Annotated in this window: 51 protein-coding genes, 1 tRNA gene, 1 pseudogene and 1 riboswitch (1 of these 54 only partly in view); of the genes and pseudogenes, 27 read left to right on the top strand and 26 right to left on the bottom strand. The window is 58.1% G+C overall.

Annotated features, from left to right (window positions below; translation table 11 throughout):
- The 3 genes from ftsY to Q1A63_RS23580 all read left to right on the top strand — a co-directional run.
- Positions 1-1,098, top strand: a 1,098-nt coding sequence (gene ftsY / locus Q1A63_RS23590) for a signal recognition particle-docking protein FtsY (RefSeq protein WP_298976931.1), incomplete at its 5' end; no start/stop codon positions are given.
- A gap of 46 nt (positions 1,099-1,144) precedes the next feature.
- Positions 1,145-2,047 carry an EamA family transporter gene (locus Q1A63_RS23585; protein ID WP_299632618.1) on the top strand — a complete coding sequence of 301 codons (903 nt, stop codon included), beginning with the start codon at positions 1,145-1,147 and terminating at the stop codon, positions 2,045-2,047.
- 8 nt (positions 2,048-2,055) lie between these two features.
- A complete protein-coding gene (locus tag Q1A63_RS23580) occupies positions 2,056-2,670 on the top strand; it encodes an inner membrane-spanning protein YciB (protein WP_298976638.1) in 615 nt (204 codons plus the stop codon).
- Between the two features lie 50 nt (positions 2,671-2,720).
- On the opposite strand, the gene Q1A63_RS23575 is transcribed toward Q1A63_RS23580, so the two are convergent.
- The 3 genes from Q1A63_RS23575 to Q1A63_RS23565 all read right to left on the bottom strand — a co-directional run bounded on the left by Q1A63_RS23575 (position 2,721) and on the right by Q1A63_RS23565 (position 5,244).
- Complete coding sequence (locus tag Q1A63_RS23575; RefSeq protein ID WP_298976636.1) at positions 2,721-3,446, bottom strand: cyclic nucleotide-binding domain-containing protein; 726 nt, start codon at positions 3,444-3,446, stop codon at positions 2,721-2,723.
- A gap of 111 nt (positions 3,447-3,557) precedes the next feature.
- Complete coding sequence (locus Q1A63_RS23570; RefSeq protein WP_298976635.1) at positions 3,558-4,262, bottom strand: glutathione S-transferase N-terminal domain-containing protein; 705 nt, start codon at positions 4,260-4,262, stop codon at positions 3,558-3,560.
- Positions 4,246-5,244 (bottom strand): alpha/beta hydrolase, encoded by a 999-nt coding sequence (locus tag Q1A63_RS23565; protein WP_298976634.1) that lies wholly within the window; start codon positions 5,242-5,244, stop codon positions 4,246-4,248. The genes Q1A63_RS23570 and Q1A63_RS23565 overlap by 17 nt, the downstream gene beginning before the upstream one ends.
- Before the next feature lie 116 nt (positions 5,245-5,360).
- Positions 5,361-5,437, top strand: a riboswitch (SAM riboswitch).
- 61 nt (positions 5,438-5,498) lie between these two features.
- Between Q1A63_RS23565 and metZ the strand changes: the two genes are divergently transcribed.
- From metZ to Q1A63_RS23540, 5 genes are all read left to right on the top strand, one after another.
- Positions 5,499-6,680: an O-succinylhomoserine sulfhydrylase gene (gene metZ / locus Q1A63_RS23560; protein WP_298976632.1), complete on the top strand. Its 1,182-nt coding sequence runs from the start codon at positions 5,499-5,501 to the stop codon at positions 6,678-6,680.
- Positions 6,681-6,834: 154 nt separating this feature from the next.
- Complete coding sequence (gene folE2, locus Q1A63_RS23555; protein WP_298976631.1) at positions 6,835-7,938, top strand: GTP cyclohydrolase FolE2; 1,104 nt, start codon at positions 6,835-6,837, stop codon at positions 7,936-7,938.
- 167 nt (positions 7,939-8,105) lie between these two features.
- Positions 8,106-8,345 (top strand): hypothetical protein, encoded by a 240-nt coding sequence (locus Q1A63_RS23550; RefSeq protein ID WP_298976629.1) that lies wholly within the window; start codon positions 8,106-8,108, stop codon positions 8,343-8,345.
- Positions 8,346-8,405: 60 nt separating this feature from the next.
- On the top strand, positions 8,406-9,854 hold the full coding sequence (locus Q1A63_RS23545) for a TrkH family potassium uptake protein (RefSeq protein WP_298976627.1): 1,449 nt from the start codon (positions 8,406-8,408) through the stop codon (positions 9,852-9,854).
- Between the two features lies 1 nt (position 9,855).
- On the top strand, positions 9,856-11,439 hold the full coding sequence (locus Q1A63_RS23540; RefSeq protein ID WP_298976625.1) for a thiamine pyrophosphate-binding protein: 1,584 nt from the start codon (positions 9,856-9,858) through the stop codon (positions 11,437-11,439).
- A 7-nt stretch (positions 11,440-11,446) separates the two neighbouring features.
- Here Q1A63_RS23540 and Q1A63_RS23535 read toward each other — a convergent pair whose 3' ends face one another.
- A complete protein-coding gene (locus Q1A63_RS23535; RefSeq protein ID WP_298976623.1) occupies positions 11,447-11,728 on the bottom strand; it encodes a hypothetical protein in 282 nt (93 codons plus the stop codon).
- Positions 11,729-11,864: 136 nt separating this feature from the next.
- Complete coding sequence (locus Q1A63_RS23530; RefSeq protein WP_298976621.1) at positions 11,865-13,655, bottom strand: serine protease; 1,791 nt, start codon at positions 13,653-13,655, stop codon at positions 11,865-11,867.
- Positions 13,656-13,815: 160 nt separating this feature from the next.
- Between Q1A63_RS23530 and Q1A63_RS23525 the strand changes: the two genes are divergently transcribed.
- From Q1A63_RS23525 to glmM, 8 genes are all read left to right on the top strand, one after another.
- The gene (locus Q1A63_RS23525; RefSeq protein ID WP_298976620.1) at positions 13,816-14,757 is read left to right on the top strand and encodes a glycine--tRNA ligase subunit alpha; all 942 of its coding nucleotides are present in this window, start codon (positions 13,816-13,818) and stop codon (positions 14,755-14,757) included.
- Positions 14,754-15,275 carry a DUF6446 family protein gene (locus Q1A63_RS23520; protein ID WP_298976618.1) on the top strand — a complete coding sequence of 174 codons (522 nt, stop codon included), beginning with the start codon at positions 14,754-14,756 and terminating at the stop codon, positions 15,273-15,275. Before Q1A63_RS23525 ends, Q1A63_RS23520 begins: the two co-directional genes overlap by 4 nt.
- The gene (gene glyS / locus Q1A63_RS23515) at positions 15,275-17,515 is read left to right on the top strand and encodes a glycine--tRNA ligase subunit beta (RefSeq protein ID WP_298976617.1); all 2,241 of its coding nucleotides are present in this window, start codon (positions 15,275-15,277) and stop codon (positions 17,513-17,515) included. Before Q1A63_RS23520 ends, glyS begins: the two co-directional genes overlap by 1 nt.
- A 54-nt stretch (positions 17,516-17,569) precedes the next feature.
- Positions 17,570-20,137: a putative PEP-binding protein gene (locus Q1A63_RS23510; RefSeq protein WP_298976615.1), complete on the top strand. Its 2,568-nt coding sequence runs from the start codon at positions 17,570-17,572 to the stop codon at positions 20,135-20,137.
- Positions 20,138-20,350: 213 nt separating this feature from the next.
- Entirely contained in the window at positions 20,351-20,929 is a 579-nt protein-coding gene (locus Q1A63_RS23505; RefSeq protein WP_298976613.1) for a cell wall hydrolase, read from the top strand.
- A gap of 94 nt (positions 20,930-21,023) precedes the next feature.
- Positions 21,024-21,947 carry a dihydroneopterin aldolase gene (locus tag Q1A63_RS23500; RefSeq protein ID WP_299632617.1) on the top strand — a complete coding sequence of 308 codons (924 nt, stop codon included), beginning with the start codon at positions 21,024-21,026 and terminating at the stop codon, positions 21,945-21,947.
- A gap of 3 nt (positions 21,948-21,950) precedes the next feature.
- Positions 21,951-22,964, top strand: coding sequence for a dihydropteroate synthase (gene folP, locus Q1A63_RS23495; protein ID WP_298976609.1), 1,014 nt, complete (start codon positions 21,951-21,953; stop codon positions 22,962-22,964).
- Positions 22,957-24,303: a phosphoglucosamine mutase gene (gene glmM, locus Q1A63_RS23490; RefSeq protein WP_299632616.1), complete on the top strand. Its 1,347-nt coding sequence runs from the start codon at positions 22,957-22,959 to the stop codon at positions 24,301-24,303. Before folP ends, glmM begins: the two co-directional genes overlap by 8 nt.
- Here the strand turns inward: glmM and Q1A63_RS23485 are convergent.
- Positions 24,300-25,220: a DMT family transporter gene (locus Q1A63_RS23485; RefSeq protein WP_298976606.1), complete on the bottom strand. Its 921-nt coding sequence runs from the start codon at positions 25,218-25,220 to the stop codon at positions 24,300-24,302. The two genes, glmM and Q1A63_RS23485, sit on opposite strands and share 4 nt — an antisense overlap.
- Before the next feature lie 91 nt (positions 25,221-25,311).
- Positions 25,312-26,334, bottom strand: a complete 1,023-nt coding sequence (gene ilvC / locus Q1A63_RS23480; RefSeq protein ID WP_298921224.1) for a ketol-acid reductoisomerase — start codon at positions 26,332-26,334, stop codon at positions 25,312-25,314.
- Between the two features lie 136 nt (positions 26,335-26,470).
- Between ilvC and Q1A63_RS23475 the strand changes: the two genes are divergently transcribed.
- The 3 genes from Q1A63_RS23475 to Q1A63_RS23465 all read left to right on the top strand — a co-directional run bounded on the left by Q1A63_RS23475 (position 26,471) and on the right by Q1A63_RS23465 (position 28,635).
- The gene (locus tag Q1A63_RS23475; protein ID WP_298976605.1) at positions 26,471-26,926 is read left to right on the top strand and encodes an Lrp/AsnC family transcriptional regulator; all 456 of its coding nucleotides are present in this window, start codon (positions 26,471-26,473) and stop codon (positions 26,924-26,926) included.
- Positions 26,923-27,381: an Lrp/AsnC family transcriptional regulator gene (locus Q1A63_RS23470; protein ID WP_298976604.1), complete on the top strand. Its 459-nt coding sequence runs from the start codon at positions 26,923-26,925 to the stop codon at positions 27,379-27,381. Before Q1A63_RS23475 ends, Q1A63_RS23470 begins: the two co-directional genes overlap by 4 nt.
- 126 nt (positions 27,382-27,507) lie before the next feature.
- Positions 27,508-28,635 carry an aminotransferase class V-fold PLP-dependent enzyme gene (locus Q1A63_RS23465; RefSeq protein ID WP_298976603.1) on the top strand — a complete coding sequence of 376 codons (1,128 nt, stop codon included), beginning with the start codon at positions 27,508-27,510 and terminating at the stop codon, positions 28,633-28,635.
- Between the two features lie 6 nt (positions 28,636-28,641).
- Here the strand turns inward: Q1A63_RS23465 and Q1A63_RS23460 are convergent, their stop codons facing one another.
- The 3 genes from Q1A63_RS23460 to Q1A63_RS23450 all read right to left on the bottom strand — a co-directional run bounded on the left by Q1A63_RS23460 (position 28,642) and on the right by Q1A63_RS23450 (position 30,874).
- On the bottom strand, positions 28,642-29,841 hold the full coding sequence (locus Q1A63_RS23460) for a UbiH/UbiF family hydroxylase (RefSeq protein WP_298976601.1): 1,200 nt from the start codon (positions 29,839-29,841) through the stop codon (positions 28,642-28,644).
- Between the two features lie 58 nt (positions 29,842-29,899).
- The gene (locus tag Q1A63_RS23455) at positions 29,900-30,148 is read right to left on the bottom strand and encodes a hypothetical protein (protein WP_298976599.1); all 249 of its coding nucleotides are present in this window, start codon (positions 30,146-30,148) and stop codon (positions 29,900-29,902) included.
- 81 nt (positions 30,149-30,229) lie between these two features.
- Positions 30,230-30,874 carry a pyrimidine 5'-nucleotidase gene (locus Q1A63_RS23450; RefSeq protein ID WP_298976598.1) on the bottom strand — a complete coding sequence of 215 codons (645 nt, stop codon included), beginning with the start codon at positions 30,872-30,874 and terminating at the stop codon, positions 30,230-30,232.
- A 105-nt stretch (positions 30,875-30,979) separates the two neighbouring features.
- On the opposite strand from Q1A63_RS23450, the gene Q1A63_RS23445 reads away from it, so the two are divergent.
- Positions 30,980-31,633 (top strand): GntR family transcriptional regulator, encoded by a 654-nt coding sequence (locus Q1A63_RS23445; RefSeq protein WP_298976596.1) that lies wholly within the window; start codon positions 30,980-30,982, stop codon positions 31,631-31,633.
- On the opposite strand, the gene Q1A63_RS23440 is transcribed toward Q1A63_RS23445, so the two are convergent.
- Complete coding sequence (locus tag Q1A63_RS23440) at positions 31,630-33,525, bottom strand: glycosyltransferase family 2 protein (protein WP_298976594.1); 1,896 nt, start codon at positions 33,523-33,525, stop codon at positions 31,630-31,632. The two genes, Q1A63_RS23445 and Q1A63_RS23440, sit on opposite strands and share 4 nt — an antisense overlap.
- Positions 33,526-33,625: 100 nt before the next feature.
- On the bottom strand, positions 33,626-34,786 hold the full coding sequence (gene carA / locus Q1A63_RS23435) for a glutamine-hydrolyzing carbamoyl-phosphate synthase small subunit (RefSeq protein WP_298976593.1): 1,161 nt from the start codon (positions 34,784-34,786) through the stop codon (positions 33,626-33,628).
- A gap of 217 nt (positions 34,787-35,003) precedes the next feature.
- Between carA and Q1A63_RS23430 the strand changes: the two genes are divergently transcribed.
- The gene (locus tag Q1A63_RS23430) at positions 35,004-35,462 is read left to right on the top strand and encodes a GatB/YqeY domain-containing protein (protein ID WP_298976592.1); all 459 of its coding nucleotides are present in this window, start codon (positions 35,004-35,006) and stop codon (positions 35,460-35,462) included.
- A gap of 36 nt (positions 35,463-35,498) precedes the next feature.
- A complete protein-coding gene (locus tag Q1A63_RS23425) occupies positions 35,499-36,233 on the top strand; it encodes a phosphotransferase (protein WP_299632615.1) in 735 nt (244 codons plus the stop codon).
- On the opposite strand, the gene Q1A63_RS23420 is transcribed toward Q1A63_RS23425, so the two are convergent.
- From Q1A63_RS23420 to ctaD, 3 genes are all read right to left on the bottom strand, one after another.
- Positions 36,230-36,712 (bottom strand): DUF2244 domain-containing protein, encoded by a 483-nt coding sequence (locus Q1A63_RS23420; protein ID WP_299632614.1) that lies wholly within the window; start codon positions 36,710-36,712, stop codon positions 36,230-36,232. The genes Q1A63_RS23425 and Q1A63_RS23420 overlap by 4 nt on opposite strands.
- Positions 36,713-36,973: 261 nt before the next feature.
- The gene (locus Q1A63_RS23415; protein ID WP_299632613.1) at positions 36,974-37,558 is read right to left on the bottom strand and encodes a peptidoglycan-binding protein; all 585 of its coding nucleotides are present in this window, start codon (positions 37,556-37,558) and stop codon (positions 36,974-36,976) included.
- A 185-nt stretch (positions 37,559-37,743) separates the two neighbouring features.
- Positions 37,744-39,414 carry a cytochrome c oxidase subunit I gene (gene ctaD, locus Q1A63_RS23410; RefSeq protein WP_299632612.1) on the bottom strand — a complete coding sequence of 557 codons (1,671 nt, stop codon included), beginning with the start codon at positions 39,412-39,414 and terminating at the stop codon, positions 37,744-37,746.
- A 298-nt stretch (positions 39,415-39,712) separates the two neighbouring features.
- Here ctaD and Q1A63_RS23405 point away from each other — a divergent pair, with 298 nt between their 5' ends.
- Together Q1A63_RS23405 and Q1A63_RS23400 are read left to right on the top strand one after the other, a co-directional pair.
- Complete coding sequence (locus Q1A63_RS23405; RefSeq protein ID WP_299632611.1) at positions 39,713-40,963, top strand: ATP-binding protein; 1,251 nt, start codon at positions 39,713-39,715, stop codon at positions 40,961-40,963.
- Entirely contained in the window at positions 40,960-41,391 is a 432-nt protein-coding gene (locus tag Q1A63_RS23400; RefSeq protein ID WP_298976581.1) for a response regulator, read from the top strand. Before Q1A63_RS23405 ends, Q1A63_RS23400 begins: the two co-directional genes overlap by 4 nt.
- Here the strand turns inward: Q1A63_RS23400 and lipB are convergent.
- Entirely contained in the window at positions 41,388-42,086 is a 699-nt protein-coding gene (lipB, locus tag Q1A63_RS23395) for a lipoyl(octanoyl) transferase LipB (RefSeq protein WP_298976580.1), read from the bottom strand. The two genes, Q1A63_RS23400 and lipB, sit on opposite strands and share 4 nt — an antisense overlap.
- 42 nt (positions 42,087-42,128) lie before the next feature.
- Positions 42,129-42,797 (bottom strand): DsbA family oxidoreductase, encoded by a 669-nt coding sequence (locus Q1A63_RS23390; RefSeq protein ID WP_298976578.1) that lies wholly within the window; start codon positions 42,795-42,797, stop codon positions 42,129-42,131.
- 222 nt (positions 42,798-43,019) lie between these two features.
- On the opposite strand from Q1A63_RS23390, the gene Q1A63_RS23385 reads away from it, so the two are divergent.
- Positions 43,020-43,105: transfer RNA gene (locus Q1A63_RS23385), tRNA-Leu, on the top strand.
- A gap of 505 nt (positions 43,106-43,610) precedes the next feature.
- Here the strand turns inward: Q1A63_RS23385 and Q1A63_RS23380 are convergent.
- The 6 genes and pseudogenes from Q1A63_RS23380 to Q1A63_RS23355 form a co-directional block, all read right to left on the bottom strand.
- Positions 43,611-44,639: pseudogene (locus Q1A63_RS23380) on the bottom strand (recombinase family protein); the annotation flags it as partial.
- On the bottom strand, positions 44,617-44,964 hold the full coding sequence (locus Q1A63_RS23375) for a hypothetical protein (RefSeq protein WP_299632610.1): 348 nt from the start codon (positions 44,962-44,964) through the stop codon (positions 44,617-44,619). The pseudogene Q1A63_RS23380 and the gene Q1A63_RS23375, both read right to left, overlap by 23 nt.
- 115 nt (positions 44,965-45,079) lie before the next feature.
- Entirely contained in the window at positions 45,080-46,801 is a 1,722-nt protein-coding gene (locus Q1A63_RS23370) for a type IV secretory system conjugative DNA transfer family protein (RefSeq protein WP_299632609.1), read from the bottom strand.
- Positions 46,798-47,061 carry a hypothetical protein gene (locus Q1A63_RS23365; RefSeq protein WP_299632608.1) on the bottom strand — a complete coding sequence of 88 codons (264 nt, stop codon included), beginning with the start codon at positions 47,059-47,061 and terminating at the stop codon, positions 46,798-46,800. Before Q1A63_RS23365 ends, Q1A63_RS23370 begins: the two co-directional genes overlap by 4 nt.
- A gap of 5 nt (positions 47,062-47,066) precedes the next feature.
- Complete coding sequence (locus tag Q1A63_RS23360; protein ID WP_299632607.1) at positions 47,067-47,525, bottom strand: hypothetical protein; 459 nt, start codon at positions 47,523-47,525, stop codon at positions 47,067-47,069.
- Positions 47,518-48,594: a hypothetical protein gene (locus tag Q1A63_RS23355; protein WP_299632606.1), complete on the bottom strand. Its 1,077-nt coding sequence runs from the start codon at positions 48,592-48,594 to the stop codon at positions 47,518-47,520. The genes Q1A63_RS23360 and Q1A63_RS23355 overlap by 8 nt, the downstream gene beginning before the upstream one ends.
- Positions 48,595-48,713: 119 nt before the next feature.
- Here Q1A63_RS23355 and Q1A63_RS23350 point away from each other — a divergent pair, with 119 nt between their 5' ends.
- The gene (locus tag Q1A63_RS23350) at positions 48,714-49,874 is read left to right on the top strand and encodes a hypothetical protein (protein WP_299632604.1); all 1,161 of its coding nucleotides are present in this window, start codon (positions 48,714-48,716) and stop codon (positions 49,872-49,874) included.
- 1 nt (position 49,875) lies between these two features.
- The gene (locus Q1A63_RS23345; protein WP_299632603.1) at positions 49,876-50,235 is read left to right on the top strand and encodes a hypothetical protein; all 360 of its coding nucleotides are present in this window, start codon (positions 49,876-49,878) and stop codon (positions 50,233-50,235) included.
- Between the two features lie 65 nt (positions 50,236-50,300).
- Here the strand turns inward: Q1A63_RS23345 and Q1A63_RS23340 are convergent, their stop codons facing one another.
- From Q1A63_RS23340 to Q1A63_RS23330, 3 genes are all read right to left on the bottom strand, one after another.
- Entirely contained in the window at positions 50,301-50,474 is a 174-nt protein-coding gene (locus tag Q1A63_RS23340) for a hypothetical protein (RefSeq protein WP_299632602.1), read from the bottom strand.
- Positions 50,475-50,705: 231 nt separating this feature from the next.
- Positions 50,706-51,230, bottom strand: coding sequence for a hypothetical protein (locus tag Q1A63_RS23335; RefSeq protein WP_299632601.1), 525 nt, complete (start codon positions 51,228-51,230; stop codon positions 50,706-50,708).
- Positions 51,231-51,588: the end of a polymorphic toxin-type HINT domain-containing protein gene (locus tag Q1A63_RS23330; protein WP_299632600.1), read on the bottom strand. 1,070 nt of this gene lie beyond the right edge of the window; only the last 358 of its 1,428 coding nucleotides appear in the window; its start codon lies beyond the right edge, outside the window; its stop codon occupies positions 51,231-51,233. It lies immediately after the preceding gene.

The following is a 51,588-nucleotide window of genomic DNA, read 5'->3' as shown; positions in this document are numbered from 1 at the left end:
CCAGAGCCAGAGCCAGAGCCAGAGCCAGAGCCAGAGCCAGAGCCAGAGCCAGAGCCAGAGCCAGAGCCAGAGCCAGAAGTGCTGGACGCGGCTGATGCGCCGCCCGCGCCGACAGAAACAACCGATGAGGAGCGCGTGTCATTGCCGCGCAGCCCGGTGCCGGTCGCTCAGGCGCTTGTCGACGACGAGGCCGAGGCGACACCTGAAAAACCCGGTATCCTTGGCCGCTTGCTGGGGCGGTCGAGTGCAAAATCCGTTGTCCGCAGGACCCTGGACGATGAAATGCTGGAGCAACTGGAGGAACTGTTGATCACCGCCGATATGGGCGTCGATACCGCGCTCAGGGTGGTCGCGAACATGGCGGAGGGTCGGCTGGGACGCAAACTGTCGGTTCAGGAGATCAAGGAACTGATGTCCGCAGAAATCGCCCGCATCATGGATCCGGTTGCCAAACCCCTGCCGCTTTATCCGCGCACGCCGCAGGTGGTGCTGGTCGTCGGCGTGAACGGCTCCGGTAAAACCACAACCATCGGTAAACTGGCCAGCCAGTTCCGCGCAGCGGGCAAGAAGGTCGTGATCGCTGCAGGCGATACCTTCCGCGCCGCCGCCGTTGAACAATTGCAGGTCTGGGGGGAGCGTGCTGGCGTGCCGGTCCTGACAGCGCCTGAAGGCTCCGACCCTGCGAGCCTCGCCTTTGATGCGATGACCCAGGCGCAGGCAGATGAGGCGGACCTGCTGTTGATCGATACCGCGGGGCGTCTGCAAAACCGCTCCGATCTGATGGAAGAGCTTGCCAAGATCGTGCGCGTGATCCGCAAGAAGGACGAAAGTGCGCCGCATAACACCCTGCTGGTGCTCGACGCGACAACAGGTCAGAACGCGCTCAATCAGGTCAAGGTGTTTCGCGATATCTCGGACGTGTCGGGGCTGGTCATGACCAAGCTGGATGGCACCGCAAAGGGGGGCGTGCTGGTCGCTCTTGCGGATAAATTCGGCCTGCCGATCCACGCCATTGGCGTCGGTGAGCAAATCGACGATCTGGATGCCTTTGACCCCGAAGAATTTGCCGATGCCTTGATGGGGCTTGAGCGCGGATGATTTCCAGCGCGGCCCGGATGGCAGATGAAACACGCTGCGCACGCCAGTGACCGAATGGCTTGTTTCCATCGAAGGCACGCCAACCGGGCACCAACTGGCCCTGTTTCTCGCCGTGATGGCAGCATTTTTGCATGCAGTCTTTGGGGCACTGCAAAAAGGGCGTCATGATCCGTGGCTGACGCGCGGTGCCATTGACTTTTGCTACATGGCGATGGCCATGCCCTTCGTATTCTTTGTGGTGCCCTTTCCGGAACCACATATGTGGCCGATCTTTGCCTCGGTCTGGCTGATCCACGTGGTCTACAAGCTGCTGCAGGCCTGGGCCTATACCAAAGGTGCTTATACGGTGGTCTACCCGGTCGTGCGCGGGACGGGGCCGCTGTTTACGGTCATCGGTGCCTATCTGATCTTTGATGAAACCTTTACCGGCACGCAATGGATTGGCATCGCCGTCCTGCTTGCGGGCATCTTTGGTCTGGCGATCTACAACATGATCTTTCTGGTGTCAGAACGCGACACGCTGAATGCGGCCCTGGGCCTGGCCGTGCTCACGGGGCTCTTTGTGGCACTTTACACCACCTATGACGCCTACGGCATCCGGGCCACGGCCAATCCTTTCACCTTTCTGGCGTGGTTTTTCATGATCGATGGGTTTTTCATGCCGCTCGTGGCGGGCGCGCGCTGGTTGCGGATGCCGAACCGTCCGACCTTGGGGCCGCTGATGATGCGCGGGTTTGTGGGTGGGCTGGTGGCACCGTTTAGTTTTGGCGCGGTGATGATGGCCACCCGACTCGATAAAGTGGGGGAGGCCGCAGTGCTGCGCGAAACCTCCACCGTTTTCGCCGCCATTATCGGCTGGCTGTTTCTGAAAGAAACCGTAGGACCGCGACGCATTGCATTGATGGCATTGATTGCGCTGGGCGCTGTGATAGTTGAAATGGGCGGATAGGAAAGAGAATGTCAGACGTGAAACCGATCAACCCGATTGTAAAACAGGTGCTCGAACTGGGCCCGACGATCCTGTTTTTCCTGATCTATTTGCGGATCAAGGAAGATACTTTTGTCATCGGTGGCACCGAATACACCGGCTTCATCGTGGCCGCCCTTGTTTTTGTCCCGATCCTGCTGGTGGCCATGGGTATCCTGTGGCGCCTGACCGGGCAGCTCAGCCGGATGCAGGTGTTCACTGCCTTTATGGTGATTTTCTTCGGGGGCCTGACGGCCTGGTTCAACGACGAGCGGTTTTTCAAGATGAAGACCAGCATCGTCTATGGCCTTTTTGCTGTGCTGCTCGGCATTGGGCTGATGCGCGGGCAATCCTACCTCGCCTATGTGATGAACGAGATGATGCCGATGCGCGAAGAGGGATGGATGATCTTGACCCGCAGGCTCTGCGCCGCCTTCGCCGGGCTTGCCGTCGCCAATGAGATCGTCTGGCGCACCATGTCGACCGATGCCTGGGTCAAGATCGAAACCTTTGGGTTCCCTGTGGCCCTGATGGCGTTCCTGATGTGGCAGTTTACGGCGCTGCAGCCCTATCTAATCACCGATGAGACCGACAGCGACACCTAGCAGGTTTTGCCTTTAACTTGAGATCTGCGTCAGGTTTGGAGCGAAACGCTTTAATTCTTTGGCACGGTTTCCAACGCATCGATCATCGGCTTTGGGATATTATCGACCCGCACCGCGTCGCGCCCCATCGAATGCGCAACCTTATGCGCCAGATCCGCAGAGATCGCCGCCTCCAGGGCCAGTTTGAAACGCGTGTTCCGGGCACATTTCCGGCGCAAATCGTCAAAGCGCCATTCCAGTACCTCGGCACCTTCCTCAAGCCAGGCCGAGGCGGAGCTGGGCGCGCCGATCAGAAAGGCGATCTCTCCTAAAAAGAGGTTTGGTGCCAGGATGAAGGCCTGATCGCCCTTGCGCACCAGGGTCGAGCCGCTGATCACATAATAGAGCTTCTCTCCTGCTTCTCCTTCGACGGTAACCTGTCGGTCATCGGTGACGGTGGAGCGCTTTGCAAGTTTCATCAGCGCGCGAAAATCCCCCGGCGGCAGGTTTGGGAAATCAAAATATATGTCCGCATGGGCGGCTGGAATGGCCAGCCTGGAATTCCGCGCGATCAGGCTGGTCAGACCGCCGACATTGGCCAAACCGATCAGCAGGCTGACGTAAATCGCTTCCCAAAGCGGGTGCTCGGCGATGGTGGAATAGTAGATCAGGTAGACGCCGGTGCCGCCCAGAATGAACAGGCGCAGAATGATCTGGTTGGTGATCGCAAGACCGGCGACGTAGAATGCACCCGCAAGATAAACCAGATTTGCCGGAGTAAAAACGCCTTCGAACATTCGGACTTACTACCCAAAAGAAATTATTCGCAAATTTTTGACGAAAAAAACGTGTTATGCAAAGAAAATCGAGACGTAGAGTATTAAAACTGCTGAGAGTGTCGTGACACCTCAGGCCTTTTTGAAGAGTTGGTCCTGCGCATCCTTGTCTTTTCGAAAGTCTGCGCGCTTTTCCGCATGTAACGCGCGCCCTGCCTGAACACCCGGGCGCGCAGCCATCGTTTCCAACCAACGCGCCATATTGGGCTTGTCGTCCAGCGTCTGTTGCTGCCCTTCCCAAAGGGAGGCCCAGCCCCAGATCGACATATCCGCAATCGAATAGAAATCACCCGCGACGTATTCGTTCTCGGCCAATCGCCGGTCCAACACCCCGTAAAGCCGCGCGGTCTCCGCCCGGTAGCGATCCTTGGCGTAGGGGATATCGTTGGGTGGCTCCATGAAGGGGGCGTATTTCAGGAAGTGGTGCGCTTGCCCCGCCATCGGGCCAAGCCCGCCCATTTGCCACATCAACCATTCGCTGACTGCGATCTGTTCCCGCTCGGTTGTGCCGCCAAACCTTCCGGTTTTCCGCGCGAGGTATTGCAGGATTGCGCCGGATTCGAAGATTGAGACCGGCGCGTTGTCCGGTCCGTCATGATCCACAATGGCTGGCATGCGATTGTTGGGCGCAATTTTGAGAAACTCAGGCGCGAATTGGTCCCCGGCGCCGATATTGATCAGATGGGTCTGGTAGGGCAGCGCCATTTCTTCCAGCGCAATGGAGATTTTCCAGCCATTGGGCGTGGGCCAGAAATAGAGATCAATAGGCGTGCTCATTGTCTTTCCTTTGCGCTGAGGTTGCCGTCATGATGCGGTTTTTCAACTTCAGGGCAAGGGGGGTGATGGGCAGGGTGATCGCTGGCCCAAGGCTATAGGCTGGTCTTGGCAAAGGTACTTTGAACCGTGACCAGCGTGGGGCCGCGTGCCCCGGTAAAATATCCGCCAGATAGGCCTGCGGCAGGCTTTCAGGGTCGCGCAGCAGCCGGGCATAGAGCGCCATCACGCCGGGGCGGGTGTAGGTCGACCAATGGCAAACGCGGCGCTCCGGAGGGGCAACAGGCAATCCCAATTGCGCCAGAGCCCTCAGGGTCGCATCGCAATCCAATTGCAGGTTGATGGCATTCGGGGCGTCGATCCCCTGGCCAATCGCGCGGTCGCGCAGTTCCGGGGCGGCCACCATGTGTTCAAAGGCGAGATCAAAGAGATCATTTTCCCGGCTGGTCACATTGAAAACTTCGGTGGTTGTGCCCGCCGGTGTTCGCAACATGTCCTGCGCCTTGCTGGCAAAGCTCGCACCGGTCAGAAGCACGATCCGGCCAAGATCATGCGGACCCAGATGCCCCAGCGCCGACAGCGCGATTTCCGATCCCAGAGAATGTGCGATCACGTGAACCGGGCGGTGTGGCGCATTTTTGCGCAGGCGCGTGACCAGCGACGCCAGTTCCCTGCCCAGTTGTGCAGCCCGGCGATGCGCCTGCCACAGAGCGCCCCGCGCATACCAGCCAAAAGCGATGCCCAACCCTGCCTGCGAAGGCGTGTCGGAGAAGCCTAGCCGCTCAGGCCAGCTCGTGGTGTCGCGATTAAATATTTTCTTGTGGGGGCAATGGGTTGGATCGTTCGGATCATATTTATACCCGTGGATCATAATGATGATCGGGCCGGCGCCGCCCTGTTGATCGCTGAGCGCGCGATCCGTCGTCGTCGAGGTGCCATGCATCTGCAACCCATCAGAGGTCGCATTGATCCTGAGCAATGGCATTCTGCGCCCCTTCTACAAGATATTGTGGTTGCGATATCTCAAAGACATACGACAGCGGCATGAAATTAGTGTTACAGCACCGTGACGGTGTTGACCTGCAACAGCCTTTGTCTTAACCGGATGCCCGTGGCGATTTGTTACCGGATTGCGGGCCACGTTAAACATTCCGCTAAAAGGTCACCGATGAGGAAACCCCGTCGCGTTGACCGCGTCTGGGGTTTTTTTGTGCCCATTCGGGCTGGAGAGTGAGAAGAATGACACGTGATCTGAAACCGCGCACCAAGGCCATCCATGCCGGGACGCGTCGCAGCCAATACGGTGAAGTTTCCGAGGCTATTTTCCTGACACAGGGCTTCGTCTATGAAACGGCGGAGGACGCCGAGGCCCGGTTTATCGAGGCGGGACCAGACGAATTCATCTACGCACGCTACGGCAACCCGACGGTGGCGATGTTCGAGGAGCGGATTGCGGCTCTTGAGGGGGCAGAGGACGCATTCGCCACGGCCTCCGGCATGGCGGCGGTCTCCGGGGCGCTGACCTCCATGCTCAAGGCGGGCGATCACGTGGTCTCTGCCCGGGCGCTGTTTGGCTCCTGCCTCTATGTGCTTGAGGAGGTGCTGACGCGCTACGGTGTTGAAGTGACATTCGTCGATGGCACCGATCTGGCCGCCTGGGAGGCTGCCATTCGCGATGACACCGCGGCGGTTTTTTTCGAATCCATTTCCAACCCGACGCTGCAGGTGATCGACATCGTGGCGGTGTCGCAACTTGCCCACGCCAAGGGTGCTAAGGTATTGGTAGATAATGTTTTTGCGACACCCGTCTGGTCGAATGCTCTGGCGCAAGGCGCCGATGTGGTGATCTATTCCGCCACCAAGCATATCGATGGTCAGGGCCGCGCGCTGGGCGGTGTCATTCTCGGGACGCGCGATTTTATCCGCAAGACCGTGGAGCCTTACATGAAGCACACGGGTGGCTCGATGAGCCCCTTCACGGCCTGGGTGATGCTGAAAGGGTTGGAGACGCTGGATCTGCGCGTGCGCGCACAAACCGCCAATGCCACAGCCATCGCCGAGGCGCTGCAGAACCACCCCAAGCTGGCACAAGTGATTTACCCCGGGCATGTCAATCACCCACAGAACGCGCTGGTGCAACGCCAGATGGGTGAGGGCGGGACCGTGTTGTCCGTGGACCTCAAAGGCGGGAAGGCGGCCGCCTTCCGGTTCCTCAACGCCATTGAGGTTGGCGTGATCTCCAACAATCTGGGGGACGCAAAAACCATCATGACGCATCCGGCCACGACCACGCATCAACGTTTGCCGCAGGATCAAAAGGATGCGCTCGGCATCACCGATGGCCTGGTGCGGATCAGTGTCGGCATTGAGGATGCCGTTGATCTGGTGGAGGATATTTTGCAGGCGCTGGATCACGCTTGACAAAAATGACGCCGCGCGCTGTTTTTTCCCCTTGTCAGCTTTTTGCACCCAATACTGATCCTGATGGAGCAGCTTGACGTATCTGTGAGGAGAGTTGGTCAGAGGGCGACCACGCCCTATCTGTTAAACGTACGACGTCATGAGGGACATAGCGATGAACATCCACACACCCATCCTTGATGCAACACCAGATCGGGAAGAGGCTGAAGCGGCCCTGGCGCTTTTGCGAAACTGGGCGAAAGGCGCCACTACGACGGAAATCCTGGAATTGGACCCGTCCGTTGCCCGTTTGGTTCCTGGCAGCGATGCGGTGAGCTATCCGGCGTTTTCGCGCGAATACCCGGACGGATTTGAGACGGATGAAGGTTATAAAAGTACCCTCCCGGATTTGCAGAATGGTCCATCCAGCCTGATCCGCGGCGCGAAACAACAGATACAGCACGTGGGCATTTCAAACTTTCGCCTGCCGATCCGGTTCCGGACCCGCGACAATGGCGATTTGACGTTGGAGACATCGGTAACCGGTTCTGTCAGCCTGGAGGCGGACAAGAAGGGCATCAACATGTCCCGCATCATGCGGTCGTTCTACAAACATGCCGAGGCGACATTCAGCTTTGGTGTTATCGAAGCGGCGCTGGATGACTACATCACTGACCTTGAAAGTTTTGACGCGCGCATTCAGATGCGATTCAGCTTTCCAATGAAAGTGGACAGCCTGCGGTCGGGACTGTCGGGATATCAGTATTACGATATCGCGCTGGAATTGGTTGAACAGGGCGGTGTGCGCAAGAAAATCATGCACCTTGACTATGTCTACTCCTCAACATGCCCCTGCTCGCTGGAGCTGTCGGAACACGCGCGCGCAACACGCAGTCAGCTGGCCACACCCCATTCGCAGCGATCAGTCGCGCGGGTGTCTGTGGAGATTGACAATGATGCCGGATGTCTGTGGTTCGAGGACCTGATCGAGGCCTGCCGCCGGGCAGTGCCGACCGAAACGCAGGTGATGGTGAAGCGCGAAGACGAGCAGGCCTTTGCAGAACTGAACGCCGCAAACCCGATTTTTGTTGAGGATGCAGCACGTCTTTTCTGCGAGCAGCTGCAGGCGGATGTGCGGATCGGTGATTTTCGGATCATCGCCAGCCATCAGGAAAGCCTGCACAGCCACGATGCGGTCAGCGTGTTGCTGGAAGGGGAGACCTTCGCGTCGGAAAGTCTGGACCCGAAACTGTTCAACACGCTGTTCCACGTCGGTTAACCTCCCACAGCTTCGCAGCTTCGAACGCGCCCCGTTGCAGGGCGCGTTTTTTCTGCGCTGCCGCAGAAGGCGATAGCGGCTATGCAGATGTTGCAATTCTCATACGTGGCACAATCGCCTATATAGAAAAGCACGGGAGGAGATTTAAAAATACGTAAGGATCTCCAATGGCTTATCACTCCACTCATATCGACAGCGGCCTGGGTCGTTCCCTGCATACCGTGTTCGGCGCGCTGCGCAGCTTCTTTGCATCGATCGGCACTGCATTGATGGTATCGAGCAGCTATAATGCGCGGGCTCAGATGGTTCAGGCGCTTCAAGCCAAATCTGACGCAGAGCTTGCAGCACTGAACATCAAGCGCGAAGAAATCGTTCACCACGTTTTCCGCGACCTCTATTACGTTTGATCGCCTCCGGGTGAGCGCACCCGCTTGACACCGGCGCGGCGCGCGGCCAACCCTGCGCGCATGTTGGACCTGCGCCCTGTTGGATACGTGATTGGCCTGCTGGTGGCCGTGCTGGGGGTGGCGATGCTGCTGCCCATGCTGGTCGATATTGCAGAAGGGCGCGGCCATTGGCCGGTGTTCATTCAATCCGCTCTGATTACCATCCTGTCCGGCGGCCTGATTGCCTTGGCCTGCGCCAACGGCGTCAAGGAAGGCCTGACCATTCAGCAGACCTTCCTGCTGACCACCGGGGTCTGGGTCGCCCTGCCGTTGTTCGGTGCCTTGCCGTTCATGTTCGGCGATACGGAAGCCCGTTTTGTCGATGCGTTTTTTGAGGCCATGTCCGGGCTGACCACAACCGGGTCAACGGTATTCTCGGGGCTTCAGGATCTGCCCAAGGGGCTGCTGCTCTGGCGCGGCATTCTGCAATGGCTGGGCGGCATCGGTATCATTGTTGTCGCAATGGTATTTTTGCCAGAACTCCGGGTGGGGGGAATGCAGATCTTCCGCTCCGAAGGCTTCGACACAATGGGAAAAATCCTGCCCCGCGCGGGGCAGATTGCCAGTCAGATCTCCAGCATCTATCTGGGGCTGACGATGGTCTGTGCACTGAGCTATCTGGCACTCGGCATGAACGCATTTGACGCCACCGTACATGCCTTGACGACCATATCCACGGGCGGTTTTGCGAATTACGACGAGTCTTTTGGCGCTTTCAAAGGCAACATCGAGATCGCCGCCACCCTCTTCATGATCCTCGCCGCCTTGCCCTTTGTGCGTTATGTGCAATTGATCAACGGGCAGCATCAGCCGCTTTGGCGCGACAGTCAGGTACGGGTTTTCGTCCTCACCCTTCTGGCCATCGTCGTGATCATGTCGGTCGCTTTGGTCCAGATTTTTCCGCTGGAATGGGGCCGGTCGATCCGCGAAGCCCTGTTCAACGTCACCTCGATCATGACCGGCACCGGCTACGCCTCGGCAGACTACATGCAATGGGGCCCGATGCTGATCTCCATGTTCTTTTTCATCGGCCTGATCGGCGGCTGTGCGGGCTCGACCACCTGTTCCATCAAGATCTTCCGTTACCAATTGCTCTTTGCCTCGATCAAGATGCAGCTGCGCCGGATCAGGTCCCCGAATGGGGTCTTTGTGGTGCGTTACGACCGGCGTCCCGTCAGTGAAGACGTGCTAAGTTCGGTGATTTCATTCTTCATGTTTTTCATTGTGACCCTCGGCCTGATGGCGGTTGCGCTCAGCCTGACCGGATTGGATTTCATCACCTCGCTTTCCGGCGCTGCGACCGCACTTTCCAACGTGGGGCCGGGGCTTGGTGCGGAAATTGGACCCGCGGGCAACTTTTCCGGTCTCAACGACACGGCAAAATGGCTCCTCTCTGCCGGCATGCTGTTGGGCCGGCTCGAACTCTTGGCGGTCTACGCCATCCTCACCGTGAAATTTTGGAGAGATTAAGATGCGAAGACCCCTAGGCGCGCAGATATCGCATATGTTGAAAGACAAGGGCGTCGACGTGATCTTTGGCATTCCCGGCGTGCACAATCAGGAAATGTACCGCGGGATCGAGGAAGCAGGGATCCGGCACGTGCTGGCCCGCCACGAGCAGGGCGCGGGTTTCATGGCAGATGGATACGCGCGCGCGACCGGCAAACCGGGGGTGGCCTATGTGATCACCGGTCCGGGGCTGTGCAACATCATGACGCCGATGGGACAGGCCTATTCGGATTCGGTGCCGATGCTGGTGATGTCCTCTTGTCTGGATGAAATTGCCGCGGTCAAAGGCCAGCTCCATCAGATGAAAGATCAGCGCGCCGCAGCCGATACTGTTTGTGATTGGTCAGAAGAGGCCCGCTCGGCAACGGCGGCCTACGGGTTGGTCAATCGCGCCTTTACCGAGTTTCAGACGCAAAGCCCCTTGCCCAAGTACATTCAGGTGCCCATTGCGCAGCTGGAAGCACTGGCTGATCCCGCCCCTCAGGTCGAAAATACCGTCCGCCGGATGGGTGCGGACGCGGTTGATGTCGCTTCGGCTGTGGACAAATTGAAACAGGCGAGGCGGCCGCTCTTTGTGTTGGGAGGTGGGGCTATGGGCGCCACGCCACACGCGCGGGTGGTCTTGGCGAAGCTGGCAGCGGCCTCTTACGTTACCTATGCGGGCAGCGGCATCCCCGGTCTACAGGATCCGCTTAGTTTCGGGTCGATGTTGGGCACGACATCCTGCGTGGAGGAGTTGCGAAAGGCGGATCTGGTGATCTGCGTCGGCACTGATCTTGCGGAAGTGGACCACTACCGCAGCGAGTTGGGGCATCAGGCGCCAGCCATTCACGTCAATCTGGATCCGGCTGTTTTGAGCCGGGCACGTGCGGGCGATGACAAACATTTGGCCGATGCCACCGCATGGTTTGCCGCCGTGGAGGTGGCATTGGACGGGCATCAGGCCGCAACGGATTGGCAGGTTCGGGAGGTGTCGGATGCCCGTGCGCGTGGCCGTGCAGAGGTGGACGCGATGTACCCGGGCATTGGCGAGGTCTGCGATGCGCTGCGCAATGCCGTGCCCGCCGATACGATGATCTATTCGGATATGACGCAAATCGCTTATACCGCTAAAATCATCTGGGACATGGATCGGCCTGGCCACTGGCATCACCCAACGGGCTTTGGCACGCTTGGGTATGCGACGCCTGCGGCCATTGGCGGTGCCGTGGCACGCCCCGGTCAGCCCACGATGGCGATCATCGGAGATTACGGATTTCATTATACCATGCAGGAATTGGGCGTCGCCGTCGAATTGGACCTTAGCCTGCCGATCATCCTGTGGGACAACGGCAAGCTAAAGGAAATCGAAGACAGTATGGTTCGCGCACAAATCGCGCCCAATGCGGTGATCGCGCGTAACCCGGATTTCTGCAAACTGGCGGAAGCCTTTGGCGCAAAAGCTGTCGCGCCCAAAAGTCTTGCGGCATTGCAGAACGCCGTGACAACTGCCTTTGTATCAAAAGGCCCGACGTTGATTTACATCACGCCGGACCTCACTCGTTAACCGCAGGTCACTGGTAATCCGAATAGGCACGCTGAATAAGGCGCGCCGCGCATTTCGAATGTGCGGTGTTCACGATGAGGTACCAGACGGTCTCGCCCGGGCGACCCGCGCGAGAGTATTGGCAGTTGTCAGGTGACGTCCACCATTGGCCACGATAGTTATTTGGCGGCAGCATTGGCGACGTATATTCGACCAACGATAGTTTTGCCTTGCCAGAATTGAAACCTTCGGCGGCAGCCGGCAGCGCGAGCGCTGTCCCAAGGGCCAGCGCCATAAAGTGTTTAAGCATCCCACTCACTCCATGTTCGTACCGAAGTACGATGCGCCCCCACGCAAGCAGAAGATGGCAGTTGGGGATTAACGCATCGCAAACGGCTGGGGTGAGTAGGCCGATTCTTTAGGGCGAATTTGAGACGGTTTTGTGCTTATTCCCAGCAACTGACCAATACGGTCATCGCCAGAGCCCGTTGGGTAATGTCCTCTGGGGCAAGCTGATCGGTGCCAATGCCGCTGTCCGGAACCAGGCCCGCGTTCTCCATCACCTGGGTGATGGCGGAGCCCGCCAGCGCAAAGGTGACCTCCTTTGGCAGGCGCCGTTCGCCGCCACCGCGCGGCAGCAACATGCCAAGCACATGGCCGTTGTCGTCAAAGACCGGCCCACCGGCGTCCCCCGGCAGGCTGCTGAGTGCCAGGCGGCTCAGATCCGGTTCACCCTGGAGCCCGCGAACATCCGACAGGGTGCCAAATGTCATGGTGGGTGCATCCAGAATGCCCTCATAGGAATAGCCTGCCACGGCGATGTCAGATTGCAGCCGTGGCGGCACCGGGCTGAAACGCGCGCTTTGTTGCGGGGCCAGGCTTTGCGAGGGTTTCAGGATCGCGATCCCAAGCTCGGGATCCAGCGTATCCAGTTCCGCTTCGAATTCCTCGTCCAATGTAATGCGCGTACAACTTTGCACCGCATCGGATGTGGTGACCACCGACCCTGCGCCATCCACGAAAAACCCGGACCGTGAGACGCGCGGCGTGCGGATCTGCAACCCGGCGACCAAATCGACTTGCTGCTGCGCGATGCCTTCTGAGGGGTCCAGCACGCCGGGCAATCGCAGGAAGCTGTCCTGCATTTCCGCCAGAACCCGTGTGCGGCGCTCTTCGTCACCCGCAGGCCAAATCAATGTGAAGCCCTTGATCTGACCTGCTTCAAGGCTGGCACGTGTCTCGCTGACAATCTCGGCATTGCGGCCCGTCAAGGTAAAGCTGGTGCGTGACAGGCTGCGCTCCCCTTCCAGCGGCACGATCTCCAGGGTCTGCATGATCTGATAGAGGCTGGCCAGCGTATTGGTATCGCCTTCCTGGCTGATCAGCAGAACGCGGGCTGCGCTGCCATCCGTCGCGTTGAACCGCGCAAAGGGCGCCTCATAGCCGTCCAGCGCCACCTTGGCCGTGGGCATTTTCACTTCGATGCCGGTTTTGGTGTCAGCGACAGGTCGTAAATCCAGCCCCTCAAGCACGGCGTTGTAGCTTTGGAAAAGTGCCGCGCGTTGTTGTGTCGTCAAAACCCCGGTGGCTTCAAATCCATTGGCCGCTTGCCAGGCCGACATCGAATTGCGTGTCCCGCGTCCGAACGCACCATCAATTGTCGAGGTGTAGAAACCGGCCCATTGCAGAGCCGTCTGAATGTCGCGCCGCTCTTCTGCTGAAAGGTTGCGCTCGTTGCGGCGTGCCTCCGCGGGCGTCTCATCGGGCGCGGCGATGGGCTCTGATGGCAGCGTAGGCTGCTCCGGCACAACGAGCGCCGCGGTACTATCTGGCGTATCATCCGGCAGGGTGATCGTTTCCTGCGGCGTTGGCTGCACGGTCAGCGCACCCCGCCGCAGAAGATCGGCACCGGTTGGAAAGAACTGGCGCCCCAGGTTCGCACTGAAGGCAATATAGCTGTCGCGCGGGATCAGCCCGTCGTTTCGGTAGACCCGCAACAGCTGTTCCGCATCGGCAGCCGTATAAGGGCCCAGAACGATCCCGTACCACCCGCTGCCCAGCGAAAACCCGTTCACATCCGAAAGGGTGCGGGCGTAATCCTGCGCCCGTCTCAGACCGTCTTGAAGGTTCGGCTGTGCCTCGATCTGGACCCAGACAACCTGATCGGAAGACTGAGCCCGCGCAAGCTGCGCAACACTGGCAAAAAGAGCCACAAAAACCACAAATAACCGCACCATTTCTATGCCAACCCCGGACCGTTTCAAATCCGGCTCAATTAATCAGGAATTGCGCGTGTTGGCCATATGGCATTGGCCTGATTTATCGCGTTACCTGCAATTGACGCTTCCAGCACACACACGTAGGTAAGGCGCGCAAGACCAGCCGAGGCCGCCTTCCATGTCCGATACCGACCAAACGCCGAAATCGTTTCAGGAGATTATCCTGAGGCTCCAGACCTATTGGGCGCGCAAGGGGTGCGCGATTTTGCAGCCCTATGACATGGAAGTTGGCGCAGGGACTTTTCACCCGGCAACGACGCTGCGCTCGCTGGGCACGCAACCCTGGGCCGCCGCCTATGTCCAGCCCTCGCGTCGTCCGACCGATGGGCGCTACGGCGAAAACCCCAACCGCTTGCAGCATTACTACCAGTTTCAGGTGCTGATCAAACCCAGCCCGCCGGATTTGCAGGAGCTTTATCTGGGCTCGCTCGCCGCCATCGGCGTGGATATGGCACTGCATGATATCCGATTTGTCGAGGACGACTGGGAAAGCCCCACGCTCGGGGCCTGGGGGCTGGGCTGGGAGGTCTGGTGCGACGGGATGGAAGTCAGCCAGTTCACCTATTTCCAACAGGTGGGCGGGCACGACTGTCACCCGGTGTCGGGCGAGCTGACCTATGGGCTGGAACGGCTGGCGATGTACATCCTGGGGGTTGATCACGTGATGGACATGCCTTTTAACGACCCGCAAACGCCTATTGCACTGACCTATGGCGACATCTTCAAACAGACCGAAGAAGAATATGCGCGCTGGAATTTCGACACCGCCGATACCGCCGTGCTGCTGCGCCATTTTGACGAGGCTGAAACGCACTGTCGTGAGATCCTCGATGCCCCGCACGACGACCCGAAAACCGGCAAACGCATCATCATGGTGCATCCCGCTTATGATCAGTGCATCAAAGCGAGCCATATCTTTAATTTGCTCGACGCGCGGGGCGTGATTTCCGTCACCGAACGGCAGGCCTATATCGGCCGGGTGCGGGCGCTGGCGAAAACCTGCGCGGATGCTTTCGTGCAGACCGCGGCGGGCGGCTGGCAATCGGATGACGCTGCATGAATGGCAAGATCGTTGGGAGCGTCATTTTGATCTCCGCCCTGATTGCGGGTGCGGCGCTCTATTACCTGCAAATCTACGGCTATTATGAGGATGCAACGGCAGAGCTGCCTGAAGTGCGCCTGGTGTCCCTGACCTCAGACCAGCCCGAACCCATTCTCGCGGAGCGTATTCAGGCGATTGACGCCGACAGTTCGCCCATCAGGTTCCGCGCCTGTTTCGAGACGCCGTCAAGCCTTGCCATGCTCACAGAAACCTACGTCGGTCTCGAATTCGCCACGCCGCGCAATGCGCCGGGGTGGTTCGACTGTTTCGATGCGGCCGCCATCGCGGATGATCTTGCCACAGGTCGCGCCCTGCCATTCCTGGGACAGAAAAACGTGGCCTTCGGCGTCGACCGCATTGTCGTGATCACCGAAGACGGGCGCGGCTACATCTGGCACGAGCTCAACGATTGTGGCGAAAAAGCCTATGACGGAACGATTGTGGGCGAAGAATGCCCGGGACGGGATGAAAACTAATGCCGGATCTGTTGATTGAACTCTTTTCCGAGGAAATCCCCGCGCGCATGCAGCGTCGTGCGGCGGAAGATCTCAAGAAACTGGTCACGGGTGGCATGGTGGAGGCGGGTCTGACCTATGCGTCGGCTGCCGAGTTTTCCACGCCGCGCCGCCTGACCTTGACGGTTGAGGGCGTGTTGGCTGCAAGCCCGACCACCGTCGAAGAGCGCAAAGGACCGCGTGCGGACGCGCCCGAAAAGGCCATCGAAGGGTTTTTGCGCGGCGCCGGATTGACCCGTGCGCAGCTCGAAGAACGTGATACCCCCAAAGGGCCGGTGCTCTTTGCCAAGATCGAAAAACCGGGCCGCCCGGCGGCGGACATCGTCGCGGAAGTGCTTGAGGCTGCGATCCGGAATTTCCCCTGGCCCAAATCGATGCGCTGGGGGGCGGGCACCCTGCGATGGGTGCGTCCCGTGCACGCCATTCTGTGCATTTTGAGCGATGAAGCCGGTGCCGAGATCGTGCCCATGGAGATCGATGGCATCGCCTCCGGTGATACCACGGCGGGGCACCGTTTCCTTGCCGCGGAGCGTTTCACGGTGTCCTCCTTCGATGACTATACAGCCAAGCTCAAACGCGCGCATGTGGTGCTCGACCCCAAAGAACGGGCTGAGGCGATCTGGCACGATGCGACCAATATGGCCTTTGCCAATGGTCTGGAGGTGGTCGAGGATGCGGGCCTGCTGGCCGAGGTTGCCGGTCTTGTGGAATGGCCCGTCGTCTTGATGGGGCGGATCGGGGAGGATTTCCTCGGACTGCCTCCCGAAGTGCTGCAAACCTCGATGAAAGAGCATCAGAAGTTTTTCTCCGTGCGCAACCCCAAGACGGGCCGTATTGAGCGGTTCATCACCGTGGCGAATACCGAAACCGCGGACAATGGTGCCACCATCCTCGCGGGCAATGAAAAGGTGCTCTCTGCCCGCCTGGCCGATGCCAAATTCTTCTGGGACAATGATCTGCGCGTCGCGCAAAATGACATGGGCGTCTGGCTGAAAGCGCTTGAGAATGTGACGTTTCACAACAAATTGGGCACTCAGGCGGAGCTGATTGAGCGTATCGCCGCGCTATCGCGCGAGCTGGCACCCTTGGTTGGGGCCGATCCCGATGAAGCGGAAGAGGCTGCGCGTCTGGCCAAGGCCGATCTCAGTTCGGAAATGGTCTATGAGTTTCCCGAGTTGCAGGGGCTCATGGGGCGCTACTACATCAAGGCCGCGGGTCATTCGGAGGCGATTGCGGCCGCCGCGCAGGAACACTACGCCCCGCTCGGTCCGTCCGATGATGTGCCGACCGCGCCAGTCTCGGTGGCCGTCGCTTTGGCGGAGAAGATCGACAAGCTGACCGGTTTCTGGCTGTGGCGCGAGTTCCCAACCGGTTCCAAAGATCCATTTGCCTTACGTCGAGCAGCGCTGGGAACTTTGCGTCTGATTTTAGACAATGCTCTTTCATTGTCGCTTGAAAACATCTTATTCGACGCACTGCCTACTCATATTGGCCGGATGTTTCGGATGAAAGACTTTTCCGAACTCGATGAATTAGTCCGCCAGTCCGTAGACCCGGACGTTTACGAGGCATTGGCTCATCTTAGAGAGGAACGAGAAGAGAGTTTTGTCGAAGCCTTAGAACTTGATAACCCTACGGAAAGTTCGCCTCATGTTCTTTTAGGACGTCAAGTATCTGCTCATCTCATGGCATTCATCCATGATCGTCTCAAAGTCTATCTGCGCGAGCAGGGTGTCCGCCACGATATCATCGACGCCTGCATCGCGATGGAGGGTAATGACGACTTAACTCTGCTGGTCAAGCGGGCGCGGGCCTTGTCGGACACGCTCAAAACCGAAGATGGTGAAAACCTCATCCAGGGCTTCAAACGCGCCAACAACATCCTGACCCAGGCCGAAGCGGCGGATGGGGTTGAGTATTCCTACGGCGGCGAAGTGAAATACGCCGAGACGGACGAGGAACGTGCGCTTTTTGCAGCGCTCGACGCGGCGGAGGCAAAGATCACACCAGCCATGGCAGCCCTCGACTTCGCCACGGCCATGTCGGCAATGGCAGCATTACGCGGGCCGATTGATGCGTTTTTCGAGACCGTGAAGATCAACGCGGACAATGCCACCGTGCGGCGCAACCGTCTGAACCTGCTGAGCCAGATCACGCGGCTCTGTTCCTCCGTTGCCGATCTGACGCGGATTGAAGGGTAAAACGGGCCTGACCCGGCGGTTTTTCTAAGCCTTGTCAGCGCGGGTTAACACCTTATGCTGCGCCCAAACAATTTAGGTGCCGCAGTGCAGAATAATCCGAACACCACGCTGGTGACGCCCCAAGCGCCGATCTCGACCAACACCCATGGTGGTCGGGCCAAGTGCTTGCAGCGGTTGGTGCGTCTGGACCTGCCGGTGCCGCGCACGGTTGCCCTGTCATTTGCCGCGGTGCAGCGCATTGCAAATGGCGAGTTGCCCGATATTCCAGCGATCGTGTCGCAGTTTCCGGACGGCGCACTGCTCTGCGTGCGTCCCTCCTCCGAGGACCCCGATTGGGGCGGGCCGGGCGCAGTGCTCAACATTGGTATGAACGATGCCCGGTTTGACACGCTGAAAGAACGCCTGGGCCAGGATGCGGCGCGGGCGATCTACACGCGGTTCGTGCAGTCCTATGCGGTGGATGTGGCGCGTCTCGATCCGGATGTTTTCGAGGACGTGAACGGCGAAGGGTATGAAGGCTTGTCCGAAGCTCTGCGGGCCTATGAAACCGAGTTGGAGGAGCCCTTCCCGGCGGATCCATCAGAGCAACTGGCCGCCGTCCTGAAGTCGATGGCCCGCGCGTGGGACGGCACCTCGGCACGGCTGCTCCGGCAGGCCAAGGGCGCGCCTGCGGATGCGGGTCTGGGTCTTGTCGTGCAGGAAATGGCGCTGGGGTTGGGGCGGGGGCAGTGTGGCTCGGGCGTGTTGCAACTGGTCGACAGCGACACCGGGTTGCCCCAGATCACCGGACGATACCTGAGCCAAAGCCAAGGGCGGGACGCGCTCGAAGGTGATGCCGCGGCGCTCTATCTGGGCCGTGATCCTCGCGGGCCTTCCTTGGAGGAACTGGCGCCCGAAGCATTCCAGGCGCTGAAAAGCCACGCAGCACTCATGCGGGTCAAGCTGCGCGAAGAGATGCAGGTGGAATTTGCCATTGAAAACGGTGCTTTGCACATTCTCGACGGCGTGCGGGTGGCACGCTCCAGTCAGGCATCGGTCCGGATTGCGGTGCAGCTGGCCGAAGACAAAATCATTCCCCGTGCAGAAGCTTTGATGCGCGTCCAGCCGCGCACGCTCTCGGAATTGCTGCACCGACAGGTCGATCCGGGCGCCCGGCGTGACGTGATCGGATGCGGGATCGCGGCCAGCCCCGGGGCTGCAACCGGTCAGATCGTCTTTACCGCTGCCGAGGCCCAAGCCAGTGCGGCGCGGGGGGACCCTTGCATTCTTGTACGGCGGGAAACCTCGCCGGAGGACATCCGGGGCATGCACGCCGCCCAGGCGGTTCTGACCGAACGCGGTGGCATCACCAGTCATGCGGCGGTCATCGGTCGTGGCATTGGGTTGCCCTGCGTTGTGGGCGCGTCGGATATGCGGTTCAACCGCAGCAAAAAGCAACTGGTTACCAAAGATGGCCGCGTTTTCAGCGCGGGCGAAGTGATCACGGTTGATGGCACGCGCGGTGAAGTCCTGGCGGGCGCGCCGAAGATGCGTGAAGCCGCACTGGATCAGAGTTTCCAGAAGCTGATGGATTGGTCCACCGAGTTTTGCGACATCGGCATCCGCGCCAATGCCGACACGCCCGCAGACGCGCAGACCGCGCGCAATTTCAACGCACAAGGCATCGGGCTTTGCCGTACCGAGCATATGTTCTTTGAACCCGGGCGTCTGACCGTCATGCGCGAGATGATCTTTGCGGAAACCTCCCAGGACCGACGCGCCGTTCTGGAACGATTGCTGCCGATGCAGCGCACCGATTTCACGCAGTTGTTCCGGATCATGGAGGGGCAACCGGTTTGCATTCGGCTCTTCGATCCGCCGCTGCATGAATTCCTGCCCACGGACCGCGCGGGTCAGCGAGAACTGGCCGAGGCGCTAGATCTGCCTTTGTCTGATGTGACCCGGCGGATTGAGGCGATGTCTGAGTACAATCCGATGCTGGGCCTGCGCGGTGTGCGGCTGGGTGTGACGGTGCCGGAAATCTACGAGATGCAGGCCCGCGCGATTTTTGAGGCGACGATCGACGCCAGTGCAAAAGGCGCACCGGTTGTGCCCGAGATCATGATCCCTCTGGTTTCCGCGCGGCGTGAAGTAGAGCTTGTGAAGACATCCATTGATGCGGTGGCCGCTGCCGTGCGCACGGAATGGGACAAGGATTTTGACTACCGGTTGGGCGTCATGGTCGAGACCCCGCGCGCCGCCTTGCGGGCGGCTGATATCGCGCCGCATTGTGCTTTTCTGAGTTTTGGCACCAATGACCTGACCCAGATGGCTTACGGATTGTCGCGCGATGATGCGGGGCGGTTCATGTCGGATTATGTCCAGCAGGGTGTTTTCCCCGAGGACCCGTTTCATGTGTTGGATACCGACGGTGTGGGTGAGTTGCTGAAACTTGGGGCAGAAAGAGGGCGGTCGGCGCAAAAAGATGTGACGCTGTCCATTTGTGGTGAACATGGGGGTAACCCCGAATCAATCGCCTTTTGCCGAGACGCAGGATTTGATTATGTTTCCTGTTCTCCCTTCCGGGTACCGGTGGCGCGACTAGCTGCCGCACAGCTTGCGATATCAAGCAAGATAAAGTAGTTTTTTCAAAAACAAACACAACATATTGTGGTTTCTAGGATGCCGTGTTGAGCGGTTGCACGCCGATGTTAACCAAGAGATCCGGCGTAAACTTTACGTCAACCATTATTATAGGTAGAGCACGGCGATTGGAAAGACCTGGGGGACGCAGTCGTGCGTGTTATCTGCAAAGCGATTTTATCGTTATCAATAGGGTTGTTTTTGGGCTTTTTTGTGGCCGATCCAAGTTTCGCCCGGCAGGGCGACAACCTGACCAAAGACACCGAATCGGACCTTGAACAGGTCACGGTGCGCCGTATGCAAGAGACGGCACTGGCCTCGAAGGCCAAGGTGGAATTGGAGTTTTCAAAATCATGGATCGATGCGCAGCCATCCGCCGCGGGCGGCGATGAATGGCGCTGCCTGGCAGAAGCGCTTTACTTCGAAGCACGGGGCGAAACTGTCAAAGGTCAGTTTGCCGTCGCCGAAGTCATTCTCAACCGCGTTGAATCCGATCGTTTTCCGGCGTCTGCCTGTGGCGTGATCCATCAGGGTACCGGCAAAAAATACCAGTGTCAGTTCACCTATACATGTGACGGTCATAAGGAAGTCATCGGAGAGCCGCGCGCATTCGAACGCGTTTCCAAGGTCGCCCGGGCGGCGCTGGATGGTGATGCGCCTGCGCTGACCGAAGGGGCGACGCACTATCACACAACGGCCGTGAAGCCGCGCTGGAGCAAGGTCTACACCAAGACAGCTGCGATCGGGGATCACATCTTTTACCGTCACACTTGGCAGACAGCGGGCAAGTGACGCATTCAGGTCTTGGCGCGCCGTTCTGAAGGCTGTTAAAGGGCTTCAGTCGCCTAAGATGGCGGCTGCCCGACACCAACAGAAAGCCTGTCTCATGAGCTCCGAAATCAGACTTGCCTTTGCGCACCCTGCCGAACGGTCCGAGGCAACCGCGGGCACGGGGCCATTGGACCGGATTTCCCTGCGCGATCACATCGTTGAAATTGAGATCGGCGCCTTTCAGGCGGAACGCGGTGTGACGCAGCGCATCTGCTTTAACGTTGTTGTTGAAGTGCAACCCCTGACGGGTCCCATCGACGATGATGTCGACCGCATTCTCAGCTACGACAAGGTGACCGAGGCGATTGCCTTTGAGCTTTCGGATGAGCGGTTGAACCTGCTGGAAACCCTGGCGGAACGGGTGGCGGAACGTATCCTGCTGGAACCACAGGCCATGCGCGCTTTTGTGCGGATCGAGAAACTGGATCGTGGTCCCGGCGCGTTGGGGGTCGAGATCGTGCGGGCACGGGGACAGCTCGCCCCCGTCCGCCCCGAAGAAGAGCCTGCTCCGCAGCCTGAATTAATCTATCTGAGCAACGACGCAATCGCGTCACCACATCTCAAGGGGTGGATTGATCAGTTGGAGGCATTCGGCAAGCCACTGATTTTCTGTGTAGGGGCGTCAGATACGCCTGCGCCCCAGACGCATCATAAGATGGCGCAACGTCGAATTGACCTGCTGGCCATCGAGCAAAACGCCTGGGTGCTGGCATCGAAAGATGACCGATGCGTTGTGGTCGACACCCGCACGGAGCTCGACTGGGCCATGAAAAACGGGCAGTCCTGCGTCTGGGCCCCGTCCAAGATTGTGCTGGATGCGGTCGACGGCCCATCGGCGCAGCCGCGCGATGCCATAGCCCTGGCCGCCTGGTTTGCGGCCACGTTTGAGGCCAGCGAGATGCTGGTCATCGGCGCCGATTTACCGCAGTCCGCATCGGTGCCGTTGCGTGCGATGTCGGTTGAGGGCGCAAGTCTCTGAGAGATGGCTGAATACTTCCGTCCTATCGTTCAAACGGATATTGCGTGCTCCTCTGAAGCGCTGCGCCTTGCAGGCGGCTGGGGGTGGTTTTCCCAGGTCGAAGTCTTGTCCCGAACGCGTCCCCCCCGGATCATTGCCGCGTGTGATCTGGACGGGGCCGATTTGGCGCCACTGATCGCGCCGCGGCCCCCAATCGCTGGTATAACGATGGACAGACCGCGCGTTATGGGCATTCTGAACGTCACGCCGGACAGTTTTTCGGATGGCGGTCAGCATAATTCGGTCACGAAAGCGCTGGCCGGTGCGCGTGGGATGCAGGACGCGGACATCCTCGACATCGGCGGTGAATCGACGCGTCCGGGCGCGGCCTTTGTTCCCGAGAAGGAAGAGATTGAGCGCACCGTTCCCGTCATTGCAGCGCTTCGCGAGGGTGGTGTTGCCCAAAAGATCTCCATCGATACCCGTAAAACCGCGGTGGCTGCGGCGGCGCTGCAGGCGGGCGCAAATCTGGTCAATGATGTCTCCGGCTTCACCTTTGATCCAGCACTTGCGGACCACTGTGCCGCGCAAACTGTGCCGGTCTGCGTGATGCATGCGCAGGGCGATCCAGCCACGATGCAGCAGGATCCTCAGTACGACGACGTGCTGCTGGATGTCTACGATTTCCTGTCCGCGCAAATTGAGATGCTCGGCGCGCGGGGCATTCCCAAAACGCGGATCATCGCAGACCCCGGGATCGGCTTTGGCAAGACATTACAGCACAACCTAAGCCTGCTGGCCCGGTTGTCGCTGTTTCATGGGTTGGGGGTGCCGATCCTGTTGGGCGCATCGCGCAAGCGGTTCATCGGCACGATCGGTCAGGCCGAAGCGGCACAGGACCGTATGCCGGGGTCTCTGGCGGTGGCGCTCGCGGCGTTGAAACATGGGACACAAATCGTGCGCGTTCATGACGTGCCTGAAACGGTTCAGGCCATTGCACTCTGGCGCGCGGCCATGGCAGGTTGCGCGGATGGATAAGCTTTTTGGAACAGACGGCGTGCGCGGCACCGCCAACGCACACCCCATGACCGCCGAAATGGCGCTGCGCATTGGTGCGGCGGTGGGCCGCTATTTCAGCCGCGACCGCTCCAGCGTGCACCGTGTGGTGATCGGCAAGGATACCCGTCTGTCGGGCTATATGTTCGAGAACGCATTGACCGCCGGGCTGACGTCAACGGGTATGAATGTGCTGCTTCTGGGGCCTGTGCCTACGCCTGCTGTGGGCCTTTTGACACGCTCCATGCGGGCCGATCTGGGCGTGATGATTTCTGCCAGCCACAATCCGGCGGTGGACAATGGCATCAAGTTTTTTGGCCCCGACGGCTACAAGCTTTCCGATCAGATGGAAGCGGAAATCGAAGCGCTGATCAACGATGGCGTGGCGCCGATTGAGGCGGAAAACATCGGCCGCGCCAAACGGATCGACGATGGTCGGTTTCGGTATATCGAGCGGGTCAAATCCTCGTTCCCGCGACAGATGCGGCTGGATGGGCTGAAGGTGGTTGTCGATTGCGCGAACGGGGCAGCCTACCGCGTAGCGCCGGAGGCGCTCTGGGAGCTGGGCGCCACGGTGATTCCGGTTGGCGTGGCACCAAACGGGCACAATATCAACGATGCCTGCGGGTCCACACATCCCGAAATGGCCGCAGAGACCGTGGTGTCGCACGGCGCGGATGTCGGCATTTGTCTGGATGGCGATGCGGATCGTGTCATTCTGCTCGATCAGAACGGCAAGGTCGGCGATGGCGACCAGTTCATGGCCCTGATGGCCGCGCGATGGGCGGCTGAGGAGCGGCTGGAAAACAACGCGCTGGTCGCGACGGTGATGTCGAACCTCGGGCTGGAACACTTCCTCGCGGGACAGGGGGTGCGGCTTGAACGTACGGCTGTGGGGGACCGCTACGTTGTTGAACGGATGCGGTCAGGCGGATTTAACCTTGGCGGTGAACAGTCCGGGCATATCGTGATGTCGGACTACGCCACAACGGGTGATGGCCTCATGGCCGGCCTGCAGTTTCTTGCGGAAATGGTGCGGTCTGGAAAACCCGCCAGTGAGTTGCTGCATAACTTCGATCCCGTGCCGCAACTGCTCAAGAATGTGCGCTTTGCGGCGGGACAGACACCTCTCGAAGAAGCTCGCGTCAAAAAAGCCATTGCGCAGGCCGAAGCCGATTTGGCGGGAAGCGGGCGTTTGTTGATCCGCAAATCGGGTACAGAACCTTTGGTGCGCGTGATGGCGGAGCACGAGGACGCAGCCCTGATGGAACGCGCGGTCGACAGCGTTGTCGAGGCCGTAGCGGATGCTGTGAGCTCTTAGCCCTTGCCGAAGAGGCGGCGCAACGCGCCGTATTGGCTCAGCCCAACCCCTGCAAGGATCAGAACCAGAGCCCACATGAGCGACGGCGGTAGCGGTTCGCCCAACAGCGCCGCGCCCAGCACAACCGACCATATCGGCACCTGATAATTGGTCAGGGACATGAAAACGGGCCCGGCGCTGCGGACCACCTGAACCCGCAAGAGGTTTGCCGCAGCTGTTGGGATCAACCCCAGGATGGCCACAACCACCAGCGTTTTTGTGTCAGGCAGCGGCGGGGGGCCTTCCACGATGAGCGCGATTGGGATGACCAGAACCGCGCCGATCAAAAGCAGCACGGTCGACAGACCAATGGTGTTCACAGGCGGCAATCGACGCATCAGGATCGAGGATATGGCGTAGCACGAGGCCGCGCCAATGCAGGCCAGCCGCCCCGCGGGTTCCATGGAAGCACCTGATGTTTCAAAGGCTTGAGCGCCGATCAGGACGCAAACGCCGATGAAGCCGATGATGAAGCCTGCGCCTTTGCGGGGGGTCAGGCGTTCCCCGGGCACCAGAAAATGCGCCAGCGGCAGCACGATCAGGGCCACAGCGGCCATGGACACCCCCGCAAAGCCAGAGGTCACGAATTGCTGGCCCCAGGCGAGCAACATGAAGGGCACGGCGGAGCTCAAGGCGCCGATCACCATGGCAGCTCGCCAGTCTGCGCGCGAGGCCGGGGCCTCAAACAGGCGAAACCCCAACATCGCCCAGATCGCGGTCATCAGCACGGCGGCAAACCCAATTCGCCCCGCTGCCAGCCAGAAAGGGGTGAGGCCCTCAAGTGCGATCTCTGTGACCAGAAATGTGCCGCCCCAGGTGAACCCCAGGATGCCGACCATCAGCCAGCTTTTGAGTGTGATCTCAGGGGCGTTGGTCATAGGTGTCTTTCAAAGAAAACGGGGCGGTCACCGCCGCCCCGTTCATAATAGTGCGTTTGGAACCGAGAATGGTTCGATCCGGATCGAAGGATCAGTTCTTGGCCTTGTCGACCATTTTGCCCGCGGAAATCCAGGGCATCATGCCGCGCAGGGTTTCGCCGGTGGCTTCGATCTGGTGCTCGTCGTTGATGCGACGCGTGCCTTTGAAGAAGGGCTGACCCACAGCGTTTTCCTGCATGAAGTCACGTACAAATTTGCCGGTCTGGATGTCGGTCAGGATCGCTTTCATCCGGGCCTTGGTCTCGTCATAGGGCAGCACCCGCGGACCGGAAACATATTCACCGTATTCCGCCGTGTTGGAGATCGAGTAGTTCATGTTGGCGATGCCACCTTCGTAGATCAGATCCACGATCAGCTTCACCTCGTGCAGACACTCGAAATAGGCCATTTCGGGCGCGTAGCCCGCCTCGACCAGTGTCTCAAAGCCCATGCGGATCAGTTCCACGAGGCCACCGCAGAGCACGGCCTGTTCCCCGAAGAGGTCGGTTTCGCACTCTTCGCGGAAGTTGGTCTCAATGATGCCGGAGCGGCCACCGCCGATGGCGGAGCAATAGGAGAGACCGATTTCCAACGCCTTGCCGGAGCTGTCCTTGTCCACCGCAACCAGGCAGGGCACGCCGCCGCCTTTGGTGTATTCACCGCGCACGGTGTGGCCAGGGCCTTTGGGGGCCATCATCACGACGTCGATGCCTTCTTTGGGCTCGATCAGGCCGAAGTGCACGTTCAGACCGTGGGCAAAGGCAATGGCGGCACCCTCGCGGATGTTGTCGTGCACGTATTTCTTGTAGGTTTCGGCCTGCAATTCGTCGGGCATGGTGAACATGATCAGATCCGCCCAGGCCGCCGCTTCGGCGATGCCCATGACCGTCAGGCCCTCGCCTTCGGCTTTCGCAGCCGATGGCGAGCCCTCGCGCAGCGCGACAACGAGGTTCTTGGCGCCGCTGTCGCGCAGGTTCAGCGCATGGGCGTGCCCTTGGCTGCCATAGCCCAGAATGGCCACTTTCATGTCTTTGATCAGGTTAACATCGCAGTCGCGATCATAATAAACGCGCATTTTGGCGGTCCTTTGAGTGAGTGAAAAACTGCGACCAAATTACGGGGTCTTCCGATGATTGCCATCACCAGATACAAGAGATATGGCTGGAACTATCGAAAAACTATTCGCTGAAATAAGAATAAGTAAAAAAATCATGCTTGACGACTTTGACCGCCGCGTGTTGCGGCATTGGCAATCTGATCCAAGCCTGAGCCCGGCTGAACTGGCTGAGCGTTGCGCCAGCACGTCGGGCAAGGTCGCGCGGCGCATCACCCGAATGCAGGAAACGGGCATCATCGAAGGCATATGCGCGGTCATCGACTGGGCCGCACTGGGCTATTCGGTCGAGGTTTCGCTGCGGGTGACGCTGGATAAAACGCAGCCACGCGCCTTTGACGACTTTATTGCGGCCGCGCGCGATGTGCCGGAGGTGACGGAGATACAGACCTTTCTGGGGCGGGTCGATGTGCGGTTGAACATCATCGCGCGCGACATGCCCCACTATCAGGACATCTATCGACGTCGCATTCTGACGCTGCCCCACATCGCGGACATCGAGGCGCTGATGCAGATCGCGCAGATCAAGGCGGAAGAGGCTTTGCCGCTATGATTGATCTGGACGACATAGACCGGGCCTTGCTGCGGGCCTTGGCGCGGGATGCCACCCAAAGTGCCGGGACCCTGGGGCGGCATCTCGGCCTGTCGCAACCCGCGACTTGGCGGCGAATGCGCAAGCTGGAAGGCGCAGGCGTTCTGAAGGGGCGTCACTTGCGTCTGAACGCCGAAGCGCTCGGGTTTGGGGTGACGGTTTTTCTGGGCGTGAAACTGGCGACCAAGGGACGCGTCAGCCTGGAGGATTTCGAGCGCGCGGTCAGCGCCATCCCCGAAGTGCAGCGCGTCGAGCATGTGTTGGGGCTCTATGACTACCGGTTGCGTGTGGTGGCGCGGGATTTGCCGGATTTTGAACGGGTCCTGCGCCGTCGGATCATGACTTTGCCCGGTGTTGGAGAGGTCGAGGCGAATGTTTTGCTGAGCGAAGAGCGCCGTACCGGCCCGATTGGCTAAGGTCGGCGTCAGAGGTTTCCGATAGGTGCCCCCGTTCCGAGGCGGACCCTCGGTGTATACATAAGTAGACTTTGCCAAGCCCGATGCGACCGGTTACGCCTATCCCGAACTCAGGGAGGTATGATCATGCCAGCATTGCTCGACACCGTTGATCCAACGGGACTGGAAGAATTTTCGGTCGTTTTCACCGATCGGTCTTTGAATTCGATGAGCGCCGCGTTTCAGCAGGTCATGAACGATTTGTCGTCGATGCTGAAAGAGGTCTACGCAGCGGATGCGGTCGCCATCATCCCGGGCGGCGGCACCTATGCTATGGAAGCGGTGGCGCGGCAATTTGCGCGCGGTGCGGAGGTCCTGGTGGTCCGCAATGGGTGGTTTTCATACCGCTGGAGCCAGATTTTCGAGACCGGCGGGCTGACGGCAAACACAAGTGTTTTGAAAGCACGCCAGACCGGCAATGCGACGCCATCGCCCTTTGCTCCGGCACCAATTGACGAGGTGATCGCGGCCATTGCCGAGCAGAAACCCGATATGGTTTTCGCCCCACACGTGGAAACCAGCGCTGGCGTGATCCTGCCCGATGACTACATCGCGGCCATGGCAAAAGCCGCCCATGATGTGGGCGCGTTGATGGTGCTGGATTGCATCGCATCGGGCTGCGCCTGGGTTGATATGCGCGCCCTCGGCGTCGACGTGTTGATCTCCGCGCCGCAAAAAGGCTGGTCGGCCTCCCCATCCGCAGGGCTCGTGATGATGTCGGAGCGCGCCGAGGCGCGCTTGGCGGAGACACAGTCGGACAGTTTTGCAATTGATCTTGGCAAGTGGCACAGCATCATGCAGGCCTACGAAAATGGTGGCCATGCCTATCATGCGACCATGCCGACGGATGCGTTGCGTGCTTTCCGGGATACGATGTTTGAGACCAGAAATTATGGTTTTGAGCGTCTGAAGGAAGCGCAATGGCGGTTGGGTGATGCGGTGCGCGCCATGCTGGCCGCCAAGGGTGTCGTTTCCGTTGCCGCCGAAGGTTACGGCGCCCCGGGTGTGGTGGTGAGCTACACCGGCGATCCGGACATTCAGAACGGCAAGAAATTCGCCGCCGAAGGCATGCAGATTGCCGCCGGTGTCCCGCTGCAATGTGATGAACCTGCGGATTTCAGGACGTTCCGGTTAGGGCTTTTCGGGTTGGACAAGCTCTATGACGTCGATGGCACCGTGGGGCGTTTGCAACGGGTGATCGATCAGGTCCTGTAAGGCACCTTACTTCACGCCAAGGCCCATTTGCATCAGCGTCTTGCGCACGGGCGCCATGGAGTAGAGCGCATTGAGGCCTGCAGCACGGGCATCGCGCAACATCGGGGTGCTGACTTGACTGGCGCGGTTCAGGATATCAATGCCCTGAACCCGCAGGGAAATATCGCTGTAGCGCGCCTTGTGATAGGCATCGAGCATGCGGCGATCTCCGATCTCATCGGGGCGCTCTTGTGCCAGTGACAGCAGGGTGGCGGTATCGGCCAGGCTCATGTTCAACCCCTGCGCCCCGATGGGGGGGACCACATGCGCCGCCTCCGCAATCAACGCAAGACGCTCACCCGACAACCGCGCGGCCTGTTGGCTGATGATGGGCCAGATGGTGCGCTGCGACGCAAGCTTGAGGGGTCCAAAGAGGTGACAGCTGCGGGCTGACATTTCCGCTTCGAATTCCTCGACATCCATCGCCATCCGGGATTGCGACGAGGGCCCATCGTCCATCCAGACAATCGCCGAGGAGGGCAATCCATTGTGATCCGGCAGCGGAACCAGCGTGAAAGGGCCCCCCGTCCTGTGAATTTCGGTGGAGACGTTTTCATGCGGGATGGGATGGGTGACGGCGAAAGCCAGCGCCTTTTGCCCATAGCGTTTGGTATGGACCTCAATACCCGCCGCCTGACGCATGGGTGACCCACGACCGTCTGCCGCGATCACCAGCCGGGTGCGTATTTTTGACCCGTCGCTGAGACCGACGCGGGCCTCGCGTTCACGGGTGAACAGTGAGGTTGTACTGGTGCCGGGTCGAAAATCCACGTTTGGCAATTGGTCCAGCCGGGCCAGGATTTCGCGGCGCAACAGCCAGTTTGGAAAGTTCCAGCCAAAGGGCAGATCCGACACATCCGCCGCATTGAAGTCACGGGTCACGCGCGGCTCCGCAATCTCGCCGCCAGCATCGACGATCCGCATGATTTGTAAGGGCGACGCGTGCGGCAGCAGCCTGTCCCAAAGACCCGCCGTCTCCAGAACATGGCGCGCGGGCTGCAGCATGGCGGTGGAGCGCATGTCTGCGCCTTGATGATCCCGGTCCGTGATGGGGGGCGTCGGGTCGACGCAGATGACGTCAAAACCTGCTGTCCCGAACAACGCCGCCGCAGTCAGCCCGGCGATACCGCCGCCTGAGATCAAAATATCACAAGTGTTGTCTGACATCCTGCCTCCATGCCCCATCCTCAGAGTTAAGCAAATCCGGCGGTAAAGGCCAGCGACACTACCCTTTGGTGATCAAAAGCAGGATCACAAAAATAACCGGCACTAGGGCCAGCGCAGGCAAATAAAGCCCCGGCAATCCAAATGTCAGCGCCGCACTCATCCAAAGGCTGAAAAACCCGATCAATGCAAACCACACATTGTTCTTGTCGCCGAACATCAGGTCGCGCGCGACCCACCCCAGAACCGGGATTTTAAAAAACATACGTTGCCAGAAAGGCAGCGCGCGTGTGTCGGCGGCAATTGTCATTATCAGGTCCCTCAATCGTCTGGTTGCATGACAGATAGGGGTGAACGAGGCCTTTCACAGAGGCCGGATTGTCGCAGGGTATCAGAGAAGAGCGCTTAAAAACTGACTTAAATCGTCGGTGTGAAAGTGGATATGCGCACCGGATCCGCGTGTTTCAGCCACATGCACCGTGCGCATTCCCATATCATGTGGAACTTTCAGGTTTCGGGCATCATCCTCGAACATCGCCGCGGTTTCGGGGGCAAGCCCATCCTTGCGGAACACGGTATCGAATGCCGCATGATCCGGTTTCGGCAGGAAATCGGCATGCTCCACGCCATAGATGGCGTCAAAAAGGCCTCCAAGCCCGCGCGCTTCCAAGACCCGTTCGGCGTAAGGCGCGCAGCCATTGGTATAAACGATGCGGCGCCCGGGCAGCTGCCTGATCTGCGACGCCAGAACCGGATCGGGGGCCAGGCTGTCCATCGGGATATCGTGCACATCCGTCAGATAGGGGCCCGGGTCGACATCATGCTCGCGCATCAGCCCGGCCAGGGTGGTGCCATGGGTGGCCCAATAATGTTTGCGCAGCCGGTCGGCCTCCGCGTGATCCACGTTCAAGGCCGCCATGACATAGGCAGTCATGCGCACCTCGATCAGGTCAAATAGCCGCGCCGAGGGCGGATAAAGCGTGTGATCAAGGTCAAAGACCCAGGCGCTGACATCGGAAAAGGCATCTTTTGGCATGGCGCATACCTAGGCCGCGCGATGCGCGCAGGCAAGAGCACAGGGTTGCACGACCGCGGATTGCCTCGTTAAGGTATCGAACCGGTATGGCAGAAGGCGGGGGCGATGGGGTTGCAAAAACCACAACAGACAGACGCGTATTCAATGATTCTGGATGCGATTGATCTGGGCGTCTATCGCCCCGGTGACCGGCTTGTCGAAAGCGAGCTGGCCGAACGTTTTGGGGTGTCGCGCACGCCCATTCGCGAGGCGCTGCAACGCCTGGAAACACAGTCGCTTCTGGCGCGGGACGGGCGCAGTTTGATCGTGGCCTCATTGGATCACAATCAGATGGCTGAGCTATACGTGGTGCGGCGCGAGCTGGAGGGCTTGGCTGCGCGTCTTGCTGCGCAGCACGCGACCGATGAAGAGATCCGCATTCTGCGGGAGATGGTGGAGGCCGATAATGCGCTCACCGATGATCCCGCGGCTCTTTCCCGCGCGAACCGGCGGTTCCACAAGCAGGTGCATCTGGCCTCCCATAACCGCTATCTGGTGCAGCAGCTGGATCTGGTGCACCGCACCATGGCGCTGATGGCCACTACATCGCTCGCGGCCCAAGGTCGCGGTGAAATTGCGCAGGCCGAACATGACGCCATCGTCACCGCGATCGAGCATAAGGATTCGGACGCTGCGGATCAGGCGCTGCGCGAGCATATTTCCGTGGCCTTCATGACGCGCCTCAAACAGGACGCGGCACGGCGCGAAGAGGAGAGCTAGGTCACATCTGTCTGGGTCGAGACGCCGTGCTGGGTTTTGTCCCAAAAGAACGGGGCTTGGACCATTTCCCAAAGCGCCTTGTAGCTGGCCAGCGCGCCCAGCGTGAAATAGAACATCATCGTCGGCACGTAACCGATCAGGTGCCGATGCGCCCGACCGGAGACCGCGTAGATGCCCATCGTGAGGCTGAGAAGTTCTGAAAAGACAAAAAAGCCAGCCAACGCCCAAACGACCTGACTGCCCAATGTGACCTCAACAGGATGTGTGAAACCAGCGATCGTGAGCCAAAAGGACCACAGCAGTGGGGCTGCGGCAAATTGCGAGAAGGTTGCAAGGAAAATGGTCTGCAGGCCCAGGAAGCGTTTGAGCCCCAAGTCCCGGAGCAGCTGTCTGGGGTGTCGCATGTGCACGAAATACGTGATCATGAACCCTTTGAGCCAGCGTGAGCGCTGCCGCACCCAGGGCCATGCGCGACTTGTGGCCTCTTCATGGGTGACCGTCGGCAGCAGTTCCGTCACATAGCCATGGCGCGCCAACCTGACACCCAGATCGGCGTCTTCGGTGACGTTATGCGCGTCCCATCCCCCCAGTTTCTCCAGCCCATCGCGGCGAAAGAACAGCGTCGTGCCGCCCAAAGGCAGCACCAGACCCAGCTTGGCGATCCCCGGCAGGATCACCCGCCACCATGTGGCGTATTCGATGGTGAAACATCGAGACAGCCAGTTGGTGCGGGAGTTATAATAGTCCAGCACCCCTTGCAGGCAGACGACGTTTTGCGGCGCTTCGTTGAAACGTGTGACCACGCGTTCGATCTGATCTGCTTCGGGCCAGTCTTCCGCGTCCCAGACGCCGATGATGCTGCCGCGACAGAAATCGAGCGCGTAATTCAGAGCGCGCGGCTTGGTTGTCAAATCCCCCGCGCCGGGAACCTCGATCACGCTCATCCAATCGGGCAGCTCGGTGCGCGCGATGGTTTCGCGGGTCATCGTGTCGCCTTCCTCCAGCACGAGCACTACGTTGAGCAAGGATTTGGGGTATGTCAGCCCGCTCAGCCGGGCGATCAACTGCCCCGCGATCTCCTTTTCCTTGAGTAGGGGCACAAGGATCGAGACCCGTGGCAGCCGGAACTTGGCCGTCCCCAGATCATAGTTGATGCGGCGTGGTGGCGGTTTGTGGGCCAATTGCGCCGCAAAGGCGGCCGCCTTCATGCCGGTGGTCATCAGCAAGGTCAGGACCGCCCAGAGCACTCCAAGGGTGAAGGTCCAGGCGGGCGCCAGGATACAGGCCACCAGCAGGCAGCCGCAGAGCGCAGCCGCCCAGCGGAGCCGATGCTGCCCGGCGCTGGCCCAACTGCGACAGCTTTCCGCCGAAGGCACACGGGTGGCGGCCTTTTGCGCCAATTCATCCCCGTAGAGACGACTGAGATGTGATTGGATCTGCAATTCGTCAACGATCACCGGGAAAAGCGACAACCCGCGCCGTTTCATTGTCTGGCAAAGCGCTGCGAAATCCGCAGGGCTGCTGGTGGCGACGAGGATCCGCAACCCGTCCCGCTTCCACGGCACAACCCCGTGGCGCAGGCAGACATCGGCGGGCAGGCAGGCGGCCATCTTGGGTTCGGGTGGGTCGAGGTCCAGATCGGCGTCTTGTGCATGGCATTGCGCGGCCAGGGCGCCCAGCACATCGCGCTTGGCAAGCAGACCCTCAGACACCATGATCTCACCCAGCGGCGCATCAATATGGCCTTGGATCTTCAGCGCGTGATCAAGATCGGTATGCGCGATCTTGCCCCGATCCACCAGCATACGGCCGATCGGTTCATATGTGATCGCGGGCGCTGTCAGATCCGGTTCCGGCACCGGGTCAGGCAGCACCAGCCGCAGGTTGTTCATCGTCGCGTGCCTTGCATAAACTCAACGGTGGCACGCTGTCAGAACAGGGTTAATGATCTGTTAAGTTAACACTTTTCAACCTAAAGGCGCATTGCGCGGTTCAGGCGGCGCGTGCAGCCATGGCTTCGGCGAAACGCTCAAACAGGTAGTAGCTGTCTTGCGGTCCCGGACTGGCTTCGGGATGGTGTTGAACCGACCAGACAGGGCGCCCATCAACCCGAATGCCGCAATTCGACCCGTCAAAAAGCGAGGTATGCGTTTCAAGCACGCCGGAAGGCAGCGTCTGAGCATCGACTGCAAAGCCGTGGTTCATCGAGGTGATTTCGACCTTGCCGGTGTCATGATCCTTGACCGGATGGTTGGCACCATGGTGCCCGTGGTTCATCTTGATCGTCTGGGCGCCCAAGGCCAGCGCCAGCATCTGGTGCCCGAGGCAAATCCCGAAAACCGGCAGATCCGTGTCCGACAAGACCTGCTGGATCATTGGCACAGCATAGGTGCCAGTCGCCGCCGGGTCACCGGGCCCGTTTGAGAGAAAAACCCCATCCGGGTTGTGTGCCATCACATCGTCATAACTCGCCGTGGCAGGCAGAACGGTCACATCACATCCGGCACTTGCAAGGCAGCGTAGGATATTGCGTTTCGCGCCGTAATCAATGGCCACGACCTTGTGTTTGGGATCGGTCTGCGGCGTATAGCCATCCGGCCAGGCCCACCGCATTTCGTTCCAGTGATAGGACTGTGCACAGGTGACTTCGCGGGCCAGATCAAGCCCCTCCAACCCGCTGAATGCACGTGCGGCTGCAACAAGCGCTTCGACGTCGAAATTGCCTTCCGGATCATGGGCAAGCGCCACATGCGGCGCGCCGGATTGCCGGATCGCACGGGTCAGGCGGCGTGTATCGACGCCGCCCAAGGCAATGCGTCCGCGCGAGCTGAGCCAGGCATCCAGATCCTGCACCGCGCGCCAGTTCGAGGGATCGGTCGGCATCCACTTGACGATCATGCCCTCGGCAACGGGATCGCCGGTTTCATCGTCCTCGGGGTTCACGCCGACATTGCCGATGTGCGGGAAGGTGAAGGTCACGATCTGCCCGGCATAGGAAGGGTCGGTCATGATCTCCTGATACCCTGACATGGCGGTGTTGAAGCACAGCTCCGCGACGGTTTGGCCGGTGGCACCAAACCCGCTCCCGTAAAAGAGGGTCCCGTCAGCAAGCGCCAGACAAGCGGTTGGGCGGTCGGACGCAGGCGGCTGCATGGGCGATCCTTTCGGGCAGGGGCGGCAGTGAAATCTGACGGAAACTAGACGCGCGTCTGAGGGGGGTCAAGGCCCATTTCTGGACATATTCCCGGTATTCTGACACAGGATGACGCAGCGGATTGTGTTGCGGCGGCCTGTTGCATTGGATAAGGTCCAAGGCTCGAAGATGCCTTGCCGCAGTTATTTGCGGTTAATCATTGAAGGATGCCTTGCGATGGAATTGCGCGAAAAAGTCTCTGTTTCACTGAAACAGGCCATGAAAGACAAGGCCGCCGATCGGCTCTCCACTCTGCGCCTGATCAATGCGGCGATCAAGGACAAAGATATTGCAGCCCGGGCCGAGGGCAACGAGGATGGTGTGCCCAATGCCGAGGTTCTTGCGATCCTGAGCAAAATGTCAAAGCAGCGGCTTGAAAGTGCGCGTGCCTATGAAGAGGGCGGGCGTCTTGATCTTGCGGAGCGGGAAAAGACTGAAATCGAAGTGATTGAGGAATTCCTGCCGCGGCAGCTGTCGGAAGCTGAAACCGAAAAAGCGGTGGCCGAAGCGGTGGCCGAGGTTGGGGCCGATAGCATTCGCGACATGGGCAAGGTCATGGCCATTCTGAAATCCAAATACGCAGGACAGATCGACTTTGGGGCCGTTGGCCCGAAGGTCAAAGCGCGGTTGAGCTGATTTCGACATTCGGCTGCGGTCGGTGAGGGAATGCCGATGCCCAAAGCGCCACCCGACACGCGTTTGTGGGGATACGATGGCCCGCTGACGGCCCTGCGCGGCGGCCATCGCAACAGCGCCTTCCGAACGGCCGTTGGCCATCACCCTGCCTTGGTTTTCAAATCGAGCAGGCGCAGCGCTGAGAGCCTGTTGTGGCTTGAACCAGTTCAGGCAGCGGCCCGCGAGGCTGGGTTTCAGGTGCCCAAACATGTACGAAGCCGACGTGGGCATATTCTGGAAAACGGGTGGACCTGTGAGCCCTTTATCGATGGCGCCGAATTTACGGCAGATCGGATGCCGGAAGTCGCGCGGAGGCTTAAACGCTTTCACGAAGCGAGCACCGGCATTGAGCAGCGTCCCGGGTTCGCCTCCTCCCTCGAACTGACAACGGTGCAGCAGGGGGGTGATGTCGACCTCTCGGTGATGCCGACGGGCCTTTTGGAGCAGTTGCGTGGCGCCTGGGCCGGGATGCCGGACGGTGATCGGGGGGTCATTCACGGAGACATTGGCACTGGCAATCTGATCCTGACCCCAAGCGGCCAGCCTGCATTGATCGATTGGGATGAGGCGCGTGTCGATTTGCGGATATTCGATACAGCGCAAGTTGTTAGCGACCCACCCGGTAATGACATTCAGCGCGGCTTGACGGCCTGGGAAATCGCCTGTTGCTGGAAGCTGGAACCGAAGCGCGCGCGATCCCTTGCGGCCCGGCATTTCGGGTGCGATTTCTAACGCCGCCAGGCGATCTGCAGCTCATCATAGAGCGACACCCGTTCATCTTCGCTCAGGAACGCCCCGATTTCGACCTCGCGGCCTTTGCCTTTCAGGGTGACGTAATGGGGCACGGGCCCATCTGTTTCGTATTTGGTGATCGTCGTCCAATAGCGGTTGCAATCCCATTCCTGCACTTCGCCCGTTGGGTCCTGCCGCACAAGCCGCGCGTCTTCTTCATCAAGCGTCAGCACTTCGGTGATCTGGCGCGCGCGGTGATTGCGCTGTAGCGCGTAGTAGATGCCCCAGACAGCTGCCAGCAAAAAGGGCAACAGGCCCCAGAGGATGGGTGAACCGAGCAAGGGCAGGGTGGGGATGCAGATCAGTGTGAAGGTGGCCAGAACAAAGGCTGCCATACCTCGGGCGGGCAGCGAGTTATGCGGCCAGAGCTTGAGGGTTTGCGGGCTATCGCCGGGGTCCGATGTCCACTGATAGGGCATGAAATGAGTTTACCGAGGCGTCGCGTGCGAAGCAATGCGACAGGTAGCCTTGCCTAGGCGAGACGACGGGGAAGCCCTGATTTATGGCAGACCCGCTTGCCATACCGTGTCGGGATCACGCCCGCCTATGAGGTCGAGCGCTTATAGAAAAAGCCCGCCGCGCGGCGCAGGGCCTGCCGCGGCGGTCAGTCAGCCATGATGCCGAATGGAACCGAGGATCACACCGAAGACAGAACGGCGTGCCAGGGCATCACGAACCTCTTAGTAGTCGCTGGTAAAGGCGCGCTGCTCGCCATAGACATTTGTGGTGCCTGTCGAGGCACCATTGGCAAACTCGGCGCGGTAGGTCTTCAGCAGGCCACGCGTGCCGTCGGGGGTTGCGGCAATCTGGCGGAAGGTCTGATCGCCACCCGCCTGGGCGCGGTTATGGGACCGCAGCAGCAACTCCTTTTCAAAGGACGTCAGGTGCCCACTGGGCTCGTAGCCCATGTAGCTTTGATACTCCGAGATCGCCGAACGGGTCTGACCGCCCAGCTGCCCGTCTACGGTGCCTGCGTTGAAACCAAAGTAATTCAGCGAAGCCTGAATCTCGCGGCCTTCCTGCGTAGCCGGGATCGCGGCGCGGTAGGTGCGTTTCTGTGTGGTGGCCTGGCGTTGTGTAGGCGCTGTGAAGATCGACTGTTGATTGGCGCGGTTGCGGGTCACGTTTTTCTGGATCTGGGAGCCCACGACCCCGCCGATCAGGGCACCAGCGATGAAATCCTTGCCGTCGGCGGCCACCCGGGCAGCAGGGGCAAATGCAATGGCTGCGGCAAGCGCGGTAGAGGTGATGCGTGTCGAGAACATATGTCTCTCCTTTCCTGTCATTGGAACGGAAACGCATCATGCGCGCAGGCTGTTCCGTCACGCGCACTCACGAATCTTCACACGGCCGTTCCGGCGGAGAGGCGCTGCAATCGGGTAGGGGGATCGGCAAAAAAAGGCCCTGATCGGGGATCAGGGCCTTTTGAGCGTGTCTTGGCTGAGCGGGATCAGTGCGCGTGCTTGTTGTCCCAGTCTTCCTGCTTTGGCAGCTGCTCGAACGTGTGTTCGGGCGGCGGCGACGGCAGGGTCCATTCCAGCGTATCCGCGTATTCGTTCCAGGGGTTATTCTCGGTCACTTTCTTGCCGGCGCGCAGGGCGTAAAACATTACGCCGAAGAAGAACAGGAAGGACGCGAAGCTGATGAAGGCACCGACGCTTGACCACCAGTTCCAGTAGGCAAATGCATCCGGGTAGTCGATGTAGCGCCGCGGCATGCCCTGACGGCCCAGGAAGTGCTGTGGGAAGAAGGTCAGGTTGGCCCCGATGAAGAACGCCCAGAAGTGCAGCTTGCCCGCCCATTCAGGGTACATGCGTCCAGTCATCTTGGGGAAGTAGAAGTAGATCCCTGCGAAGATGGCGAAGACGGCCCCGAGCGACATCACGTAGTGGAAGTGCGCCACCACGTAGTAGGTGTCGTGGTAGTAGCGGTCCACGGCGGCCTGCGACAGAACGATACCGGTCACACCGCCCACGGTGAAGAGGAAGAGGAAGCCGAAGGCCCAGAGCATCGGTGTTTCGAAGGTCACCGACCCGCCCCACATGGTGGCGATCCAGCTGAAGATTTTCACACCCGTCGGCACCGCGATAACCATCGTGGCCAGCATGAAGTAGGCCTGCTGGTTAAGCGACATGCCCACGGTGTACATGTGGTGCGCCCAGACCACGAAGCCCAGGGCGCCGATGGCAATCAGGGCCCAGACCATCGGCAGGTAGCCGAAGATCGGCTTGCGCGCGAAGGTCGCGATGACGTGGCTGATGATGCCGAAGCCGGGCAGGATCACGATGTAGACCTCGGGGTGGCCGAAGAACCACAGGATGTGCTGGTAGAGCACCGGATCGCCGCCGCCCGCGGGATCAAAGAAGGTGAAGCCGAAGTTGCGGTCCATCAGCAGCATGGTGATGGCACCCGCCAGAACCGGCAGGGACAGCAGGATCAACCAGCTTGTGACGAAGATCGACCAGGAGAATAGCGGCACCTTGAAGAGCGTCATGCCGGGCGCGCGCATGTTCAGGAAGGTGGTGATCATGTTGATCGCCCCCAGGATCGAGGAGGCGCCGGAGACGTGCACCGCGAAGATCGCGAGGTCCATCGAGAAGCCACCCTCAAGCGTCGAGAGCGGCGGGTAGAGCACCCAGCCCACGCCCGAGCCCGACTGGTCATTGCCGCCCGGTGCGAGCACCGAGCAGATCGCCAGCGAGGTGCCTGCGACGTAGAGCCAGAACGACAGGTTGTTCATGCGCGGGAATGCCATATCGGGCGCGCCGATCTGCAAGGGCATGAAATAGTTGCCAAATCCGCCGAAGAGCGCGGGGATCACGACAAAGAACATCATCAGAATGCCGTGGCCGGTGATCAGCACGTTCCACAAATGCCCATTGGGGGTGCAAGCCTCGCCTGACGAGAACAGACGTGCCCCTTCCATGCACATATATTGAACGCCTGGATCCATCAGCTCCAGCCGCATGTAGACGGTGAAGGCGACCGAGATGAAGCCGGCGAGGGCCGACGTGATCAGGTACAGAATACCGATATCTTTGTGGTTTGTGGACATGAACCAACGGGTGAAAAACCCGCGTTCATCATGGTGTTCGTGGCCGTGGATGGCTGCGTCTGCCATGCTCTTGCCTCCTGCTTAAGTAGTTAAATGGCGCGCAACGGTTCCCATGCCACGCGCCAGAGTCCTACTTGTTTTAGAGAGAGTTGTTGACAGGAGCAATGATCGTATTTGTCACAGTCCCAGAAATTTCCTGGCGGAATGCACCAATGAGGCTCAAAACACGCATAGATTGAATATTTTTACGCTCAATTCAAATCATCATGGCGCTCATTTACGCACGCTTAATGTTACTAAGGCACTTTCCTGCGCAGGTGTCGACGACTTCTCGTCATGGGTTAATGAGGTAAAAAGATCCGAAATGCAGGTGGTGCAACCGCAAAATATTCAGGCGACATCTGCGGTGGTGGACGAAAGCAGCATTGCGTTCTGGACACGGATGGCGGAGCTGGTGCCGGGCATCATATACATTTTCAACCATGCAACGATGTCCAATGAATACGCCAATTGCACGATTGCCGATCTTTTGGGGTATTCACCGGAAGAGGTCTGTTCGTTGGGGGAGACGTTGCTCCCCACGATCATCCATGAGGACGATCAGGATGCATTGTTCGACTATCTGAAATCCTTACAGGCGCTGCCCATAGGGACCGAAACAACCTTTGAGTACCGTGTCAAATCCAAGCAGGGCAATGAGCTTTGGTTGCGCAGCATCGATAGCATCTTTGAGACTTCGGATGACGGGGCGGTCCTGCGCCACATCGGCATCGCCGTCGACATCACCGCGCAGAAAGAGAACGAGGCGCGACTGATTGAGGTGAACGAATCGCTGGAGGCCCGGGTCGAAGCGCGCACGGAGACGCTGGAGGTTCTCAACAGCGAATTGGGCGTCTGCATGGCGCGGCGCACAGCGGAGTTAAACGACGTCAATCGAGATCTCAAGGACCTGACATATGTGGCGACACATGATCTGAAAGTCCCCATCAACAATATGATCTGCCTCACCCATATGCTGTCCGAGGCAGAGGGAGAATTGCCGCCAGAACATGCGGAAACACTGAGCTGGATGCGCGATGCCTGTCACCAGGCTGGGGAGAAGCTGGATGCGCTGATTTGTGTGGCGCAAGCGCACTCCGGGACATTTGGAGTGTTCGAGGAGGTTGACCTTAAGAGCGTCACGGAGCGTGCGCTGGTCAATCTGCATTTCCAGATGATGAAAGCGAACGCTGTGGTTTCCTGCGATTTTGACGTGCAAACCGTTTGGTTTGTACCCCGCGAGATGGAGAACATCCTGCAATCGATGATCGGGAATGCCATCAAATATCGTGCGCCTGAGCGCCGTCCCCGTGTCAAAGTGCAGTCTCGACAGCTTGAAAATGGGGTGGAGGTTTCGATCACTGACAACGGGTCCGGCGTGGATCTGCCGCGCGATCAGGACAAGGTTTTCGGTCTCTTTAAACGCGCGCACAGCACACCGGACGGTGCTGGCGTTTCCCTTTATTCCATCCGCCGGGTGCTGGATCGCGTGGGGGGCAGCCTTCATGCCTCCAGTAAGGTCGGAAAGGGTAGCTGTTTCTCATTTCAATTGCCAAACAAGCCGGAGCGCCTGTGACGACGACACTTGCATCCCTTGGGACGGTGCTCCTTGTCGATGACGACAAGGTTACCAATCTCATGCATCAGCGTATATTGGACCGCTCTGGTCTGGTCGACTCCATTGATGTCGCAACGGATGGCTTGGCCGCACTGGAATATCTCGAGGCACGCGTGAATGACAACAAGCCTATGCCTGAATTGATCCTGCTGGACATCAACATGCCGCGCCTGAACGGGTTCGAGTTTCTGGAGAGATATGCCAAGCTGCCCGTACCATTTCGGAGTTCAAGCACCCTGATTATCATGCTGTCCACATCAGTGCTGCGCGAGGACATGGAGCGTGCGCATAGGGATCCGCATGTCTACCGCTTCATCACCAAGCCGATCGACAAGAGCGACGTGCAAACGATTATTCATGAATACCATGAGCTCGTCGGCAGTTAAGCGTCTTTAAAGGGCTGGTTCAGATTGGTCTGCGATGTGACGGGTTCATCGCCGAACACATCGGCAAATTGCGCGCGGAGTGCAAGATCCACGTCCGCCAGACCAACAGGCAGGCCCAGATCCACGAGACTGGTCACCCCGTGCTCTTTGATCCCGCAAGGAACAATGCCGGTAAAGTGGCTCAGGTCAGGCTCAACATTGATCGAAACACCATGGAAGCTGACCCATTTTCGCAATCGGATGCCGATCGCCGCAATTTTGTCTTCGGGCATCTGCCCATCCCTATTGCTCTCTTTATCAGGCCGCTCGACCCAAACTCCGACACGCCCTTCCCGGACCACACCTTTGACGTTGAACTGATCCAGCGTTCCAATCACCCAACGTTCCAGTTGCTGTACGAATTTCCGCACGTCGCGTCCACGTGCGCCGACATCCAGCAGGACATAGGCAACCCGCTGACCGGGGCCATGATAGGTGTACTGACCGCCGCGGCGCGTGGGAAAGACAGGAAAGCGCTCGGGATCTATCAAATCATCCGATTTTGCGCTGGTGCCCGCGGAATAGAGGGGGGGATGCTCGACCAGCCAAATGCATTCTGATGCCGAGCCGTGTGCAATGGCATCGGCGCGCGTCTCCATCCAACGCTCCGCCGTGCGATAGTCGGTCAGCCCGTCCGATACAATCCATTCCACCATTGGGATGCCCTAACGCACTGTGGACCGGGCCGCAAAGCCAATTCAGGCCGCCGCCGTCTCGTCCTGCACTTTGCGCAAGACGTCTGCGTAGGTCTCTGCACCCTGCGCGCCGGTCAAAAGGTATTTACCGCTGAAAATCACCGAAGGCACCCCGGATATCCCCCGCGACGTCCAGAACTTCTGCTTGTCGCGCACCGATTGCGCATATGCGCCAGATGAAAGAACGTCGGTCGCGTCCGACGCATTCAAGCCAACGCTACGCGCCACTTGAACCAAAACGCCGTCATCCGAAACATCCAGCTCGTCGGTAAAATGTGCCGCGAAGAGTGCCAGTTTGAGCGCGTGTTGTTTACCTTCTGTCTCTGCCCAATCCAGCAACTGATGCGCGCGGAAAGTGTTTACGATTCTACTGCGATCTGAAAAATTGAATTCAAACCCCAGATCCGCTCCCAGATGCTGCAAGCGCGCGCGTGTTTCCTCGGATTGGGCGGGGGTCGAACCATATTTTTCCGCAATGTGCTCGGCAAGGTTTTGCCCGTCTTGTGGCATCCCCGGGTTGAGTTCAAAGGGGTGCCAGCGCAAATCGAAATTCAATCCGGTCGCGGTCAGCGCCTTCTCCAACTGCTTGTATCCGATAACGCACCAAGGACACATCACGTCTGAAACGATATCGATTTGCATAGTATCGAGAGTTTCAGAAGGGGATTTCATGGTGTGCTCCATCGGCATCAGCTTGATCGAAGGTCGGTTGCCTGAGGCCAAAATACAAGAGGAAAGAGGTAGCTTCTCTTTGGTTATGCCTTCAGAGGCGTGCCTGATCCCTGGGGGCCTAGTTCCCTCTGTGGCTACGCGTGACACATCATGGTGTTTTCATAAAATGGCTCTTCACAAGGTTGCCAGAGCAGGTTAAAGACGCTGGACGTTCCCAAGCGTGCGGATGTGGCGGAATGGTAGACGCGCAGCGTTGAGGTCGCTGTGGGGTAACACCCGTGGAAGTTCGAGTCTTCTCATCCGCACCATTTTACACAGAGGGTTTTTGAGGTCACCTAACACCTTGAAAGGTAAGGATGTTTTGGGTGTTCGATAACCTTCTTTTCGATCATATGTGAGCGGCTCTGACAGAGCCAATCTGAGCACCGTTTTCTTCATTGTGAGATCGCCAAAAGACCATATTTTCCAAGGGTTTGACAGGAATTTCATTGCAAGTTCGAAGCAGTGTTCGAAACGCCCAGCGGGCGGCACAGTTTTTGAGAGCTTTTCTGCGATAAGAAGCTTCTGGCGTTCCAGTGAGTCAATCTTCTTTTCATAGGCAGAGATCACGGCATCGCTGGTGGCATCAACAATACGTTGCAGCAAGGTGTCAGATTGCTTGGCGATCTTATCTTGTTCAGCTCTGAGCGATTTTTGATCAGCGACGGCGTTGGTCAAACGTGCATCCCACAGATCTATGAACATCGCGTTCGCAACTTTGGACAAACTCTCTGTTGGTTGCAGACCTTGCAAGATGCTTTCAAAACCCTCTTCGATCTTCGCGCGCGGTACAGATTTACGGTATGACTCGCACCCCTTTGTGTCGCAGAGATAATAGGCATAACGTTTGCGCGCGCCTTTTGACCAGCAGGAAGTCATCGGATTGTTGCAATCAGCGCAGTTTACGAACCCGCGCATTGGGAAGTCGCTGGCAATGTCTTTTCGAAACGGCGTCAGTTTGCGCCCGTTCTTGCGGTCCTGAATTCTCTGCCAGGTTTGTAGATCAATCAAACCTTCATGATACCCCTTGCGCAAAGAGATGTTCCAATTCGGTGCTTCCACATATCCGGCATAAATCGGACGGCTCAGCAGCTCGCTGACGCGTTGCATCCGGATTTCCCCGTTTGGCAGGCATTTTGGGTAATCCGGCTGTTTCTCAAGGAACCTTTTCACTTCGGCAAGTGACGTAAAACGCCCGGCGGCATATCCTTCCAGCGCCTCCTGTATGATCGACGCATAGGGTTCATCTCTGACCAGAATGTTCCCGTGCCCGGAGACACGACTGTATTTGTAGCCAATCGGTGCCTTGAAGCACCAATAGCCCGCCAAAGTCCGCGCGTGCATGCGGTTGCGCGTCTGCTCGCCGTTTTTCTCGCGCTGATGTTGTGCCACAGACGCAAGTAAGTTCTCGACAAGAATACTGTCAGAGTCCTCACCGAACTCAATTGAGGGGCTTTCAAGCGTGCCGCCAGCAGAACTGATCTCAGAGCGCAGCGTGAGGTGGGCTTCTAAACCGCGAGCAAGGCGGCTGATATCATCAATGAGAACCACAGGGCTCAGATTTCGATTTTTTTTGATCCAGGCAAGCATGGCGTCCATGCCGGGACGGGCTGCGAACGAGCCTGACATATCATCAGTGAAGACTTCCGCGACCGTATAGCCCTTATGTTTGGCAAACTCGCGGCAGCGGGTTTCCTGTGAACTGAGACCTGATCCCTCAACCGTTTGTTTAATCGAGGACACACGTCCATACACGACAGCAATGCGTTCCGTTAAATTATCAGGTTTTTGTTTTGTCTTCATGGACGGACTCCTTCGTGTTCTTCGCATCAACGGCGGCGGACGCACTTTCAAATTTTGAGGCTAGGAATGTTTCCAACACTACCACATCCGGTTCTGATCCAAAGGTGGGATCGTCCGGATGGCTGAGTTTTCCACAGGCAAGGTCTGTGTCATGCAGCTCAAACCCCAGATCGACAAAGGCGATCACGATCGTCCACAGTGCCTCAATAAACTCGCGCTTTTGATCCTCGCTCAAGCCCGGATCATCAATCATCGCCTGATACTTGGCGACATCGATCTTGAGTGCGCGGTGCGCACCATGTTTGGACGTTAGATCATCAGGCATTTCTGACCTCCTTTCTCTGCGGCCAACAAAAAAGCGAACCTCGCGCCAATGGCGCGAACAGTCCGCTTGTCATCTATACTCAGTATACCACAACCACTAGAACATTTACAGAACATCATGTGCTGCGCCGCATAAACATTGGATATTCTCCATTGATTAGAACAAGTTGCACTTCATCTTCTCGTCGCAAAAACTGCTGCAATTCATCAGGTAGAAGCATTGGCGTGCGGTGCTTTTGCGTGTTCCAGCTCTCTGTTGTGGATGTGCTGGAGCCGGTAGAAACGTTGTCAGCCAAGAGCCCCAGTGGACCTGTCAGGATGGCGGCTTCACCTCTGCCGGACATCGCACTTTGCATCTGTGCCTGGGCGCTTGGATCATTGGTTGAATGACCTGACGCCGTCGAGATGTTGTGCGTGGTTTGAACGACCTCGCACTCACCAAGCTTCTTGGAGAAGTAGTCAAGGGTGGTTTGGTCGTTATTACCAAACGCCTGAATGCATCCGGCATTGCCTATGAATGTTTCCCAGCCGTCGCGGTAATGCCGCTTGAGTTGCGTCAAATCCTGGATAACGATCATCATCTTCAGTCCAAAACCCGCCGCATAGCCCGCCGCTTGCTCGATTAAGGTCATGTGACCAAGCACAGGGAACTCTTCGAGCATCGCCAGCACTGGATGACCTGATGCGGGTTGTCCTTCGATTGCGTATATGCGTTCCAGCATCATTGAGATCATGAGGCGCAAGAAGCGTCCACAATCGTGCATGCGTTGCGGCGGCAGGCACAGATAGAGCGTCACACCCTTTGGATCGGTCTTCAGAGCATCCAAATCAAAGCTGGAAGAAGCAAAAAGACGCCGCATCGGACGGCGCTCAAGAAACTCCATTGATCGGCGCGCGGTCGATAGGACAGAGCCGCGTTCGCGATCTCCCATGGAGAGCAGCGCTTCCGCCGCTCCAACAATCACCCCGTCGAAGGCATCCGTGCGCTTCATCAAACCGAGAAGATATTCAAACGGCGTTGGATCATCTTTTTGAGGTGGTCCGCTGCGATCCCGCGCCATCTCTAAGGGCGCGCCACACATAAGATATTCATAGACGCTGACCAGATTGCGCGTCGCACGGCCTTTGTGAGTCGCCGCCACAAACAGGATGAGCCCCTTGATCAGGATGCGGGCACTATCATCAAAATGCTCATTCTCTGCATTGGTGCGGACAATCAGGGCGTCGGCAATGCTTGCCGCGACATCTATTCCCAGGTCATCCTCACCACGGATCAGATCAATCGCATTCCATGTCGCCATTTGTTCTTGGGGCAATCGTGATGTCCCGTACGGGTCCATCACAAAAGTTGTCTGACCGAGTCCGCCTTCAGACACCGGCTTGCCGCGATGTGCCGCTGTCTTGGCCGCCAACTCACCTTTCGGGTCCGTGACAATGACGCTGCCCGGATAGCGCAACAAGTTGGGGATCAGGATTGTGCTGGTTTTCCCGGCGCGGTTTCCGGCAACAATCAAATGGTGGCGATCATCGCGAAAGCCGATGTCCATCTGATCTGTTTCTGCCAGATCATCAATACGCTCCTGCAGGACGTCAATCTCTAGCGAGCGTTGATGCGCATCGCGCGCTGTGTCTGCCGCAATATCCTCTTGTTTCGCGCGGAGCTGTTCGATTTCGCGCACCGCGTCCGGTGACGCCACTGGCAACGTGCCGAGCAGGATATCACCATCCTTATAGGCCAATGCTGTAATTTCATCTGGTGTTGCGAAACGACTTGTTGCGAGGGGGCTCTCCCCCTCGCATCTGTCTGTGCCGCGAGGCAGATCGCGGTAACCGGTCACAGGGACGGGTCCATGTCCAAAGACCTGCCACAATAGCGGCATTCTGCCTTGATCGTTTCAAAGCGGTCCGCATCACCGCCGCCTTCTGCTTCATCACGAACAACTGCCGATGCGGCGTCTACGGTCGTTGTCTTTTCGCCAGCGTCTTCAAAGGCAGGTGCTGCTGATTGATCAGGCGACAACCGCCCCTCAGGAACATGTTGCTTGGCAACAGATGTCCCCGAAGATGTAACAGGATGGCGTTTGGAAGTATCGCTCATGGCATCTACCGGTAGATCAACTCAGAATTTTTAATCTGCGCCAGCGCACTCTGATAATGCGCATCCGCCGCCCGCATGCACGCGGCCCCCATCATCGGGTCGAAGACATTGGTAAGAGAACACAGCCCCTTCCACGTTGCATATTCCGCCTGCAGGTCCGCCATCTTCTGGGCGATTGCCTGCTGCTGAGCGAGCTCTAGCTCCTTGCGGTTCACCTCATCAAAGAGCGCCCCGTGAAACTGCGCCGCCGCATCCCCCGCCAGTTTGAAGGGCTTGAGATGGTCCGGCATGATCATCTGCCCGGCAACGGCAATCGCAGCGACCCACAAAATCAAACGATTGCGATCCAGCGGGCGGCGTACCGGCTCATAGCGCGGTTCCATCCGTTCCAGCACCGGCGGCTTAGGCTTCGACGGCACCCGAGGCGCGGGCAACTGATCGGTGTCTTTCTTACGCTTACTCATGGCGATCTCCTTTGGTTTTGGGGGATGAGGTACGACGCTGCCGCTTAGGCACAGGCGGCTTGGTCTCATCGTGTTCCAGACGCGCCCGCAAATCAGTGAAGGTGTAAAACCACAGCGTGATCGGCAGGATCAGCTCAATCACAGCAACCAACAGAGCGATGGGCAAGAAATGACCAATATATCCCAGCGTGTCCGACACACCGGTTGGCGATGGGAAGACAGGCGGCTCTTCAACTGCGCTTGTCTCAGGCTGCACTGTTGATGCGATCTGTGCGCCATAGGACGCAAGCAAGCGGTCTTGCGGTGTGGAACGCCCTTCCTGCAGAAGTTGCGACACAAAGCCCGAAACAAGACCCAGCGGTGCCGCCTGTTCCCATGCGTTCAGCGCTGGAGCGGTTTCACGCGCGATCTGCTCCGCTTGCAAGCGGCGCTCTGTCTCTGAAAGCGATCCATCAGCAATAGTGTCGCGCAATGCGCTTTGAAGTCCGGCAAGTTGGGCGGCGACAACGTTTTCATTGTCCTGACCCGCAGCGAGCTGGGCTCGAACAGCGCGCGCATTACCAAGAACGCCGGAGAGTTGGCGAAAGACATCACCCTCTCCGCCATTGCCAATACCACTGACACAGCTTGAAACCCGCTCGCACTGCACTTTGACAGCCAGATCATCAATCATGGCATTCAGTGCCGGCGCGGCGCTTGCTGCATCTTGTGCCGCGCGTGACCGCTCAGCAACCCACACCTCTTGCGCGGTTGAATACTCATGAATGCGAAGACGATCCGTCTCCCCAATCACAAAGCCCGCATAGGTCGCTGTGAAAAACCCGCCGCCAAGCAACAGAACCGATGTGACACTGACAATGCCTGCGCTCAGTGAGCCAATCGCCGCCTGCAGCGCCCCTTTCTCGATGGCAAAGCGATTGATCGCAAACAGCGTAAATGTCCCGCTGGCCCCAATGATCACACACTTTGCGTGATCCAAAGCACCGTCCGCACCGATCAAGTCCGGCAAAGCCATCGTCAGCATCGCACCAGACCCCGCCGCACTCACCGGCAACAATACCTTCGACAAGGGCGGAAGGGGTTTCTTCTTGAGGCGTTTCAGTTGAGAATGTTGCTGGGATTTACTACGATTCATCGGTCTGATCTCCATTGAACTATCCACGTTCCACTTCGAGGAAGGCGCACGTTTTGCCCGATGAAACCCCACCTGGCGGCAAAAAGAAGCGCTCAGGCCTAAGCACTGCTGAGGAACTCAGCGGCGCAAACATTCTCCGGTTTCGAAAAATTCAAGAAAGAAGCAGTGGTGACAGAACCCGCAAGGCAAACACCGACGCGCGCCTGCCTTATTTTCCGGAACAGTACAAACGAGCAATGATGGAAGTTCTAATCGAGTATCGTGACTTTCTCGATGCGGACGCAAAATCACGCGGAACCCGGAGAAATATAGGATGGCATCGAATGGCATCACATATTCTGCGTACACTTAGTGACGAGAACTCAAACGATCCCAAGAAACTCAAATCGCTTAGTAATTCATTTCACGCTCACGAGAATGGCACTGCCGTAATAGCGGACAGGGCATTCGTTTATGTTGACAAGTTCTTGAGGTCACTCGACGGAACAGCCGAGTACGACAGGATACGTTCCAAACTTGGCAAGGCGAAACGCACCTATCTTCGCGATGCATTTTTTGAAATGTTTGGTCGGCGCAACGCAAAAGACGCTTACGAAGTCGCTTACCAGCATCTCCAAAGCAGGTTCTTCCTATACGAGTCGACGAACTCGGCGACGCCCATTACAACCGTAATCGGGTTTGATTTTCAAGATGAACGTGTCTTTGATGTTACCCTGCTCTCGTTCCTCGGACGACTAGACGACCACGCTGCTCGCGACAGCGCACGCGGCGTTTTCGTTTCATATGGCTTTGGTGTAGTAGAGAATGGTGAGGACAAGTTGCATATTGACGATACTGTCCCCGCAAACGAAACACCTAACAGGGTTAGTGTGCTGGCAACATTTGTTTGCTCGTCTGTCTTTGACACTGGGATCGGTTTTTCGGGCATAACTGCAGCAACGGTATATGCTACAGAGCTTTTTGATTGGCAGCAAAAACGAATTTTCCAAGAGATTACCTTGGTGAAAGCACCTCTTCCTGAACAAAGAGCATTTGTGAGTATTAGCGAAAATGCGATCCATGAACACCGCGAGGAAAACTTGTTATTGTATGGTTTTTTAAAGGAGCTGGGAGATCAAGGGCCTCAATTTGGATCGAGCTTTTCGCTAGTACAGCGCCGGGACCATATAGCCTATCTATTCGATTTAAAAGAAAAATTTGACGGGGCTATATAAAATGTCTAAAAATAACAACGTAGTGAGTAAAAAGTATTCTAGCGCGGCAGAACCTCCAGCAGATTTATTTGTTGCTGCAATTTTCGACGACGTCGCACTAATGGAAAAGGCCCTATCCCAAGGAAAATCAATAAACTCGATTCACCCGAAGACACAAAAAACTCCAGCGCACTTGGCGGCAAGCTGGGGTTCACTTCAATTTATCATTCGAGCCGCACAGCTTCCAGATTTTGACCCCACAATTTTTGACGACAATGGACATACCGCATATTCCTATGCAGCATTGCGCAAGGATACCGAGATTAAGGGAATTCTTGGTCCACTTATGGATCGTGTTCAGGTGCTGCCGGAGCTGGACTAAGAACGACTCTTTGGTAAGCCTCTTTACCTATTTCATACCAACTTCCGACGGAGAGCAATCTTCACTCAAAGGTGCAACGGCAGATACGACGCTGGCTCAAAATCACGGACAATATGCGACGCCAGCGTCGCTGCAACACCGTCCAGCCACACGATCATCCCGAGGGTGAATTCGGCATAATACGTTGAGGAGGCTTCTTCCCAGCGGGCACAGGCGTTGATTTCAGGCTCGTCCGTCATTTGAAAATGAAGCGTACTGATATGCGAGAAGTCGAATGTCTTCTTAAGATCATCGGACAGTAACTCAATGTCTATGAGCAAACCGCGACGCGGACTAGTAAGCCAAGTATAGTTCGGGCTTTGTAGTTTTTTTCTATGCTACAAAGCCCCCAATTAACACCACCAAACAATCACCAGCACATGCATCGCGCTTAGAGTATATTCTCATGTTATGGCTCTCACAGATTCGTTTTAGAGACTATGAACGATCTCCTCTTTTCCCACAAAGAGACCAGCGTTATCCCAATCAAAGTCAGCCTGTGCGCCGCACCTAAGATAAAAATCGTCACCTGGGCGTAAGTAAAACCCACTTTTTTCTTCTTCTAAAGCGTTGCATTCAAAGCTTAAAACACCACGCAAATCCGCTTCGAGTAGAAGACACAGTTCAGCAATTCCAACCTGATCACCCGCACATGGATTGAGCCTTTTAATTCTGCGCGCAGTATCTCGGACCAGCGCTATATGATGGTCAAGAAAACGATCAGGCTTGTTCGAAAGCATCTTGCAAATTGTAAAGCAGCTGATTTTTAAGCTATTAATTATCGACAAAACGACCAGCTTATAACGACTCTCGACTTCCAAATACCTTCCAAAATCATCTCCATTAATCTGGTAGTACTCTGACAGCTCGCTCCAACTACCCCATCTTGGGTGCTCATTTTCGACTCCAGCATAGTTGAAGTCTTGTTCAATATATTTTGTAATAATTACTTTCATTCAATCTGCTTTCCAATTCAGGTCGGCATCGTAGGTACCATCGCGATCGTCCTTACCGAAGTGTTCGGGAGATTTAGCACGTTTCCATACCCCACCTTTATGACCATCTGAATCGTAACTATAGTACACGTTTTTCTTCGCTCTGAAAATTTCTTCGCCTCTAAATTTTTTGCCAGTTCTTTCCCAATTCATTTCACTAGCCGCATCGCTAATCCAATCACCTTTCTTTATTGTCGGAGGATGTTTGGCTAGCTCATAAAATCGGCGGCGGTCGTGACTTGCGTAAACTATTTTTCCATTATTCCCTTTGTAAGTTTGGTGACCATGTGAGGTAAACGCTCTGATTTGCTTTTTGAAA

The sequence above is a fragment of the uncultured Roseobacter sp. genome (genome assembly GCF_947499265.1).
Taxonomy (GTDB): Bacteria; Pseudomonadota; Alphaproteobacteria; order Rhodobacterales; family Rhodobacteraceae; genus Roseobacter.
The sequence above is the reverse complement of the archived record's forward strand: the minus strand, read 5'-3'. Positions and strand labels throughout refer to the sequence as shown.

Excerpts from the sequence above, each read along its gene's own strand:
- Q1A63_RS23580 (WP_298976638.1), top strand. The coding sequence starts at position 2,056 with ATGTCAGACGTGAAACCGATCAACCCGATTGTAAAACAGGTGCTCGAA.
- Q1A63_RS23575 (WP_298976636.1), bottom strand. The coding sequence starts at position 3,446 with ATGTTCGAAGGCGTTTTTACTCCGGCAAATCTGGTTTATCTTGCGGGT.
- Q1A63_RS23570 (WP_298976635.1), bottom strand. The coding sequence starts at position 4,262 with ATGAGCACGCCTATTGATCTCTATTTCTGGCCCACGCCCAATGGCTGG.
- Q1A63_RS23565 (WP_298976634.1), bottom strand. The coding sequence starts at position 5,244 with ATGCCATTGCTCAGGATCAATGCGACCTCTGATGGGTTGCAGATGCAT.
- metZ (WP_298976632.1), top strand. The coding sequence starts at position 5,499 with ATGACACGTGATCTGAAACCGCGCACCAAGGCCATCCATGCCGGGACG.
- folE2 (WP_298976631.1), top strand. The coding sequence starts at position 6,835 with ATGAACATCCACACACCCATCCTTGATGCAACACCAGATCGGGAAGAG.
- Q1A63_RS23550 (WP_298976629.1), top strand. The coding sequence starts at position 8,106 with ATGGCTTATCACTCCACTCATATCGACAGCGGCCTGGGTCGTTCCCTG.
- Q1A63_RS23545 (WP_298976627.1), top strand. The coding sequence starts at position 8,406 with ATGTTGGACCTGCGCCCTGTTGGATACGTGATTGGCCTGCTGGTGGCC.
- Q1A63_RS23540 (WP_298976625.1), top strand. The coding sequence starts at position 9,856 with ATGCGAAGACCCCTAGGCGCGCAGATATCGCATATGTTGAAAGACAAG.
- Q1A63_RS23535 (WP_298976623.1), bottom strand. The coding sequence starts at position 11,728 with ATGCTTAAACACTTTATGGCGCTGGCCCTTGGGACAGCGCTCGCGCTG.
- Q1A63_RS23530 (WP_298976621.1), bottom strand. The coding sequence starts at position 13,655 with ATGGTGCGGTTATTTGTGGTTTTTGTGGCTCTTTTTGCCAGTGTTGCG.
- Q1A63_RS23525 (WP_298976620.1), top strand. The coding sequence starts at position 13,816 with ATGTCCGATACCGACCAAACGCCGAAATCGTTTCAGGAGATTATCCTG.
- Q1A63_RS23520 (WP_298976618.1), top strand. The coding sequence starts at position 14,754 with ATGAATGGCAAGATCGTTGGGAGCGTCATTTTGATCTCCGCCCTGATT.
- glyS (WP_298976617.1), top strand. The coding sequence starts at position 15,275 with ATGCCGGATCTGTTGATTGAACTCTTTTCCGAGGAAATCCCCGCGCGC.
- Q1A63_RS23510 (WP_298976615.1), top strand. The coding sequence starts at position 17,570 with ATGCTGCGCCCAAACAATTTAGGTGCCGCAGTGCAGAATAATCCGAAC.
- Q1A63_RS23500 (WP_299632617.1), top strand. The coding sequence starts at position 21,024 with ATGAGCTCCGAAATCAGACTTGCCTTTGCGCACCCTGCCGAACGGTCC.
- folP (WP_298976609.1), top strand. The coding sequence starts at position 21,951 with ATGGCTGAATACTTCCGTCCTATCGTTCAAACGGATATTGCGTGCTCC.
- glmM (WP_299632616.1), top strand. The coding sequence starts at position 22,957 with ATGGATAAGCTTTTTGGAACAGACGGCGTGCGCGGCACCGCCAACGCA.
- Q1A63_RS23485 (WP_298976606.1), bottom strand. The coding sequence starts at position 25,220 with ATGACCAACGCCCCTGAGATCACACTCAAAAGCTGGCTGATGGTCGGC.
- ilvC (WP_298921224.1), bottom strand. The coding sequence starts at position 26,334 with ATGCGCGTTTATTATGATCGCGACTGCGATGTTAACCTGATCAAAGAC.
- Q1A63_RS23475 (WP_298976605.1), top strand. The coding sequence starts at position 26,471 with ATGCTTGACGACTTTGACCGCCGCGTGTTGCGGCATTGGCAATCTGAT.
- Q1A63_RS23470 (WP_298976604.1), top strand. The coding sequence starts at position 26,923 with ATGATTGATCTGGACGACATAGACCGGGCCTTGCTGCGGGCCTTGGCG.
- Q1A63_RS23465 (WP_298976603.1), top strand. The coding sequence starts at position 27,508 with ATGCCAGCATTGCTCGACACCGTTGATCCAACGGGACTGGAAGAATTT.
- Q1A63_RS23460 (WP_298976601.1), bottom strand. The coding sequence starts at position 29,841 with ATGTCAGACAACACTTGTGATATTTTGATCTCAGGCGGCGGTATCGCC.
- Q1A63_RS23455 (WP_298976599.1), bottom strand. The coding sequence starts at position 30,148 with ATGACAATTGCCGCCGACACACGCGCGCTGCCTTTCTGGCAACGTATG.
- Q1A63_RS23450 (WP_298976598.1), bottom strand. The coding sequence starts at position 30,874 with ATGCCAAAAGATGCCTTTTCCGATGTCAGCGCCTGGGTCTTTGACCTT.
- Q1A63_RS23445 (WP_298976596.1), top strand. The coding sequence starts at position 30,980 with ATGGGGTTGCAAAAACCACAACAGACAGACGCGTATTCAATGATTCTG.
- Q1A63_RS23440 (WP_298976594.1), bottom strand. The coding sequence starts at position 33,525 with ATGAACAACCTGCGGCTGGTGCTGCCTGACCCGGTGCCGGAACCGGAT.
- carA (WP_298976593.1), bottom strand. The coding sequence starts at position 34,786 with ATGCAGCCGCCTGCGTCCGACCGCCCAACCGCTTGTCTGGCGCTTGCT.
- Q1A63_RS23430 (WP_298976592.1), top strand. The coding sequence starts at position 35,004 with ATGGAATTGCGCGAAAAAGTCTCTGTTTCACTGAAACAGGCCATGAAA.
- Q1A63_RS23425 (WP_299632615.1), top strand. The coding sequence starts at position 35,499 with ATGCCCAAAGCGCCACCCGACACGCGTTTGTGGGGATACGATGGCCCG.
- Q1A63_RS23420 (WP_299632614.1), bottom strand. The coding sequence starts at position 36,712 with ATGCCCTATCAGTGGACATCGGACCCCGGCGATAGCCCGCAAACCCTC.
- Q1A63_RS23415 (WP_299632613.1), bottom strand. The coding sequence starts at position 37,558 with ATGTTCTCGACACGCATCACCTCTACCGCGCTTGCCGCAGCCATTGCA.
- ctaD (WP_299632612.1), bottom strand. The coding sequence starts at position 39,414 with ATGGCAGACGCAGCCATCCACGGCCACGAACACCATGATGAACGCGGG.
- Q1A63_RS23405 (WP_299632611.1), top strand. The coding sequence starts at position 39,713 with ATGCAGGTGGTGCAACCGCAAAATATTCAGGCGACATCTGCGGTGGTG.
- lipB (WP_298976580.1), bottom strand. The coding sequence starts at position 42,086 with ATGGTGGAATGGATTGTATCGGACGGGCTGACCGACTATCGCACGGCG.
- Q1A63_RS23390 (WP_298976578.1), bottom strand. The coding sequence starts at position 42,797 with ATGAAATCCCCTTCTGAAACTCTCGATACTATGCAAATCGATATCGTT.
- Q1A63_RS23375 (WP_299632610.1), bottom strand. The coding sequence starts at position 44,964 with ATGCCTGATGATCTAACGTCCAAACATGGTGCGCACCGCGCACTCAAG.
- Q1A63_RS23365 (WP_299632608.1), bottom strand. The coding sequence starts at position 47,061 with ATGAGCGATACTTCCAAACGCCATCCTGTTACATCTTCGGGGACATCT.
- Q1A63_RS23360 (WP_299632607.1), bottom strand. The coding sequence starts at position 47,525 with ATGAGTAAGCGTAAGAAAGACACCGATCAGTTGCCCGCGCCTCGGGTG.
- Q1A63_RS23345 (WP_299632603.1), top strand. The coding sequence starts at position 49,876 with ATGTCTAAAAATAACAACGTAGTGAGTAAAAAGTATTCTAGCGCGGCA.
- Q1A63_RS23340 (WP_299632602.1), bottom strand. The coding sequence starts at position 50,474 with ATGACGGACGAGCCTGAAATCAACGCCTGTGCCCGCTGGGAAGAAGCC.
- Q1A63_RS23335 (WP_299632601.1), bottom strand. The coding sequence starts at position 51,230 with ATGAAAGTAATTATTACAAAATATATTGAACAAGACTTCAACTATGCT.